Source organism: Acidovorax sp. CCYZU-2555, assembly GCF_018413525.1.
Taxonomy (GTDB): domain Bacteria; phylum Pseudomonadota; class Gammaproteobacteria; order Burkholderiales; family Burkholderiaceae_C; genus Comamonas.
In genome coordinates this window covers 55,902-113,572 of the sequence record NZ_JAHCDD010000005.1, presented here as the reverse complement: position 1 = coordinate 113,572, position 57,671 = coordinate 55,902, and the positions used below count along the sequence as shown (strand labels likewise).

The window sequence follows — 57,671 nt, the reverse complement described above, 5'->3', positions numbered from 1 at the left end:
TTGGGGCCTCCGCTGCCGGAAAAGCCCGAGTCATTGGTCACGACCGTGATGCTCGCGCTGCCCAGGTAGCCGCTGGTGGGCGTGAAGCTCAGGCCCTGCAAGACCGCGTTGACCGGGCCCGTGTTGCCCTGGAAGGTCACGGTGGTGACATTGGTGATGCCGTCGGTGCTGGTCACCGACACGGCGCCAGAAAAGGGCAGCGTCAACGTGCCATTGGTGGCCGTCAGCGTGACTTCCAGGAGATCTCCATCCGCATCGCCGACGGAGATGGCATTGCCGTTGGCGGTGCTGAAGACCAGGGTGGCGTTCTGCTTGACGGTCTGGGAGTCCGGCACGGCGTTGACCGGCGCGTCGTTGACCGCAGTGACGTTGAGGGTCACGGTCTTGGTGTCGGTCTGCGCAGTGCCGCCGGTATTGCCGTTGTCGGTGATCGATACCGTCAGCAGCACGCTGCTGGTGTTGTCGAGGGCGGTCAGGTACTTCACGCTGGAAGCTGCAATGAAGGCGTTGATATCGCTCAAGGTGCCAGACAGCGTGAGCGTGGCGGTGCCCGAATCCCCCACCGCGACGCCGCTGCCGGAGACGGCACTGAGGGTGCCGCTCGGTACCGAGAAAGTCACGGTGACCGAACCGCTGCCGGCATCCACGTCGCTGAAACTGATGCCGGTCACGCCGCCGGGCACATCCTCGGTCACGGTAAGCGACACCGGCACGGTGGCCACCGGCGCATCGTTCACCGGAGTAACCGCAAGGGTCACGGTCTTGGTGTCAGTGCCGACACTGCCGCTGTCGACCGTGATGGTCAGGGTCACGTCGGCCGTGGCGTTGGCCGCCGTGGTATAGGTCAGGCGGTTGTTGGCGAGGAAGGCATTGACGGCGGCGATGGTGCCGCTCAGGTTCATTGTGGTGGCGTTGCCACCCACGACCACACCGGCGCCGCTGGTGGCGGCAAGGGTGCCGGAACCGACGTTCAGGGTCATGTAGACGTTGACGGAGTCCGGGTCGCTGATGTTGATCAGGTTGATCACCGAGGCAACGTCCTCGAGCACCTGGGTGCTCGCCGGTACGCTGATCACCGGTGTGTCATCCACGGCGCTCATGGTGATGGTACGTGTGACGCCCGTGGAGTCCAGGCTGCCGTCGTTGGCCCGGAACTCTACGGTGCGAGCCCCGAGGGTGGGCGATTCCGACAGGTTGGTAAAGGTCACCGCCCTCAATGCCGCCTGGTACTGCGCCTGGCTCGCCAGATTACCGGCTGAACTCAGGGTCAGGGTCGCGTTGGCGGCGTCCCAGGTCCCGATGATATTGCCCATGGTCGCCGGATTGGGAACCAGCTCCAGGAAATCGTTGCCGTTGCTGTAGTTGTTCGAGATGCGCACGGTCGCCGAGGCGATGTTCGGACCGTCGGCATCGGTAATGGTCAGGCGGTCATCGATGACCACCGGGATCGAGGTGGTGTTGTTGCCCTCGGTCCAGGTCAGGCTCCCGCCACTGCCGGTGAGGGTCGGCGCGTCGTTGACCGCTGTCACGGTGATGTTGGCAGTGTTGAATCCGATGGAGAACGCCGTGCTGCCGCCAACAGTGGACGCATTGGCCTTGGTGCCCTGCATGCCGGTGGTGATGCCGGTCTGGTCCCAGGCGCGGAACGTGAAGTCGGCGGCGGTGCCGTTGACACCATCCGGTACGAAACGCACATGATCGCTGGAGCGCAGCAGCAGTGCCGAACTGACGCTGACAACGCCGACGTTGCTCCAGGTGGTGCCGTCGAGGCTGTACTGCCAGGTGCCATTGCCTGCGTTCAGGCTGGTAATGGCGATGCCCTTGACCGCACTGCTATCGACATCGGTGAAGTTGTTGGAATAGAGCGAACTGACCAGCACACCCGCGTTGTTGATCGCGCCATCGCTCAAGCCCGGCAGGGTCGGGGACCCCGCGTTCAGCAGCGGCGCATCGTTTGCCTCGGTGACGGTCAGCGAGGCGGTTGCGGTACCGCTGGAGTACGCGGTGCTGCCACCGGCGATGCTGGTGTCACCGGTACGCGGGGTACTGGCGGAAGACGCAGTTCCGGAGGTCTGGTCCCAGGCGCGCAAGGTCAAGGTCGCGGTCTCGCCATTGGCACTGTCGGGGGTGTAACGAACAAACGTGGTGCCCGTCAGCAGCAGCGCAGTGCTGTTGGCTACCGTGCCGAAGGCGGTCCATCCGGTGACGCCGTTGAGGGAAAACTGCCAGTTGCCGTTACCGGTAGTGGCGGTAACGGCCGCCCCGAGCAGCGCGCCGGAGTCCGGATCGCTGTAGGTCAGGCCAGCCAGCACCGTGTTGATCTGGACCCCGGTGGACGGAAAGTCTTCAGAGGTGCCGGTCAGCACGTAAGGACCGCCTGCAAGCGTTGGCGAATCGTTGACCGGGACCAGGGTAACCGCACTGGCTGTGCCAACGTTGGTGGTGTTGCTGCCGCCACCATTGTCACGCACGCTGACGAGCTCAACCGAACGGCTGCTACCAATGGGCGCCTTGCTGTCATTGGCGTAGGTCATGCCGTTGACGAGGGCATTGACCGCCGTAGCAGTAAGCCCCGCAGTGCTGCTTATGGTCACCTCAGCGGTGCCGCTGTTGTACGCCACCGCGATCGACAGATTGTTGGTCAGGGTGCTCACCGAGTTGCCGTTGCTCAGGAACACATCCGTACCGTCGATGCGCAGCCTCTCGGAGCTGCTGTTGCCGACGTTGAGGACCCTGAAGACGATCTGATCGATTCTCTGGGAAGCTTCGACGGGGCTGATGGCGGTGTTGCTGAACACCGCGACCGCACTGCCGCCCTCGGTGAAGGTCGGGTTGGACGCCGTGATGGTAGCCGTCGGCGCGTCGTTCACCGCGGTAATGGCAAGGCTGATGTTTGCGACGTTGCTGACACCACCGGTGCCATCGGCAAGAGTGACCTGGATGTTCCGCGCACCAGTGCCGATATCGGTGGTGTTGCTGTTGCTGTAGGACAACCGCTGCAGCAAGGCGCTGACCACACTGGGCGTGGCGAGGCTGTTGAAGTGGATGACCAACGGATTGCTGCCGGTACCGCCAGTAGCGATGCCGACCGTGATGTTGCTGTAGGAAATGAGGCCGCCGGACACGCCAATCTGCCCGGCGCCAGTGCCTTGGTGCATGACGCCAAGGATATCTTCGCTGTTCACACGGCCCGAATTGATGGTAACGGTGAGTGTACCGCCGGAGAAGTTCAGCGAATCGGCGTCGGTTACCTCAGCATTGCCGGTCGGATCGATCAGCACCGGCGCACCTTTCTCGCTGTATGTAATGCTGTCGCCATCGAGGCCGGTGATCACGGGCGACGCAATGCTCGACGTGACGAAGTTGAGCTCGGTGTTGGTCTGGATACCCCCGTAGACCTTGCCGGAGGCATTGACGAAGGTCTTGGTGTCGATGCGTACTGCATAGGCCACGCCACCGACAAGATCGGCCGGCGGATCGATGGTCCAGGTATCGCCGGAGCCCGTGACCGCACCGCTGGTTACGTCAACGGTCTGTATCACCTGCTTGTCGGTGGTACGCACGATGTAAATGTTGCCGCTACCTTTGCTCACTGCTTGATCGAAGGTCAGCACGATGTTGGCAGACGGCGAGACCGCGCCGCTGTTGTCGACTGGCGTGCTGCTCAGCAGCTTGGGCGAGGTGCCGTCCTGGTAATACACGCTGGCGCCGACCGAGGCCATGGTGCCGAGCAGGTCGGTGTCGCCATCACCGTCGAAATCACCGATGCGGAAGTTGGTGGTGCCGAAATCCACCATGGTCAGGTTCTTGAAGGGTGAGTTGGCCCGGCTCACAGTAGGGGCGAAAGTGCCATTACCGAGGTTCTCGGCATAGTTCCAGTCGGTGCCGTTGGCGCCAATCTGCCAGAACATGTCGGCATCGCCATCGCCGTCGAAATCGCCAAAGATCGAACGCTGGGAAAACGTCGCTATCGGGATGTTGCCACCCGCCCCGAGAGCGAACGTTCCGTTGCCGTTGTTGAGAAAGAGCGAGGCGGGGTTGGCCGCAACCATGTAGATGATGTCGAGGTCGCCGTCCCCTTCGAAGTCGATCACCCGGTAGTTGAAGTTGCTGTAGGTCGGCAGCGTGAACGAGGCGAACGGCGAAGCACTTTGCGCTACGTCGGTGAAGGTGCCGTTGCCGTTGTTCAGTGCATAGCGCCAGCTATTCAAGGCATCGACAGTACCGGGCTGGTAGAGAATGTCGGCGGCACCGTCGGCGTTGAAGTCGCCGACGACCAGGCGCGAACCGAACTGGGCGCCACCGAAACCGGTGGGCGGTGTACTCTCGAACACGCCATTGTTGTTGCGATACAGGAACGCCGCGCCGTTGCTAACGGTAACGCCCAGCAGGTCGATATCACCGTCGTTGTCGAAGTCGGCGGCATAGTAGTTCGAGCCGGTGTTGGCCATGTCGATCATCGAATCGAGTTTGCGAAACGGCGAGGTGCCGTCGGTGCGGTCGACGATGGTGAAGCCACCACCGAACTTGCCTGCGGCGAACTTCCACGGCGCATTGACGGTGTTCGCGGTCTGGAACAGGATGTCGTCACGCCCGTCGCCGTTGAAATCGCCGACGACCATCCTCGACAGGGCGCCCGTCCCGAGTGCAGGCGCGTTGGTGTCGGCGCCGCCGGAAAACTGCACAGCCATCACCGCCGTGTAACCTTCCAGTTGCGCGCCCAGTGCGGTGGTCTCGATCGAACCGATACTGCGCTCCAGCGTCCAGTTGCCACCCAGGCTCGCAGCCCCGGTGTCATCCGCGGACGCCGCGACATCGGCACCGGTGATGCTTGCCAGCTGATAGATAAATGCCTGACCTTGCGCCGACTCGCCAACCTTGCAGCCGTAGAGCATCAGGTCGCCGTCAGCCTTGAGCGCCGCGCCGATGCTCTGCAGCTCGGCCTGGTGTTCGGCCAGATTGGCGCTGCTGAGCCAGGTATTGCCCACCTGTACCGTGCCCTGCGCGCCATGCGACAGCAGGTGTATGGCAGTCAATCCCTGACGGCCCTGGAGATACTCGGCCATTTGCTGCAGGCCGTCCTTGCTCTCATCCAGCAGCACTACATCCGCCCCTTCCGGCAGGCCATTTAGCAGCGTAGAGAGGTCTTGCAGGCCTGCGTTGATGAAAAAGACTTCGTCTTTTGCAGGGATGGCCTGAGCTGGGGCAGCATTGTTCATGGATAAGTACCTATCAAGCGTGTTTCACCCGCAGACTTGGCAGTCGACGGTAGCTATGTTGGCGCGACCGCATCCATGCAGCTGTCAGTTGCACCTGCATCCTTGCGTTTGCCCTGGAGGGGAAACTCGCAATTGGTGCGAGGAATGCCACTGAGACGCAATGCGTAAATCATTTGGAAACACAAAAAAACAAATGCACGCAAATACTAAGCGGGATCGTAGTGCAAGGCGATTGGTTTGGCATCCCCTGTTTGGATGATTTTTAGTGTTGGCGCTGCGTTGGGCTAGCGTGTCCGGTAGGTCGCTCTGGCCTTGAACTGCTTCAAGCAAGTTCAATTTGAAGCCTCACAGGTCGATCGTGTGCCCGTGCTCAGCCGACACCTCAACATGCCAACGCCGTCGTTGGTCAGGTCAGCCACCCCAAGGGGAGTGGCTATGTGCTGCGTAAGTGCTACGTGAGTGCTACGCCCAGTTTGGTGATTGCCTTGATCGCCAATGAAATCAACAGCTTGCAGGTTTGTTTAACCCGTCCATCAGCGGCGCAACGGCCATGCGCCAGTTGAGTGCAACTGTTCGATTTTCTTGATTTCTCTGCGAATTCATAGGTGTCGTTCGGGGGGCGGCTCCGTTTGAGCCAGGCCCCGGGCGCGCTGTTGTCATGGGCCTTGCTGCGACGGCTGCGGCAGGCAAGGCCGACGTTGTGCACACCGCAGCGCAAACCCCCACGGCCAATACGTTGCCGATGCCGGCGCGAACACGCCTGCAACGAACGTCGGAGTGGATTCAATGTCCGGCGCAAATGGCGGTGCAAGCTGTGTCTGTTTTCCGATATTGGTTCCATGTAAACCGTCGTTATGCATGTAAAAAAATGTTTATCTCACGGATAATTTCGCACCGAGCACCGCTCCACGACTTTCCAATTGCAACCATCCGCCCGCGCCAGTGCCAGCGCGCGCGTCAGCCAAAAAATCCGATGCTCCCACGCCATTTCCTGTCAGTCCGTCTGACGCCGCTGGCGCTGTGCGCCGCCTTGGCCGGTTTTTCCGTTCACGCTGCCGAGCCGGGTGCTGCGCGCTTCGACATCGCACGCTTTCAGGTGGAAGGCAATACGCTGGTCTCCAGCGAAACCATCGCCCGTGCGGTCGCACCGCTCACGGGTGCGCAGCGCGAATTCAGCGATATCCAGCGTGCCGTGGACGCCATCGAGCGCGCCTACGTGCAGTCCGGTTTCACCGCGGTGAAGGTGACAGTTCCCGAGCAGGAGCTGGCGGGCGGCGCTGTGAAGATCCGCGTGGTGGAAGCCGTGATGACTCCCGTCACGGTCGTGGGCAACCAGCATTTCAGCACCGAGAACATTCGCGCGAGTCTGGGCAGCCTGCAGACCGGCGCCGCGCCGCGCCTGGGCGACCTCTCCGCATCGATCCAGCTGGCCAACGACAACCCGGCCAAGCAGGTGTCGGTGAGCATGGCCGAAGGTTCGTTGCCTGGCACGGTGGATGCCACGGTGTCTGTCGTCGATCACAAGCCGTTGCGCTTCATTGCGACGCTGGACAACACCGGTACCGCGGCCAGCGGCCATTGGCGCAGCGGCATCGCCGTGCAGCATGCCAATCTGTTCGATCGCGACCATGTGGGCACGCTGGCGTACTCCACATCGCCGGACGGCCCGTCGGGCCAGAACCTCAACGTGTATTCCGTCGGTTACCGCGTGCCGCTATATGCGCTGGGCGACAGCATCGACTTCGTCTACGGCCGTTCCAGCGTCAACACGCCCGCGAGTTCGCCAACGCTGGGCGGTGTGCTGGGCTTCACTGGCAGGGGCGAGACCTTGGGCCTGCGCTACAACCACTTCCTGGGGCGCTCGGGCGAGACTGCCGCGAAGCTCGTTTTCGGGCTGGACCACAAGAAAATCGACTCGCGCTGCGATGTGAACGGCATGCCCGTCAGCACCACCGGTGCGACCCCGCCGATCTCCTCCTGCGTGCCGTATACGACCACGCCGTTGAGCATCACCTACACAGGCCAGCGCGATGGCGTGGAACAGGCGCTGGCGTACAACATCGGCCTGGCGCGCAACCTTGCGAGCGGCACGCGCTATACGAATCTGGACGGCCGCACCGACCGCTACTCCTACCTGACGCCAGGCAACCGCAGCACGCGCGACGGCTTCATGGTGCTTCGCGGCGGCGCCACGGTGTTGCAAGCGCTCGACAGCGGCTGGCAGGTGCGCTTGGGCGGCAATGCCCAACTGACCAACACGCCGCTGGTGGCGAGCGAACAGCTGAGCCTGGTGGGTGCGAACGCGGTGCGCGGCTTCGACGAGCGTGCCGTGGCCGCGGACAGCGGTCTGGTGCTCAACGCCGAGCTCTACACGCCCGAGCTCGGTCCAGGCATGGGCCTGCCGGTCAATCTGCGCGCGCTGGTCTTCGTTGACGCAGGCTACGGCGCGAACCGAAAGGCTGCGGGCACCTATCTGCCCAGCCACACCAATGTGGCCAGCACCGGCGTGGGCGCGCGCTACACCTTGAGCCGCGACTTCAGCGCCCGCCTGGACGTGGCCCGCGTGCTCGCGTCGGGCAGCTCATTCTCCGAGAAGCGCGGCGACTGGCGCGCCCACCTCAGCGCGATGTTCGCGTTCTAAAACAACAAGGCATCCCATGAAATCGAACAAGGCATTCAAGCTGCGCTTCCTCTCCCTGGTGGTCGCGGCCATGTGCGCTGGTGGCGCGCGCGCTCAGCTCGCCCCAGGCGCGTTGCCCACGGGCGGCACCGTGATCGGCGGCCAGGCGTCCATCGTGCAGAACGGCACGACGCTCAACATCCACCAGACCACGGGCCAGGCGCTGGTCAATTTCTCGACCTTCAACGTCGGCTCGTCCGCGCTGGTCGACATTCGCCAGCCAGGCGCGGCCGCGGCGCTGCTGGCGCGCGTGACCGGCACCGATCCGTCACAGATCTACGGCCAGATCACGGCCAATGGCGCGCTGTGGCTGATCAATCCGGCCGGCATCATGGTCGGGCAGGGCGCGCGCATTGACGTCGGCAGCTTCATTGCCAGCACGCTCAATGTGAGCGATGCAGACTTCCTCGCAGGCCGTCTGACATTCACGTCGTCGGGCAATGCAGGGAGCGTGCGCAATGCGGGCGCGATCAACGTCGGCGCCGCAGCGGGTGCAGGCCGCATCTATCTGGTCGGTCAGCAGGTGGAAAACACCGGCAGCCTCAACGCGCCCCAGGGCGAAGTGCTGCTGGCCGCGGGCCAGAACGTGCAGTTGGTAGACACGGGCCATCCGGGCGTCTCCATCGCCTTGTCTGGCGCGGGCGGCGAAGTCAGGAACATGGGCCGCATCGTGGCCGAAGCCGGCCGCGTTGGTCTGGGCGCTGCGCTGGTCGCCAATGCTGGCGAAATCAGCGCCAGCAGCGCCGAAAGCGTGGGCGGCCGTGTGTTCCTGCGCGCCACCGAGCTGAAAACGTCCTCTACTTCGAACATCCACGCCAACGGCACCGCTGGCGGCAATGTGGTGCTGGTGGGCGACACCGCCGATATCGACGGCCGCATATCGGCCACGGGCAGCGTGGGCACTGGTGGTTTTGTCGACACCTCGGGTCATTCGCGCCTCAACGTCAAGAATGCGCCGACCGTGGGCAGGGGCGGCGAATGGCTGATTGATCCCAGTAATCTGGAAGTCGTTGAAACTGTCTCCACGGGCGGCGCCAGCGTGGAAAGCGGCATCATCGAGTCGCACGCGAACGGCACCAAGATCGGCGCCGATACCATCGTGGGGCAATTGAACAGCGGCGTGAATGTCTCGCTGCAGACCGGCGAGGGCGGCACTGATGCCGGCAATATCACCGTCAGCGCCGCGATCGCCAAGACCAGCGGCGAAGAGGCCGCGCTGACACTGCGCGCGCACAACAACATTGCAATCAACGCCCCCATCAGCAGCACGTCGGGTGCGCTCACACTCAATCTGAGCAGCAATGCAATCGGTGAGCGCAACGCTCCCGGCCATGCCGCCGTGGTCAATGCCGATCTAAACCTCAATGGTGGATCGATCAACGTCGCAAACGGTGCAGAGGCCTTCGGCAACGGCACGCTGAACATTGTGGGCGGCACCACGACGCTCAGCGGTGCTTCGCAGGTCAACGCCGCAGCGGTGAATGTGCAGCAGGGTGCCCGGGTGTCGATCGATTCCGCCCAGACCCTTCAAGGCGCCTGGAACAATGCTGGCGAGATCGAACTGCAGGGTGCAGGCGCGCTCAGCCTGGATAATCCGGACGCGAGCTTGGTCAACACCGGTCGGCTGACGCTGTCAGGCACCAACGCGGACGTGCTGACCGGATCGAGCGGATCGGTCAACCTCACCAATAACGGCCAGATAGTCAAGACCTCGGAGGGCGCCCAAAACATTGTCAGGTTGAACGGCGCAGCAGGCAGCATCGAGATTGAATCCGGCCAGCTGTCATTGCTCAGGACGACCGTGGGCGGGGTTGTGAAAGTAGCGCAGGGTGCCGAGCTGCTTGTGAAGGGTGCAGAGCAGGGCGTGGAAGGCTCAAAGCTTGCCGGTGGTGTCGAGATCACAGGCAAAGGCGTCATGACATGGCGGGGCAATCTGGAGATGCTGGACGCTGTGACACTGACCAAAGATGCGCCCACTCTGAACATTGATTCCTCGCCTTTCACTTTTGTGGGAGGCTTGGGCAAAAAGTTCACGACATATAACATGGTCAATGTTGCGGGCGAGTTGGTGCTCAACACTGCCGCCGTCTGGGACAACTACGGAACGATTAACGTCGGCCCCTCTCGGTCTGGCGTGCTCGCCATCGACGCGAATGCCACTTTCAACAATAAGGCGAGCGGTGTCGTGGACGTAAAGGACAACTCGCGCCTCATGCTGGCGATGGACTCCACCATCAACAACGAAGCTGGCGCACTGCTGCAGGTTGCCTCGTCCGGCACAAACAGCTTCAGTGGCGGCTACCAGGGCCAACTCATCAATCGCGGCACCATCGTCAAGACGGGTAGCGGCAGTACGCCGGCGCCGCTCAAGAACCTCGCCGGCGGCGTGCTGCAGATTGACGGCGGCACGTTTGGCGTTACTTTCTCGGACACCAATGCCAATGCGGGCATCGTCAACATCGCTTCGGGCGCGACGCTGAGCAGCACCGGCGCCGATCTTTACAACGCCGGCACAATCCGCGGTACGGGCACTGTTGACCTCGGCAATGGCATGGCCAGGCTGTTCAACAACGAGGTCCAGGCTGTCCCCACGCTGTTCAATAGTGGTGTCGTCGCTCCAGGCGGTTCCGACGAAGTGGGCACGCTGACGATCAACGGCGGCTACACCCAGCGCCCACAAGGCGTGCTGAACATTCGGCTTGCCGGCGACAACGCCGACAAACTCGACGTCACGGGCCTGGTCCAGCTGGCCGGCAAGCTGAATCTGTCTACGCTGGGCGGCGGCCTGCCGGTCAATGACACGCTGGCCGGATTTATCATGGGCAGCAACATAGGCAGCGCAGGATCCTTCACGACAGTGAGCGCACCGGCGATCCTTGCCTCCGGCACCACCGGCACGCTGTCGGTGGTCTATCCATCCACGGGCAGTGCGATAGCGCAGGTGAAGGCTACTACGGCGCCAACTGTTGTCGCTCCTCCCGTGCAGCCGCCGGTTCAGCCTCCAGTTCAGCCGCCGGTTCAGCCTCCAGTTCAGCCGCCAGTTCAGCCGCCAGTTCAGCCGCCGGTTCAGCCGCCAGTTCAGCCGCCGGTTCAGCCACCAGTGCAGCCGCCGGTTCAACCTCCGGTGCAGCCGCCTGTCGAACCACCGGTTGTGACGCCGCCAGTGACTAATCCGCCGGTCAGCGAGCCCCCTCCAGGGCCGCCAACCACGCCTACGCCTACGCCTACGCCTACGCCTACGCCTACGCCTACGCCTACGCCTACGCCTACGCCTACGCCCACGCCCACGCCCACGCCCACGCCCACGCCGCCCCCTTCGGCAGATATCTGCTCGATCGCGCCGAACTCGGCCCTGTGCCAGGTGTTGTCGCCGCCCACTGCATCGGAGCCGGTGAAACCGGTCCAGCAGGCGTCCAATGAGGTGATCAAGGCCGTTCAGTCCAGCGCGCCGCCGCTGGCTCCTACAACGTCAGAGATCGCCCTGTCGGTTTCCAAAGGCGAGAATTCGGCCACAGCGCCGGTTGATTCCACAGGGCAGAAAAACATCCCTGCCAAGAAGTTATATTGCAATTGAGGCAGTCCATGAAAAAGAACAATCGCATCTTCTGCCTGCTCGGGCTTTCTTTCTGCGCAGCCATTTTGTCGTCCGCTGCGCTGGCACAGCCCGTGGCCGCTCTCACGCATCTGGCCGGTCTGGTCGTTGCGCGCAGCCCGGAGGGCGCGACCAAACTGCTTGCCGTCGACTCCAAAATCAACCAGGGCGATACGCTCACCACCGAAGCCCGCGGCTTCGCGCTGGTGAAATTCGCCGACGGCGCAGAAATCATGATGAAACCCGACTCTGTGGTGGCGATCACCCGCTTCAGCTTCGACGCGGCGCAGCCGCAACTCGATCGCTTCGAGATCGGCCTGGAGCAGGGCGGCTTCGTCAGCACTCCTGGTGCGCTGGGCAAGCGCAGCCCGCAAGCCACTTTGATCAGAACCCCCAAGGGCGACCTGCAAGGCGCGGGAACCTTCAACGTATCGGTGCAACCATGAAAAAATCCCTGTTTCTTCTGACGCTGCTATCCGCTTTCGTTGCGCCGGCGACGGCCACGGTGGTCATACAGCGCAATCCTACCGTGCCAACGCCAAACTTGGCGCCAGGCCTGTATGTGCACGTGATAGATGGTCTCATCAGCGTAAGCAACAAAGCGGGCACAGCAAACTTTGCGCCAGGGCAGTTTGGCTATACCCCTAGCGCTATCCAAGCACCCGTCGTGCTCCCAAATAACCCCGGCCTTGCATTTTCGCCGCCGGTGTCCTTCAATGCGCCCCTTCCGGCTTCGACGGCATCCAGCGCGTCCAAAAGCAACACCGTCGACTGCGAAGTTCGCTAGTTTGCTCTACCCCTGGGCCTGTTCGGAGTGCGTTCGCTCTCCGACCGCTTCAGGCATACGCTGCCGCGCAAGCAGCAGGCCCATGTAGTTGCGGGGGGCGCTTTCAAAGAATCCCCCAGCATTGAAAAATGCGGGCAACTAGAATGAACTTCAGAAAAGCGGGTTTTTCCATGCGTGAAATCGATTTCTGATCATTGATGCGCCTGATCGGGAGATCAGCGTGGCACGAATTCAATTCCCGTGCGTCGCACCAGCTCGTCGTAAGTGATGGGCGCGCTGACCTTGCGCCGCGGCTCATTGGCTTGCCAGTGCGCCCAGCTGTTGCCATTACTCGGGTCGTATACCAGCTTGTAGAAATACTGCGGCACTTGTACGCCGCTGTAGCCTATGGTGTGTGCCGCTTGCGAATACACCGGCCCTGTGAATATATAGACACCGGCCTGGGCGCGTTGCACATATTTGCGCGTATTTTGCTCGATGTCATTCCAGGCGCCGTTGTTGAGTTCCACATCTTGGGGCGCCATGTTGGCCAGGCTGAAGCTTTGGGCTTTTCCTTCCTCAGAGCCCATGTCGCCCGCTGGGGCCATATGCCCGCGCGAATAACCAGAATTTCTATAGTCGTCGACTTCCGCGCGCTCTTCGCTGGGAAGCCGGCCTTCGGCATAGAAACGGGCGCTTCGCCGTACCTTGCGCCCCTGCTGAAGAATGAACCGGTCCAGATGTTCGACGACAAATACCGGTGTCTTGGTTTCTCCGCTGTGCAACACGGCAAAACCGTCAAAGCACAGTTCGCGCTGCAAGGGTGCCTTGGGAACAATTGGCGGAAGTCCGGCGGGAAAGAAATGCTTGCACTGCGAGAACTCGGTGGCCACGCGTTCGGCGACCGGGACTGGCACATGCGGGTCGGAAAAGACATGCAGCGCGAGAAATGCCAAGGTCAGAAAAAGCCAGGAACGCTTGTGCGCTGGCAATGAAGCCGGTTGTTCGGGCATATAACTCCTTTGCAGTGGCTGGGCTGATGGATTGCAGCTTTACTGTGCATTGAGGCCGTCTATATCCAAGCCGGGCAGGAAAGGTACAGCCTGTAGGAATTTCGGCGCTGGATCTGCAGTCTCGGCTGGCATGCCGTCCCTGATGTGCGTTGAAAAGCGAATTATTTCTTCGGGCCTCTATGTAATTTAATATTGTTGGTTCTTCTTTCTTTTTTTTTTTGACTTTATTTTTCATGTCAATTGATTTAATGGTTTTCATGTTTGGATCGATGTGCTCCCTGTATCGCGGGGGCTGAAAATATTCAGAAAAACATCAACGTTATTTCCTTGTGAGTTTTTGTTTTTAATTATCTTATATTGTGTTTTTTGTATTATTGTGTAATAAATAAAGGTTAATATGGGGTTTGTGCGGTGCAGATATTGAGATTTTGAAATTTATGACAAGAAGTTAATGAATGTTAATAAATGTCATGAGGAAATTGCCCATAGAATCCTGCTGTCGAAGAAGACAAAAGTTACCTCGCGTATCATTTTTTTGCTTCTTTGTCTATAGGGCATAATACCTACTTTTCAAGCTCCCTTATGGTTGTCGGTGCCCACTGCGGCAGTGCCAATTCCGCTCCGTCTCTCATGAAATTTCCCCTGTTTCGAACAACTACGCGAGCGCCATTTCGCGCGCAGTTGTTCCGCGTCCTCAAGCCATGCCGATGTCAGTGAAGCCGGCGCGGCATCCCATGGGCAACTTCGAGTCAGCCATGGCCGTTTGGAAAGCGCTGTTCCTGCGCGAGGCCGTGGTTCGCATGTTTGGTTCGCGTCTGGCGTGGGTTTGGCTCGTTGCCGAACCCTTGGTCAACGTGCTGTGGCTGATTCTTATCTTTACCGGAATTCGCGTGCGCCACGTCGGCGGCATTGAAACGGCGCTCTGGATAGCAATTGGCATGCTTGTGTTCATGACGTTCCGGCGCACGCTGTCACAGGTGCAGAACGGCGTCAGTGCCAACGGCGCGCTTTTTTCCTACCGGCAGGTGCGACCTGCGGACGTAGTGCTCGCGCGTGCCATGGTGGAAGGCATCAGCATGCTGATTATCAGTAGCATGATGTTTTTTGTGGGCACCCTCTTTGGGTGGATGTCTTGGCCGACCAGCGTATTTCAGGTGCTTGAGGCCTTCACCCTGGCCTGGCTGTGTGGGTTGGGATTGGGCATGACTTTTGCCGTCCTGATCAAGCTGGTGCCCGAGATGGAACGCGTCATCAACTTCATCATGATGCCGTTGATGATGGTTTCCGGAGTCATTTTCCCCTTGTCGATGGTGCAGCCGCCTTACCTTGACTGGCTGCTGCTCAACCCTCTGGCGCATGCCATCGAGGCCGGCCGCGTGGGTTTCTCGCCTTACTACCACGCGGTGACAGGCCTGGACCTTGGCTATGCCTATGCTTGCGCGTTGGTACTTGTCTTCACGGGGCTGGCGCTGTTCCGCCGCTTCAATGAACGGTTGGTGACGCAATGATCGAAGTGGTGGACGTACACAAGCGCTATCACACCGACCACGGCATGGGGCCATGGGTGTTGAAGGGCGTCAACCTGACCATTCCCGCAGGCTGCAGCGTAGGACTCATCGGGGGCAATGGCGCCGGAAAGTCCACGCTGCTGCGCATCGTGGGGGGAGTGGACTACCCGAGCAAGGGCGAGGTGCGCAGGCATGTCAAGGTTTCCTGGCCCATGGGCTTCGGCGGCGGCTTGCAGGGCAGCATGACCGGGCGCCAGAACACCAAGTTCGTGGCGCGCATCCATGGGATGGAGCATGACATCCCGCGCATCCTGCAGAGAGTGCAGGAGTTCGCCGAAATCGGTGCGTCTTTCGATGAACCGATCAAGACCTATTCCTCCGGCATGAAGTCACGCCTGCAGTTCGCGTTGTCGTTGGCTTTTGACTTCGATGTCTATATCTCCGACGAAGTCACGGCTGCGGGCGACCGTGCCTTCCAGGCCAAAGCCGCCAAGGCTTTCAAGGACCTGGTCGGCAAGGCCAGCATCGTCATGGTTTCGCACAGCGAAGGCACGCTGCGGGATTTTTGCCAGGCCGGCATCTGGCTGCACCAGGGCCAGGCGCACTGGTTTGACCAGATCGACGACGCCTTGCGCGCCTACAACGACAGTACCTCTCCCTCCAGTTCATGACCATGGTTTCTCCTTTCCAACGCAGCGTCCAGTGGCTGCGACATTCCCCTTTGCGCGGTCTGACTGCCGTGGCCTGCATCTGCAGCGCCGTTTACTGGCTGGGCGTTGCTTCCGACAGGTATGTATCTGAGTCGCGCCTCATCATCCAAAGCACAAGCTTGCACAGCGGAACGGCGCTGGACCTTGGCAGCCTGATCTCCGGCGCTTCGGCGGGAGCCAACCGCGCGGACCAACTGCTGCTGCGCGAGCATCTGCGCTCGCCTGACATGGCCGAGCAACTCGACGCCAAGCTGGGCCTGCGCGCCCATTTCAGCGCCGAGGGCGACTGGCTGTCGCGTCTCTGGGGCGCAGATGCGAGCCGGGAAAGCTTCAGCGCCTACTATCTGCGCCGCGTGCAGGTGGAGTACGACGAATTTGCGGGCGTGCTGGTGGTCAAGGCCCAGGCATACAGCCCGGAAGTGGCGCAGAAAATCAATCAGGCGCTGGTGCGGGAGGGGGAGCGCTTCATGAACCGCATGGCCCACGCCATCGCACAGGACCAGGTCACCTTTCTTGAAGGACAGGTCGAAACACTGAACGCTAAAGTACAGAGCAGCCGTCAGGCTTTGCTTGACTTTCAGGAGAAAAAGGGGTTGATCTCGCCTGAGGCTGCGGCGCAGGTGATTGGCACCATCGTTGCAAGCCTGCAGGGGCAGCTTGCCGACTTGCAGGCGCAGCGCAGCGCGCTACAGGCCTACTTGGTCAAAGACCACCCCAACATAGTGCTTCTCGACCAGCGCATCGCTGCGATCGAAAAGCAAATGGCCCAGGAACAGGCAAAGCTGGCTGCGCCCGGGGGCAAGACACTCAATCGCACCGCTGAAGCATTTGCCCAGCTCGAACTGCAATCGCGATTCGCGCTCGACATGTACAAGACCGCGCTGACTGCGCTGGAGCAGGGGCGTCTCGAAGCCACGCGCACCCTCAAGAAAGTCTCGGTGCTGCAGCAGCCTAATCTGCCACAGGACGCCACCGAGCCACGGCGGCTGTACACCACCGCGGTATGGATCATTGTGATTCTGCTGCTCGCCGGCGTCGCCCATCTGCTGCAGGCCATCGTGCGTGACCACAAGGACTGAGATTGCGTACCTGTCCAGTGTCCCTCGCGCTGGTGACTCCTGGGTCGCATTTTGCGCCGGGAGTTCTCATCACCGGTCCGTCCGCTCAGAGTCAGGCTAGGCATCGAAGGGCCGCCCGTGCGGCACAGCCTTGCATTCCCGATTCGCTCAAGCCGCTAAATATTGATTGCTCCCTATGAAGACAAGTCCACCACCAAAAGCCCTGCCCATAAGGCGCTTGCGCCACACCGCGGCAATGGCGATTCTTGCCGGAATATTGCATCCTGCCTGGGCGCAATACGATCTGAATACGGCCATGGGTCTGGGTGTTCCCTCTGCGTCGGCAACGACGGCCGCCACCACCGCCGCCGCTGCAAATGCTGCCGCGGCCAAGGCCGTCGGCCGAGAAATCCCTGGCGCAGCAATGGGTCCGCAATCGCCAGCGCCAGTTCCCGCGCAAAGCCAGGACCAACTCAACAACCAGACCAGCGACGTGTTTGGTGCCCAGCTGTTTACCGGCGCGTTCAGCCAGCCGGGCGCGACCCAGTTCAACCCTGACTACGCCATTGCCATTGGCGACCAGATCCAGGTACGGCTGTGGGGAGCTTTCACGTTGGAAGAAACGCTGACGGTGGACCCGAAAGGCAATATTTTCCTGCCCCATGCGGGCCCAGTGAAATTGCAGGGCGTGCGCAATGAGGATTTGCAGACAGTGGTGCAAAACGCGGTACGCAGAACGTTCCGCAACAATGTCAGCAGCTACGCAAGTTTGGCCGCAGCGCAGCCTGTACGGGTGTTTGTCGGCGGCAATGTAAACCGCCCCGGTCTTTACAACGGCACCAGCATGGACAGCGTCCTGCGCTACCTCGACATGGCAGGGGGCGTGGACCCGGAGCGTGGCTCCTACTTGCAAGTGAGCATCAAGCGTGGCCAGACAACCAAAGCCGTTGTCAACCTCTACGATTTTCTGCTCAGCGGCAATATGCCAATGGTGCAGCTGGCCGATGGCGATGTGATTTTCGTGCCCCCGCATGCCAAGCGTGTGAAGGTCAAGGGCCTGGTGGCCAATGCCAAGCGTTTCGAATTCAAGGATGGCACGCAAAGCGTGGCGCAATTGATGGAGCTGGCAAAACCGGTGGCCACCGCCACCCATGTGCGCGTGGTGCGCAATACCGGAAGTGTACGCAACGCCGAGTATTACCCGCTCGCTGAAGCCTCGACCGTTGCGCTGATGGATGGCGATGAGCTGGAGTTCACCGCAGACAAAAAGCCCGGCACTATTACCGTGCGCGTTGAAGGTGAGCACAACAGCGCCCAGGAATATGTGCTTCCTTACGGTACCCGCATGGGTGCATTGATGCAGGGGATTGCTCCTACGCCCGATGCCGACACAAAAAGCGTGCAATTGTTCCGCGAAAGCGTGAAGCAGCGCCAGAAGGAAATGCTGGCCACCAGTCTGCACAACCTCGAAATGTCGTTGCTCACTGCGCGCAGCGGCAGCAGTGATGAAGCACGTTTGCGCAAGGAAGAAGCAGAACTGAGCTTGCAATGGGTTGACCGCGCCAAAAAGATCGAGCCCGTGGGTCAAGTGCAGATTTCCCAAGCCAGCCAGCGCGACGCCATATTGCTTGAAAACGGTGATGTCATCCGTATTCCGCGCAAGGACGATCTGGTGCTGGTCAGCGGCGAAGTACTTTTCCCGAATGCCGTCGCTTTTGAGGGTGATTTGAGCCTGCAGGACTACATCAACCGCGCTGGCGGATTCACGCAAATGGCAGATAACGCACGTGTGGTTGTTGCGCGGCGCGATGGTTCCTTCGAGCAGGTGGAAACCAAGAAAATATTTGCGAGCACAGATATTCATGCTGGCGACCAGATTCTAGTGCTGCCCAAGGTGGATGAGAAGAAACGCCAGTTTTGGAAAGATATGACTCAAATACTTTTTCAAATCGCAGTAAGTGCGAAAGTTGTTTTTGGTCTGTGATTGGAAAGAGGCGCAAATGACTGTCAAGAAATATATTGTCAACCATGTAATGAGTAAAAATATCGATAGTGGTATTTTCTCTGCGATATTGGGGTATTTTACGAAATATAGTCCCTCTTGGGTTGTTCATGTTGAAAGCGTGAGTCCAATGGATGGGGCTGATATCTATCATTACCATCGTCCTCATCTTGAAAAGAAGCTGCTGAATAACGCAGTCTGCACAGTCCATCATGATTTGGATGATCCGGATGTCTGGCATTCGAGGCAAAGATTTGTACCGAGGTATGCTGAATCAGCTGCCGTCATTTGTTTGAATGAAAAACAAAGGAATATCTTGCTACACGATGAGGGTTTGGTCGCCAACTCGATCCATGTTGTTGCACATGGATACAACAACGAAGTTCTTGCTTTGGGGGAGAAAAATCGACTCCCGGAGGATAAGTTTGTAATTGGTATTGCCTCCAGGAGATATGGTCGTAGAGTGAAAGGCGAGGCTTACCTTCTAGAGTTGGTAAAGCGTTTGAATCCAGCTAAAGTGAAATTTGTCTTGGTGGGAGAAGATCGTTCCATTGATGCAATTTTATTTAGAAAGCTTGGTTTTGAAGTCGATGTCTTCGAACGCCTTCCGTACAGAGTGTTTCAGGGATTTTATTCAAAGATTGATGCTCTGCTAATGTGCAGCAGCCATGAAGGTGGTCCGGCCAACGTACCGGAAGCCTTGGCCACGGGGACGCCAATATTTTCGAGTCGCGTCGGCATGTCTTTGGACTTCATCAAGCACAAAGAAAATGGATTTTTCTTAAGCTTGGACCCGGATCAGGATGCCGAGCAAATTAACGAAATTCTCGATGACCGTTCTATTTTTTCAATGGTTGAAAAAAATTGCAGAGCATCGACATCTCTGATACCTACTTGGCAAGATTCAATTGCTGGAAATTTGGATGTTTATTCAAAAATAATTGGTGCTGATGTGCGTGCCCCATTATTTGTTGATGCGGCAGAAGATCAGCTTGAAATTTTTTCGGATATAGAGATGGTGGCGTGAAATGATAAAAAAATATAGCATCTTGATCCCTGACGATTTGCATATAAATCAGAGAAACTTTACTTCTTTTTTTAAATTTGTTGAGAAATCTGGCGCATCGGTTAATTTTGTAAAAGGCCGGCGCGACTGGATATCCCTTTTTGGGAACTACGAAACAAAGTCCCAGGAGTTGAATGAATTTGCACGTGTTCTCTCTCATCTGGATCAAAAGACGCTTTTTAATTATTCTATAAAAGGCGTAAATCTTTTCAAGATATCTCGTGCAGAGATATTGTCGAAAGTGATTGTTGGGCCATCGTGGTTCAATGAGCCTCTTCCGTTAGAGTCGGAGGATGTTTTCAATAAAATGTTGTTGCTTAACAAGCAAGTGCTTATGCAGTGCTTGGCAGCAGCATGGGGGTGGCTGGATTTTTGGTCGAAGTTTTTAGCCGACGAAAAAGAATTCACGCATTGCTGTGTTTTTTCCGGGTCATTAATTTACCAAAGATCGTTGGTTGAGCTATTGCGTTACACGCCGACAAAAGTTCTTCATATGGAGTCATTCTTCACTGGGAATGATTACTATTGCGAAGAAAAATATGGACCTATTGCAAACAACTGCGATATACGTCATCAAGCTGTTTTCGACTCTCTTGCTCCGAAGTTGCAGGGGAATGAGCTTGATAGAGAGAGGATGAAGGCCATTAATAAGGTGGTTTTGGCAAAGAATAAAAATGTGGTGCAGCCAGATTTTGGTGAGGATATTGAATTTTCGCTACCAGGGAAAATTGTTACTGTACTAGGTCAGGTTGTCAATGACTTTTCTTTGCTGGAATATAAGAATGTCGGGCTATCTTCTATTTCTTTTTATAAGGAAATCATAGAAACGTTGATCCGTGACGGCTATAACGTGGTGTTTAAATCCCACCCTTGGGAGGAAAAAAAAACCAATGTCGAAAAATCTCTTACAAAAGATGTTTTAAATGATTTTTTTGCTGATTTTCCAATTCAGGAGAAAGAGCGAATCAGGATTGTGGATCATTATCCAATAGAGAAGATTTTCTCAATGTCAACTTTTGTGGTTGGTCTGAACTCTCAAAGTTTGATAGAGGCTGCATTTCACGGGTTAAAGCCGGTTCAGTTTGGCAATGCCTTTTTCGGCGAAAAAGGATTTACCAGTGATTATTCTTTGACTTCTTGTGATGATTTTTTGAAAGATATTAATTCAGGGCGCATAAGTGGTTCCTTGAATTTGGATGAGTTTGTTGTTTTTGAGGATTTTTTAAGGCGTTTAATGCAGGGGCAGTTGGTTTCCATTCACGATTCCGGGGTGACAAGACTGAACTCAATATTTGAGCTGTCTCCAATTATTGGGCTGGCAAAAAACATTTATAAAACTTCCAGTGCTCGTGTTGAAGATAATTTAATTGTCGAAAAAGTCAATGAAAATATTAATATTGAAAATATGAGCGTTGAGGAGAAGACTGCTGCTTTCAAAGAGCCATTGGCTGGAAGTGTGACCTTGATGAATGATATGGTGACTGCGGGGCGCGACGGCTCTGTCAGACGGAAGTTGAGGAAATTCATGCTGAATCCTCGGAAGTTCTGTGCTGATTCACATGTTGTTCCAGTTAGGGCCTTGAGGCATTTTTTTCCCGCAAAATCTTGATGGAATAAGAGATGGATTTGAAGTCGGTGGTGCAATCGCACGAAAAGGAATTTAAAGGCAAGAAATATTTATTTGTGCCTATGGAAGGGTGTGACCGCGTTCTGATTTTGTTGAGTGCTCACAACCAAGGGGATAAGTATTTTCTTCTTCGATCTTTTCTTGAAAAAAGTAAATATAATTTGCTATTCATTACCGACCCGGGGAATAGCTGGTATTTGAATGAGGACTTTGGTGCTTCATACGTTGAACTCATAAAAAATGTCTTGGTGAATTTCGATCCAGAGAAGTCTTATATCTTTGGTTCATCTATGGCGGGCTATGCAGCAATAAATTTCGCTGTACAACTTGAGATCCACGCCCTGGTTTGTAATCCTCAAGTCGACTTGGACTTGACTTTGGATTATGGGTGGTATGAGTTAAATAAAAACATAGCCAAGCTTACTTCCAAGCGGTTGAACGCCGATTTGGGCAAGTTGCTGAACGAAAAAATGTATGACAAAGTGATGTGCATTGTCCATGGTCATGCACCCATAGATGTTGCTAACGTTGAGCTTATATTGGGATCGGCAGCCCCGATCAGGAAGCTTCTTGTTTATACATTGGATACTGACGACCACTCTATGCCCTTCGGGCGTGACGTAGATAAGGTCTATAAGGCACTGGACTTGATCGATAATTTTCATGATTTTAATATTCATGTGGAAGATCAGAATGATCAAATAGCCGTTTTGCGGAAGAATAGAAGAAAAGCTGTGGCGAATAATAATGTGTTTCACAGCAGAAGGTTGTCTGACGTGTATGTCGAAAATATATCCTGGGCGAAAAGATATTCTGTAAATGATCCAGGGGCATATTTTTGCAATGATGTGGGATTTTACAATTCAAAAGGATTATTGTCGGGATGCCTTTTGTCATTTGATGGCGATGATTTTGGTTGTGTCACCAATCATGCCGATTCCATAAAAAAATCTGTTTCGTTAGCTATGTCTCTAGCTGACCGACTTAAGGTTGCTAACGGAGATAGAATTTTCCAGAATGCCTGGGTCCGGGTTCCCGAAAGTGGTTCGTTGATTGCTTCGAATGCAGGCTTGTTTTTAGCCGAATTTGAATCTTCCAAGAATTGCTATTTAAACTGGGAGTTGATTAAAGAGTTTTCTATAGATATTAAGGAGGGTATGTATGTTTCGTGCCTTGTTGATGTCGAGTTGTCCGGCGGGAAAATAACGTTGAGTCTGGGTGGATATGGTGATGCAGGGTACTATCAGGTAAACAAGGTTATTGATGCCAGCGGCTGTTATAGCCTGACATTTCATATTTCCAATATAGTGTTGGAGCATAGAGATGCACTCTTTGCAAGAATATATTTTTACCCCGATGGTGTCAGTAAAGAAGTTAATTTAAAGAGATTTTCGGCAATTCCGGGGTACTACCCTGATGTCTCGTTTTGGAGTTCCAGTCATGCTTAATTTGTCGAATGATCGAGGATTTTTCTTGTTTGGTGGGATCAATGTCATTGAGGATTGTGACTTTGCTTTGCGCTGCGCCGCTCAATACGTCAAAGTCACGGACAAGTTGAAAATCCCTTATGTCTTCAAGGCCAGTTTTGACAAAGCCAACCGATCTTCAATCCACTCATACCGCGGCCCAGGCCTGGAGGAAGGTCTGCGAATTCTTGAGGAGGTGAAGAAGGAGTTTGGCGTTCCTATCATTACTGACGTTCATGAACCCTGGCAGGCTGCGCCTGTCGCCGAAGTGGTGGATGTGTTGCAGCTTCCCGCATTTTTGGCGCGCCAGACCGATCTGGTGGTCGCCATGGCCAAGACGGGTAAGCATATCAATATCAAGAAGCCTCAATTCTTGAGCCCTTCGCAGGTCGCCAATATCGTTGAAAAATTCAAAGAGGCGGGCAATGACCAGTTGATGCTATGTGACCGCGGCACATGCTTCGGTTACGACAATCTTGTGGTTGATATGTTGGGTTTCGGCGTGATGAAGAAGGTCACCAACAATCTGCCTATCATTTTTGACGTCACGCACGCGCTTCAGCAACGTGACCCTATGGCTGGTGCGTCTGGTGGACGTCGTCAGCAGATCGTGGACCTGGCGCGCGCGGGCATGGCGACCGGGTTGGCGGGGCTTTTTCTGGAGGCCCATCCTGATCCCGCCAATGCCAAGTGCGATGGACCCAGTGCCTTGCCTTTGGATAAATTGGAGCCATTTCTGGCGCAAATCAAAGCAGTCGACGACCTCGTGAAGTCGTTCGAACCATTGGTTATTGATTGAGTGCTTGCTGCACGAGAACTGTGCTGCTTGTGTGGTGTAGCAGAATATCTGTTGATGCGCGCGGGCTGCGGCGCTGCTTGGCGGGGAGAGGCAGTGCTATTTATGATTTTTATAATAACGATTGTGCAGCTGGGGAAAATTTAATATGGCGATAAATATGCGAAGCACCTGTGATGCACTGGCAATAGGAATGGAAACGCTCGATATTGAAATCGAGGCCCTGCAGCGCATGCGCTCGCGCATGGGTGAAGGTTTCAATGAGGCGGTGGATATCATATTGGCCATGCAGGGTCGATTGGTCATCGTCGGCATGGGCAAGTCGGGAATCATTGGGAAAAAAATCGCCGCCACATTGGCTTCGACGGGAACGCCTTCCTTTTTTGTGCATCCAGGCGAGGCATTTCACGGCGATCTGGGAATGATCAGGCCTGTCGACGTCTTGCTGCTTATTTCGAACTCGGGCGAGACCGAAGAGGTCTTGCGCATTCTTCCTTTTCTGCAGCATCAGCAAAACAAGATAATTTCGCTGACCGGAAAGCTGGACTCGACGCTTGCGCAGCATTCCCATGTCGTGCTGGATGTGGGTGTGGAGCGCGAGGCCTGCAAGAACAATCTGGCGCCCACCAGTTCGACAACCAATACTTTGGTGATGGGCGATGCCCTGGCCGTGGCCCTGACCGTAAAGCGTGATTTCCAACCCGCGGACTTTGCGCGGTTTCACCCCGGCGGCAGCCTGGGGCGAAAACTGCTTACTCGGGTAAGTGACGTAATGCATAAGGGGGCATTGCCGATTTGTGCACCGGATGCCTCTTTTCGCGATGTGGTGAACTCGATCACCTATGGTCGGCTCGGTTTGACGCTGGTCATGGAGCAGCAGGAACTCAAAGGGATCATCACGGACGGTGATTTGCGCCGTGCGTTTGAAGCGCAGGGCGATACCAAGCTTTTGCGGGCTGCGGAAATGATGTCTTCCAATCCGTTGACGATTGCTCCAGACACACGGTTTTCGGAAGCCGAAGCCTATATGCGTGAGAAGGAAGTGGGCGCTCTGGTCGTTCACAGCGCGCAAGGCATTGTGGTTGGCGTACTGCAGATATACGGCCTCAAGCAGGAAGCTGCACTGGTCTGATATGCGAATTGGAATTCTGTCGTCGGGCATTGGCCGTATCCCTTACCTTTCGTCTTTTATCGGGGCAGACGTTCGCAGGCTTGGTTGGTTCGCCGCGGACGTCGATGCGGTCGCTGGTTGGGGCCGGCGACCCAGCACGCGCCAGGCGGTTGCTTATGCCGCCACGCACGGTCTGCCGTATGTAGCGCTCGAAGATGGATTTCTGCGTTCGTTTGGCACGGGCGCGCACTTTCCGCCCGTTGCACTGGTGGTGGATGACGAAGGAATCTATTACGACTGCACCAAGGTGAGTGCGTTGGAGAGGTTGCTTAACGAAGCAGATGATTTGCTTTCGCCCGATGCTTTGGCTCGTACTCCATTGCTTGGCATTGGGCTGAGCAAGTACAACCATGCGCCGGCGCTTCCCGCCGATGCGCTTCGTGCACAAGACAGTGCACGGATACTGGTGATCGATCAGACCGCCGGCGATATGAGCGTGGCGTTGGGCGGCGCGAATGCGCGGACCTTCGACGCAATGCTCGCGGCTGCCAAAGCCGAAAACCCGGGCGCTGTCGTCTATGTGAAGACGCATCCCGAAGTTACGTCAGGCCGCAAAGGCGGCTATCTGACCGCGGTGCAGGAGGATGCCCATACCGTGGTGCTGCGCGACGCGGTCAATCCGCTGAGTCTGATACAGCAGATGGACCGCGTGTACGTGGTCACGTCGACCATGGGCTTTGAGGCATTGCTGGCCGGCAAGCCGGTGACTTGCTTTGGCGTGCCCTGGTATGCAGGCTGGGGCGCGACCGATGACCGCCAGGGTGGGCATCCAGCGATGGCCAGGCGCGCGCGCACGCGCTCGGTGGATGAGTTGTTTGCGGCGGCATATGTCCACTACACGCGTTACCTGAACCCCGAGACGCGCGAGCGCGGCAGCATCTGGGACGCCATGCGCTGGCTTTCCCTGCAGCGTGAGGTCGCGCAACGTTTTCCCGCGCGCATGGTTTGCGTGGGCTTTCGCCGCTGGAAAGCGGCCAATGTGCAGCCCATGCTGTCCCTTTTCCGGGGCAATGTCCTGTTCGTCAAAAATGCCAAGGCTGCGGCCGCGCTGCAGCTCCAAGGTGCGGATTGTCTGGTGTGCTGGGGACGGGTACCGCCTGTGGGAGTGGAGCAGTTGGCGAATGAAGCCGGTGTGCGCCTGCTGCGCATGGAAGACGGCTTTGTACGCTCCGTGGGCCTGGGCTCCGATCTGATTGCGCCGCAGTCGTTTGTGCTCGATGCCAAGGGGCTTTACTTCGATCCGTCCCGACCTTCCGAGCTGGAAGACATGCTCAACGGGCGCGAATTCACGGCCGAAGATCTGGGCCGCGCCGCCAAGGTGCGCGAGACCATCGTCGCGCATGGCATCACCAAATACAACCTCGACGCCTTGCTGCCCGTGCAGTGGCCTGGTGTCGTGCCAGGCCAGCAGGTGGTGCTGGTGCCAGGGCAGGTTGAAGATGACGCGTCCATCCGTTTCGGCTGTGACACGGTGAGCGGCGTGCATACGAATCTGGGCTTGCTGCAGGCTGCGCGCGCAGCCTATCCGCACGCGTTCATTGTCTACAAACCACACCCTGATGTGACCAGCGGCAATCGCCGCGGCAAGGTGGCGCTCGACCAGGCCCGGCAATGGGCAAATCATGTCGAGTTGCAGTCTTCGGTCATCAGTTGCATCGAGGCCTGCGAGGTGGTGGTGACCATGACGTCGCTGACCGGATTCGATGCCTTGCTGCGCGGCAAGACCGTCGTGGTTCACGGTCGGCCTTTCTATGCGGGCTGGGGCTTGACCCACGACACGCTGGCGATGCCGCGACGCGGCAGGGCGCTGAGTCTGGATGCGCTGGTCGCGGGCGCGTTGTTGTTCTACCCCCTCTATTGGGACCCCGTGCTCAACGGCTACACCACTTGCGAATCAGTGTTGCAACGTCTGCTCGAGGAGCGCACGCGCTTGGAAGAGCAAGGCAAGTTGAAACAAATGAAGCTGGGCTTTGTGGCCAGACAAATCCGGAAAATACGCGCGCTGCTGCGATCTTCGGGGTGCGCACATTCGGTGCAATTGCAGTCTGTGATGAGTAAGTATTCCAGCAGGCCCCCGCCTTTGGGGAGGAAGGGGCAATGAGCGCGGTGGCTTCGGCTTTTTCTGGCAAGCGCGTGTTGTTGCTGCAAGGTCCGGTGGGGCCCTTTTTCAGCAACCTCGCGCACGATCTGCGCGGTGCGGGCGCGCAAGTTTTCAAGGTCAACTTCAACGCCGGGGACTGGCTGTTCTATCCTCGCAGCGCCCATGGTTTCAAAGGCAGCCTGCAAGAGTGGCACCGGGAGTTGCCCTCACTGCTGACGCAACATCGCATTGATGTCGTTTTGCTGTTTGGCGACTGCCGTCCCATCCACGCCAATGTCCGGGCCCTGGCCGAAAGCCGGGGCATTGCCGTGGGTGTCTTTGAAGAAGGCTATCTGCGCCCTGACTATGTGACGTTCGAGCCAGTGGGAGTCAACGGCCATTCGGTGTTCCACCAGGACCTCGCCGATTGGCTCAAGAACCAGACAACACAGGAGGTGCCGCAGGCAGCCAATGCCGACGTGGCCGACGAATCCCATGCGCCGGTCGACCGGTCGGACAGTCTTTCGAGCAAGCTGGCTGCGCCCCAGATGCCAGCCCACCAGGCGGTGGGCAATGGCTACTGGAGCGCCGCTACCTGGGGCATGCTGTATTTTTTTGCGTCCTGGGCAGGCTACCTTTTCTGGAACAACGCGCTGCACCATAGGCCGCTGACAATTTGGGACGGGCTTTGGTGGTTGTTGTCGTTTGCGCGCAAGGCGTATTTCCGCTGGACGGAAAAGGGGGTGCAGGAAAAGCTCGAAGGCGAGTGGCGCCGAAAGTTCTTTCTGATTCCGCTGCAGGTCTACAACGATGCGCAAATCACCGTGCACTCCGACTACGAGTCGGTGTGCGGCTTCATCGACCATGTGATGCGCTCGTTCGCGGGCGCGTTGCTGCGCGAGAATCAGGCCGATAAGCAATTGCCGCTCAATGCGCAGTCCGTACAAGAGGATGTACTGGTGTTCAAGCACCATCCCATGGACCGCGGTCACCGCAACTACGGCAAGGCCGTGCGTCTGCTGACCAAGCGCCATGGCCTGCAAGGGAAGGTGCTCTATATCCACGACCAGCATTTGCCCAGCCTGCTCAAGGCCTGCAAAGGCGTGGTGTTGGTCAACAGCACGACCGGCCTGTCGGCGCTGGGCCATGGCGCGCCCGTCAAGGTCTGCGGGTCTGCGCTTTACGATCTACCGGGCATGACGTTTCAGGGACGTTTGAATGACTTCTGGTTTGAGGCCCGCAGCGCGCTTCCCTGTGCCGACATGCTGCAGCGTTTCAAGGCCGCACTGGTCACGCGCACGCAGCTCAACGGCAGCTTCTACCGCAAGCTGCCCGGCGTCGCGTGGCGCTGCGGCGTGCGACTCCAAGGGATGATGGCGCAGCGACTGTGGCCCGAGTCGGTGGTGCAGGTCTTGCCGGCAACCCCTGGCAAGGCCGCCTCGAACCAGGCCATTGCGCCGCTGTCCGGATCTGGGTCTGCGCCGACGCGACCCGCCAAGCGCCGCGCCCGGCGCAAGGGCTCTGCGCCGTGAGCCGTCATGACGGATTGCCTCCGAGGCTCGTGGTGTTCGTTGGCGGCTTCGACCCGCGCGGTGCTCGCCATTACTACCGCTTGTTTGCCGAACATGCCGTTTTGCAGGGCAAGGTCGACGGCCGTGAGTATGCCGTGGGGCCGCGCCGGCCGCTGGATGTGGGTAGCCATCGCCATGCGCAGTGGACGTTCAGCGGCGAGGCGGGCGGTGGCGACTACGTGTTCTTCGACTGGAGCGATGCCGTGCGCGCGCACTGGCCGCGTTCCTGGTGGCGTGTGACCGCGCAGGCATGCAAGACTTATGCAACGGTGCTCAAGGATTGGCGCGTGTTGCGGCCGATTCGCCGCCAGACCCCCAACACGTTGCTGGCCTTTGCCTACCCCTTGCTCTATATCTGCTTGGCGGTGATGCTGGCCATGGGCGGTTTCGCACTGGGTTGGCGCTGGAGCGAAGCGCTGCCCTCGTGGGTGCGATGGATGCCGCCGTCGGCGATTTTCGCCGCCGCGCTGTGGGGCAGCGCGGCACTCGACAAGCGGCTCAATGTGAGCTGGCTGCTGAGAATTTTCAATTTTGCGGCGCACAGCGCGCAGCGCGATGGCGCGGTGCTTGCGCAGCGCACGCTTGCCATGGCGGACTGGATACAGGCCCGCTCGGAGCGCCAGCCAGGGTTGGAAGTGGTAGTGGTGGGCTTCAGCGTGGGCAGTGTCCAGGCCTTGCATCTGGTGGATGCTCTGCGCCAGCGTCTTCCCACGCAGCCGACCGCGGTGGGCCAGGCGCCTGCAGCGGTGACTTTGCTGACCTTGGGAAATTGCATTCCGCTGTTTACCTTGATGCGCCAGGCGCAGGCCTTGCGCGCCACCTTGCAGGCGGTGGCGGCAGACAGCCGGGTGTTTTGGGCCGACGTTTCCTCGCCCGGCGACAGCGTGAGTTTCGGCATGTGCGATCTGCTGCCGCTGGCCATGCGCGGTGCCCCCGCGCCAGCCCAGGCTTACGCCAATCCGCGTCACATGTGCAGCCCGCGCTTTCACAAGCTTTTCGAACCCCAGACCTACAGGCGGATGCGGCGCAACAAGATGCGCATGCATTTCCAATACCTGATGGCATCCGAAAAGCAGGGTGCGTACAATTTTTTTGCCATGCTTGCAGCGCCTGGCGCTGTACGCACATTTGTTGAGAAGTATCTGGTCCGATGAGTCTTTTTTGTCCCGCGTATCCCAAGCCTCGGCCTGAAAAAGCCTCCAGGTTCAGCCTTTTCTGGCATGCCCGCCGCTCATGGATGGACGCGTTGTACGAGCGCAGCTACACCATGCAGATGGGTGAAGTGCACCTGCCGGGTGTCGATCTGTACATGCTCAACGACACCAAGGAGGTCAAGCGCGTGATGCAGGGCGAGGCGCAGTCTTTCCCCAAAAGCCATTTGCTGCATGAGTCGCTGGCGCCCTTGCTCGGCGACAGCATTTTCACCACCAATGGCGCGCAATGGCAGCGTCAGCGCGGCATGATGAACCCGGCGTTCGAGCAGGCACGGCTGCAGGTGGCGTTTCCGCGCATGCTGGGCGCGGTCGAAGCCATGCTCGAGCGCATGGATGTGTTGAAGAGCGACGAGCCCTACGACATCGAGATCGAGATGACCCATGTCACGGCCGACATCATTTTCCGCACCATTTTTTCCGAGCCCATGCAGGGCCCGGACGCGCATCGGGTGTTCGACGCGTTTGCGCGCTACCAGGCCATGGCGCCCAAGCTGATGCTGCCGGCGCTGTTCGGCATGCGCTGGCTCCGGACCCCATGGCTGCAATGGCGCAGCAACCAGGCCGCGAAGGAAATCCGCACGTTGCTGCAGGCCATGATCCTGCCGCGCTATGAAGCCCATCAGCGCGGCGAGCCCGGCGCGCATGAGGATATTCTGGCGGCATTCATGCGCGCCAAGGATGCGGAGACAGGCGCGCCTTTCACGTTCGAGGAGTTGGTGAACCAGGTGGCGATGCTGTTTCTGGCCGGTCACGAGACTTCGGCCAGCGCACTGACCTGGGCCAGCTATCTGCTGGCCAAATCGCCCGAAATCCAGCAGCGCGCCCATGTCCAGGTGCGCGCGGCGCTGGGCCAGCGAGCGCCCGAGCAATCGGACATGAAAAGCCTGCCCCTGGTCTGGAATATCTTCCGGGAAACGCTGCGGCTGTTTCCCCCCGTCGGCTTTTTCGCGCGCGAGAACACCGCCGCGTGCCCGATGCGCGGCAAGCAGCTCAAGGCTGGCAGCACGGTGGTGGTCGCGCCCTGGTTGCTGCAACGCCATCGCAAGTGGTGGGTGGACCCCGATGCCTTCGACCCCGATCGATTCGATCGCGAGGAAAGCAAGGACGCCATCAAGAATGCCTATATGCCTTTCAGCATGGGGCCGCGGGTCTGCCTGGGCGCGGCGTTCGCGCTGCAGGAGGCCGTGCTGATCCTGTCATGTCTGCTGCGGCGCTATCAGTTGCAGCCCGTCGAAGGCCATGTGCCGCAACCCGTGGGGCGGCTGACCATTCGCTCGGCCAATGGAGTGCAGCTGCGTCTGGTGAAGCGCGAGCCCGCGGAGGGCGCATGAAAGAGCGATTGGCCGGTTTCTTGTTGATGTGCGCCATGGTGCCCATGGCCGTATTGGGCTGGATGCTGCTGATTCTGGTGGGCTTTGCGGGTAAGAGCGAACGCGGGCGCGCCGGAGTGCGCGCGCTCGACCATTTCGTCAATGCCACGCTGTTCAACGGCCATGCCTGGGAAAGCGTGTCATCCCATGCCTGGCGCGAACGCGAGCGGCGCTGGGCCCGGGCGGTCATCTGGCTCACGGACCATTTCCAGCAGGACCACTGCAAGCGCGCGAACAAGCGCGAGCAGCCCGTGGTGGATCTGGTGATCAAGAAGGGGCTGGGAGACCGCACGATTCATTGAGACACCGGCAGCGCCGAACTATAGAAGCACCTCGGCGGAAGGGTACTTCCAGCTGTCGCGAAGCAAATAACCCAGCGGCAGATTCAGCGTGATGCCCGGCGCAATGGGCTTGGAGAACCATTTGTCATAGAGCGGGTAAATCTCGCGCGAGGTGATCAGGCGCTTCATCTCGGTGTCTATGAGTTGCTTGAACTCGGCGTCGCCCTTGGGAAGCATGATCGCCAGCGGTTCGGTGGTGAGCGACTTGCCCACGACCTTGAAGGCTGAGGGCTTGGGCCGCCCTGCGGCCAGGCCGTAGAGCAGCACATCGTCCATCGCGAAGGCGTCGGCTTCGCCTTTTTCGACCATTTCGATCGCCTTGGCGTGGTCCGGCGCCTCGATGATGGTGATGCCAATCATTTGCTCGCGGTTGGCCACCGAGACGACTTTCAGCGGGCTGGTTCCTTTGGTCGATACCAGCTTTTTGCCACGCAGGTCTTCGAGGCGAGTGATGGCACTGGATGCACTGACCAGCAGGCGCGCGCTGGCGACGAAATGGGGGACGGTGAACGCCACCGACTGGCGGCGTTCCGCATTGTTGGTGGTGGAGCCGCATTCGAGGTCGGCCTTGCCTTGCTCGATGACCGCCACGCGGTCCGCCGACGTGACCTGCAGGAACTCGACCGCCATGTTGGGCTTGCCCGTCTTCTTGCGCACCACCTCCGCGAGCCGCAGACACAGGTCCATCGCATAGCCAACGGGCTTGCCTGTCTTGGTGTCGATGTAGGAAAACGGAACGGATGATTCGCGGTGCGCGATGACCAGGCTGCCTCCCGCATTGATCTTGTCCAGCACTCCCGAAGATGCTGCCGACGCGGCGCACAAAGTGACAAGACCGAGTGCCGTCCGCTGGAGAATATTCATCTTGCATCCTGGGCGCGATGCGCGAGCGGGATGCTGCGCCATCATTTGGTTGCAAATATACACATTGTCATCTCCGATCGCACACAGGACTGTGCGCCGTATTCCATAAGCGAGGAATTGCGCAAGTCTTTGATTTGTTTGTGGTAATGAACTTCCATCACAGACGAGGCGATCACGCGCCATGTTCAAATGGTCACCCACTTCCGTCAAACCACTTTCTGCCTTTGAAACGCGAAATGCCATCTTCCACCCTGGGCAAAGCCATCCCTGTACTCGCCTCCCTCGACATGGCGCGCACACTGCATTTCTACCGCGAGACGCTGGGTTTCAGGACGCAGCATTTCGAAGCGAACGGGTACGGCATTGCCGTGCGCGGCGACACCGAACTGCACTTCTGGGCCTGCACGGAAAAGCATATCGCCGAGAACACCTCCTGCTATATCCGCGTGGCGGACATCGCTGCGGTGCACCGCGCGTTCAGCGCCAAGCTGCCCACGCTTTCGCCGGTGGTGCATACGGCCTGGGGAATGGACGAGCTGTATGTGATCGATCCTGACGGCAACCTTCTCAAGTTCGGGCAGGATTCGGCAGCGGCGTAGTCAGGCCCAGGGGACCTTTGCGAAGCGCTCGACCAGAAAGTCGAGCAGGGCGCGCACTGCGGGCGACAGGTGCTTGCGCGAAGGGTAGAGCGCGTAGATGCCCATGGTGGGCAGAGCCCAGTCGGGCAAGACGGCTTCAAGGCTTGCGTCGCGCAGATGGGGGTTGGCCAGATAGGTCGGCTGCATCGCAATGCCGCCGCCGGCCAGTGCTGCCTGCAGCAAGGCCGTGGCTTCGTTGCCGCTGAAATGGCTGCCTACGCCCACTTCCTCGATGGCCTCGCCACGCTGCAGTTTCCAGATGCTCTTGCCGAAGTTGGCGTAGCTCAGGCATCTGTGCCTGCCCAGGTCGGAAGGCTGCTGCGGAGTGCCGTGGGCGCGCAGGTAGGCGGGCGATGCGACCAGCACCGAGCCGCAGGGCGCGAGCACCCGGCCTATCAGTGTGGGGTCGGGTTCGGCGCTGATGCGTATGGCCAGGTCTATGCGTGTCTCGACCAGATTGAGTGCGCCTTCGCTGGCGTTCAGATCGATCTTGAGCTCGGGGTACAGCTGCAGGAAGTCGACCACGGCCGCGGCCATCTGCGCATAGGCGAACGACACGCTGCAGGTGATGCGCAGCTGGCCGCGCAGCACGCCGTCATGGCGGCTGGTCTCCTCTTCGACATTGCCCATCAGGGCCAGCATCTGCTGGCTGCGCCGCAGGCAGCTTTCACCGGCGTCGGTGAGCGTGACGCTGCGCGTGGTGCGCTGCAACAGGCGCGCGCCCAGCCATTGTTCCAGCGCGCCCACATAGCGCGTGACCATGGCGCGCGACATGTCGAGCTTGTCGGCCGTGGCGCTGAAGCTGCCGCTGTGCGCCACTTCGACGAAGACTTGCATGGCGGTCAATCTATCCATGATCTGATCGATTTATGAAACAGTTATGCGCGGATTATCGCGTTTATCTGCGCGGATATTGAAACTAAAGTCCATGCATTCGACCACTATCTGGAGTTTTCGCATGATCCGCACAACGCTTCTCGCCGCATCCCTGGCCATTGCCTTCACCAGCGCCCAGGCCGCCCAGCCGCTGGCCGTGAAGGTCTACAACGCCGACGGCAACAGCTTCAATGTCAACTCCACCTTGCTGGTGGGTGAGAAGGAGGCCATGGTGATAGACGCGGGCTTCACGCGCGCCGATGCGCTGCGCATCGCCGCGAATGTGCTCGACAGCGGCAAGAAGCTCACGACCATTTATGTGAGTCAGGCCGACCCCGACTATTACTTCGGTGTCGAAACACTCAAGGAGTTCTTTCCCCAGGCCGATGTGGTGACCACGCCGGCCGTGCTGGCCAAGCTCGCGCCCAAGATGGCCGGCAAGCTCGCTTTCTGGGGCCCCAAGATGGGCGCCAACGCGCCGCGCCAGCCCGTGCTGCCGCGCGCGCTCGAAGGCAACGCGCTGACGCTCGAAGGGCAGGCGATAGAGATCCGCGGCACCGAAGGTGTGCTGGCCCACCGCCCCTATGCCTGGATTCCCTCCATTCAGGCCGTGGTCGGCAATATTGGTGTGTTCGGCAACATGCATGTCTGGACGGCCGACACCCAAAGCGCTGCAGAACGCGCCGCATGGGTGAAGCAGCTGGATGAAATGGCCGCGCTCAAGCCCGCGCTGGTGGTTCCCGGTCACATGAAGGCCGGTACCAAGGTCGATGCAAGCACCATCACGTTCACCAAGGACTACCTGCAGACGTTCGAGAAGCAGCTCGCGGCGAGCAAGAACAGTGCGGAACTGATTGACGCGATGAAGAAGGCCTACCCCCAACTGACCAACGGCGCGATGTCGCTGGACATAGGCGCCAAGGTCAACAAGGGTGAAATGAAATGGTAAGCAGCATGAAAACCATCACGTATCTGCTCGACCCGCTTTGCGGCTGGTGCTACGGCGCTTCACCGGTGCTGCAGCAACTGGGTCTGGAACCCGGCATCCGCCTGGAGCTCGCGCCCACCGGTCTGTTCGCGGGTGCGGGCGGGCGCACGCTGGACGCCGCGTTCGCGGACTACGCCTGGGCCAACGACATGCGCATACAGAAGCTCACGGGCCAGCAATTCACGCCTGAGTACCGCGCCCAGGTGTTGGGCAAGCTGGGCAGCCGCTTCGATTCGGCGGCGACCACGCTGGCGCTGACGGCCGTGCTGCGCACCGCGCCGCAGCGCGAACTGGAGGCTCTGAAAGTCTTGCAGGAAGCGCGTTATGTGCACGCCCTGGACACCGGCGCGGTGACGGTGGTGGCGCAATTGCTGCGCGGGCTGGATCTGCATGCGGCCGCCGACCTTCTTGCCGCGGGCGACGCGGAGCTGGTGGCGGCCAACGCCCAGCGCATGCGCCAGGCGCAGCAGCTGAAGCAGGATTTCGGCGCGCAGGGCGTGCCGGCCTTGATCTTCACGGACGACCAAGGCAGCCGGCTGCTGCGTGGCAATGCGCTGTATGGCAGCCTGGACAGCTTGCTTGCCGACATTGCCGCAGCCTGAAAGGCGTCAGAGGTGCACCGTGGCCGCCACGAGGCGCAGCACGAAGGGGCGCACGATGACCACACAGCAAAATGCCACGGGCATCGCCAGGGCGTAGACCTTGAGAACGCTGGCCAGATAGCCGGGGCCGACGCCGGCTTGCACGCCCACAATGACGGCACACATGAGGAAGGCCATGATGGTCGCCATGTAGAAGGCGAACACATAGGGCATGAAACGCCGTGGAAGTTTGCGGCGTGGGGAAGCAGAGGGAGAAGGCGTCGACATCTGTTATGTTGTTGATAAAGTCAACGGATTATGTGCGATCAAGTTGACTTAATCAACTGTTTTCTGGCGCCCGTCGCATTGTTTTGCGCTGGTTCGCTGACAACGCTGCGACGGGCGGCCGTCCTGAGGCGTGTTTTCAGGGGTGAACGGCTTCGCCCAGGTTGAGCATCAGCCGGTTGGCCCAGGCGAAGATGGCCGCGGCGTGCAGTGCGTCGAGGATCTCCAGATGGGTCAGGCCGGCTTCGCGCAGCGACTGCAGGCGTTCGCCGCTGAGCTGGTTTGGGGCTTCGGTCAGGTCAATGGCGAACTGGACCAGCGCCTTTTCGCGCGCGTTCGTGCCCGCCGTATGCGGGTTCTCGAACACCTGGGCGATCACGTCGTTGCGCTTGGCCAGCTGTTCGAAGCGCTGGGCATGCACGGACGCACAGTAGACGCAGCCGTTGATGCACGACACCGCGGCGCTGACGAGTTCGCGCTCGGCGCGCGACAGGCCGCCCGGAGCGTACATGATGGCGTTGAACACCACCGAGCGTTCCTGCAGGATCTGCGGCTGATGGATCAGCGCCAGGTAGTATTGGCTGGTCTTGGCCGATGGGTGGCTGGCTTCCAGGATGGCCAGCTGCTCCGGCGTGGCTTCCTCGAGCTTGAGCACGGGCACCCAGGCTTTCCAGCCCAGCGTTTCGCTGGTGAAGCCGTTGATGCGCAAGGCTTCACCGGGCTTGGGCAGGTGATGCGGATGCACAAAGGTTTCGCTGCTGGTCGCGGCGACGGGCGCTGCGTGCAGGTAGTCACCCAGCGCCGTGAGGGCTTGCAGGCCCGCGACCACGCGCACCTGGTAGCTGAGAAAAGCGATCAGTTGGGCCAGCGTGATGATTTCGGGCGGCTGCAGGCCGGCGGCGAGCAGGGCATCGATGCTGCTGCGGTCGCCTTCGACCGGCTTGTGCGTGAGCAGCGTCGCGAACTTCTGCAGCGCGGCTTCGCGCTGGGCATCCACGGCAGCATCCTGCAGTGCGGCCAGTTGCGCGCTGTAGTACTGCAGCAGGCTGGCGCTGTCGCTGAGCCGGCTGATGGTCTGCGCCACGCGCAGGCGCTCGCCCAGCGTCAGGCCGGGCAGGGCGGGGTCGAACAGCTGCTTGTAGCTGCCCTGGGTTGCATCCACGACCTTGGCGCGCTGGTGGCGTATGGCCTTGACCGCGGGGAACTGGTCCAGCTGGGTCAGGGAGTCGATCAGGTCGGCGGAAGTCGAGGGCGTTTGGGTTTCGGTCATGACTTGGAAAGGGAGTTATGGCTGTAGTGCAGGCCGTTCATCCTTCGACAGGCTCAGGACGAACGGGACATCCGTTCGAATCCATCTGCGCGAACGGCGTTTAACCGTTCGTGGTGAGCTTGTCGAACCATGAACGTCCACGCTCATAATTCAGGCCTGGGTCTCGGGCCTGGCCGCCTGCGCGGCCGTGGCGCGCGCGAGAAATGCCTGGACGGCGATCCACGACTGTTCGTTGGCCAGCGCATTGACCGCCGGCGTTCCGCCCGAGGTGCTCAGTCGCTTGGATACGGGGTGGGCGTAGAACAGATGCGTGGTTGGCACATAGGGGAACAGGATCGCATGGCCGCCGCCTTCCCAGTCGTGGTGTTCCACGGGGTGGGGATGGTGGTTGGCTGCCAGGTGGTCCTTGACCATCTTGCCGTAGAGCGACGAAGGCCAGGAGCCGTCATCGGTCGCCGACAGCAGCATCACCGGGCCATCGATGCACTCCACGCGTATGCGCGCGCGCTCCACTGCGTCGGGGTCCTGCAGCGCCGTGAGCATGGCCGCGGTGTGGCGGCGCGGCTCGGGGCCTTGGTCCCAGGGCGCCCAGGACGCCGTGCGGTTGTTGTTCCAGATGTCGACCAGCGGCTGGCCGCGGAAGATCCAGGCCGGGCCTTCGCGGCCCTTGGCCGGGTCGCAGGCGTTCTGCGCGCAGTGCACGAAGGCGCTGGGCACATAGCCGATCACGGCCTTGACCATGTCCGGGAACAGCGAGCCCAGCAGCAGCACCAGCTCGCCGCCGCGCGACTGGCCGCTGAGCGCGACGAAGCCGTCCTTGGGTTGCAGCTCGCGGTGAATCCACTGCAGCGCGGTCTCGAAGTATTCGAGGTGCGTGTCGGAGATGTAGTCGGAGCGGCCCGGCGACTTGAAGTAGCCCACGGCCAGCGCCGCATAGCCGCGCGACGCGTAGAGCGCGGCACGCGGCTCGTTGATGCCGCCGCCCGAGCCGTTGAGCACCATCACCACGGGGTGGGGGCCTGGCGTCGCGGGCGTGAACAGCGTGGCCGACAGCCCCGCGTCGCGAATCTCGCGGCGCGTGACGCCTTCGGCGGCCAACTCCTGAACGAAATGGCCGGAAAGCTCTGCGCCGTCGGGCAGCAATGCGCGCACTTCGGTGGTCAGCGCGGCGCTGGGTTCGGCGGCGAAGGGGTCGTGCGGCGCATCGGCGATGGTCTGGGTTTGCGACCAGACCAGACCCATGGCCGACACGCCGCTGTAGCTCCCGTCGACAGGCGCGTCGCGCGTCAGGTCCACGCAGCCGTCAGCACCGGCCGCAAAGCGCGCCTGCGACGTCCATTCGACCTGCGGACCGCGCACGGTGCGCGTGCGCAGCGTGACGTGCTGGCCGGGCGCGAGCCCGCGCACCGTGATGCGGCGCGGCACGTCGATCAGCGCCGTTTGCGGCGAAATCTCGAGCTGAGGATGCATGGCTTCTATGCCTTACTTGCCGGACACGGGAGTGACCTGCAGCGCCGTGGTGCGGTCGCTGAGGATAGGCGTCACTTTCAGGCCCTTCTTGGCGGCCCAGATGTTCTTGTAGTGGAACAGCGGGATCTGCGCGACATCGTCGGTCACGAGCTTGGCGGCATGCCGGAAGATCGCTTCGCGGCGCTTGGCGTCGAACTCGATGGTCGCGGCGTCCAGCGCCTTGTCCACGTTTTCATTGCTGTAGCGGCCCCAGTTGTTGGCGCCGCGGCCGGCCTTGGCGTCGTTGGTGGCCAGGGTCTGCAGCAGGCCATAGCCGGCTTCGCCCGTGCCATTGCCCCAGGCAATGACGCTGACCGCGTATTCGTTCTTGCCGGCGCGGCTCGAGTACACCGACCATGGCACGACTTCGAGCTTGGTCTTCACGCCGATGCGCGTCCAGAACTGGGCCACGGCCTGCATGGTTTCGGGCGCTTGCGGATAGCGGTCGCCAGGCACATGGATCGTGATCTGAAAGCCTTCGGGGAAGCCGGCGTCGGCGAGCAGCTTCTTGGCTTTCTCGGCGGAGTAGGGCGTTGCCGGAATGTCGGGGTTGTAGCCGAACGAACCCTTGGGCATCCACTGGTTGGCTTCGGTCGCCGTGCCCTGCAGGATGCGGTCGGTGATGGCCTTGCGGTTGATCGCAATGTTCAGCGCTTCGCGCACGCGCTGGTCGGTCAGCGGGTTCTCGGCCAGCGGCTTGCCGGCGTTGTCGGTGATGAATTCGTTGCTGCCCTTGCGCAGGCTGGGCTGGATCAGCAGCGCGCGCAGTCCGGGGTACTCGTACACGCTGACCGACGACGTCTTCTTGAGCTTGGCGACATCGGTCACGGCGACCTTGTCGATCACGTCGACATCGCCCGACAGCAGGGCCGCGGTACGCGCCGCGCCGTTGTTGATGAAGCGGTACGTCACCTTGTCCCAGGGCTGGGCCGGGCCGTAGTAGCTTGCGCTGCGCTCCATCAGCGTGCGGTCGCCTGGAGTGTAGGAAGTGAACTTGTAGGGACCGGTGCCGACCATGGCCTTGCCCGAGTTGTAGTCTTCGCTCTTCGATTGCGCGCCCACATGCTTGCTCACGATGTAGATCGAAGCGATTTCCAGCGGCAGCATGGGGTTGGGCGTGGTGGTCTTGATGACGACCGTATGCGCATCCTTGGCCGTGGTCGATTCGACGCTGCGCAGCGCGCCGCGGTACGAAGCCACCGAGCCCGCGACATTGCGCGCGCGATCGAACGAGAACACGATGTCGTCGGCCGTGAACGGCTTGCCGTCCTGCCACTTGATGTCCTTGCGCAGCTTGAATTCCCAGGTCTTGTCGTTGACGGCCTTCCAGCTTTCGGCCAGGCCGGGCTCGAGCTTGCCGCCGTCGCGCGAGTTCACCAGGGAGTCCCAGAAGTGCAGGGCCAGCGAGCGATCGCCCGCATGGTTGTTGAGCTGCGGGTCGGCCGACGAGATGGGGTCGGCAAAGCCTATGCGCAGGTCTTTGGCGCTGGCGCCGGAGACGGCCAGCAGGGCGGCCATCGCAATGGCGGAAAGGGAAGCAGTATGCATGGTGGTGCTTTCTCTCGGAAGGGTGAAGTGAATCGATGGTCTAGAACGCCGTTCGCACTGAGTCCTGAGCCTGGCGAAGGATCGAAGTGCCTGTATTCGACAGGGCTTCGACAGGCTCAGCCCGAACGGCTGTTGAGCGGAGCTCAGGCAGCATGGGCCATGTCATTGAGATGGCAGGCACTTTCGTGCTGTATGGCAATGCCCTTGAGCCGCGGCGCTTCGACGCTGCAGCGCGGCATGGCCTGGGGGCAGCGCGGGTGGAAATGGCAGCCGCTGGGCGGCGCCATCGGGCTGGGAATCTCGCCGCGAATGGTCTGAAAGCTCGTGCGCCGATTGTCCAGCCGCGGAATCTCGGCGAGCAGGGCCTGGGTGTAGGGGTGCTGCGGGTTGGCGAACAGTTCCTCGACCGGCGCCGTCTCGACGATGCGGCCCAGGTACATCACGGCGACGCGGTCGCACAGATGGCGGATCACGCCCAGGTCATGGCTGATGAACAGATAGGCCAGGCCCAGTTCGTCGCGCAGGTCCATGAACAGGTTCAGTATCTGCGCCTGGATGGACACGTCGAGCGCGGCCACGGCTTCGTCGCAGACCAGCATCCTGGGCTGAACGGCAAGCGCGCGCGCAATGCCAATGCGCTGGCGCTGGCCGCCGCTGAACTGGTGCGGGTAGCGAAAGCGCAGGCGCGGGTCCAGGCCTGCGCGTTCGAGCTGCCGGCACACATATTCGTCTTCGTGCTCGGCGTCGACCAGGCCGTGCAGGCGCGCGGCTTCGCCGACGATGCGGTTGACGCGCAGGCGCGGGTTCAGGCTCGACTGCGGGTCCTGGAAGATCATCTGAATGCCCAGCCGGGCCTGCAGCGTTTCCTCGGCGCTCAGCTGGGTGCGGTCCTTGCCCATCACCTGCACATGGCCGTCGGTGGGCGCGAGCAGGCCGGTGGCGATGCGGCCCAGCGTCGATTTGCCGCAGCCCGACTCGCCGACCAGGCCCACGACTTCACCGGGGCGCACCTGCAGGTCCACGCCGTCGAGCGCATGCGTGACCACGGGCGCCTTTTGTGCACCGATCTTGCGCATCCATTGGCCGAAACGGCCCGGCGGAGGCTGCAGGCCGAAGCGCTTGGTGATGCCCTGCAGGTCGAGCAAAGGGGCGGCGGTATCTTGAACGTTGCCGGTCATGCGGCGCTCCGGGAAAAGTCGGCCGCTGCGCCGGGAAAGAAGCAGCGCACGGTATGTGCTGTGGCGGTGTTGGCGCCGGATGGCGCGGCAATGGTCTGCAGCGCTGGCGGCTGTTCGCAGCGCGTCTGCGCGCGCGGGCAGCGCGGCGCGAAAGCGCAGCCGGGCGGCAGGTCGAGCAGATTGGGCGCCATGCCCGAGATCTGCTGCAGGCGGCTCTTGCGCTGGTTGGCGCTGGGCAGGCTGCCGATCAGGCCCTGGGTGTAAGGGTGCTGGGGGTTGTCGAGCACCTCATCGACGCTGCCATGCTCGACGATGCGGCCGGCGTACATCACGGCGATGTCATCGGCCAGGCCGGCGACCACCGACAGATCGTGGCTGATCCAGATCATCGCCGTGCCGGTCTCGCGCACCAGCTGCTGCATTTCCGACAGGATCTGCGCCTGAATAGTCACGTCGAGCGCCGTGGTGGGCTCGTCGGCAATGATCAGCTCGGGGTCGTTGAGCAGCGCGATGGCGATCGCCACGCGCTGGCGCATGCCGCCCGACAGCTGGTGGGGGAAGGCCTTGAGGCGTTCCTCGGGGCTGGGAATGCCCATGCGCGCCAGCGTCTTGCGGCAGTGTTCGAGCGCCTCGGCCTTGCCCATCTTGCGGTGGGCGCGAATCGTCTCGAGCATCTGCACGTCGATGCGCAGCACGGGGTTGAGCGTGGCCATCGGATCCTGGAAGATCATCGCGATGCGGTTGCCGCGCAGGCTGCGCAGCGCGCGGCTGTCCAGGCGCGCCAGGTCCTGGCCCTGGAACAGCACCTGGCCCGCGGTGATGCGGCCCGCCGCGTCGAGCAGGCCCATGATGGAAAAGCCGGTGACCGACTTGCCCGAGCCCGACTCGCCGACCAGGCCCAGCACCTTGCCGCGCTGGAGCTGAAAGCCTACGCCGTTGACCACGGGCAGCACGCCCGCGCGCGTGTCGAACTGGGTGTGCAGGTCCTTTACTTCGAGCACGGGGGCTGCCGTGGGCGGCAGCGATGGATTGACTGAATCGTGGGACATGTAGCTTTTATTTCTGCAGGCGCGGGTTGAGCACGTCGCGCAGTTGGTCTCCGACCAGGTTGATCGCGACGATCGTCAGCAGCAGTGCGACACCGGGGAAGAAGCTGATCCAGTATTCGTTGGACAGCAGGTATTGGTAGCCATTGGAGATCAGCAGGCCCAGCGACGGCTCGGTGATGGGCACGCCCAGGCCGAGGAACGACAGCGTGGCTTCGAGCGTGATCGCGCGCGCCACCTGCAGCGCGGCGATGACCAGCAGCGGCGGCAGGCAGTTGGGCAGGATATGGCCCAGCAGGATGCGCCACTGCGGAATGCCCTGGCCGCGCGCGGCGTCCACATACTCGCGCCGCGTTTCGACCAGTGCCTGGCCGCGCGCCGTGCGCGCGTAGTAGGCCCACTCGACCAGCACCAGGGTCAGGATCACGTTGCCAATGCCCTTGCCCATGTAGGCCAGGATCATCAAGGCCATCAGGATGGTGGGAAACGACAGCAGCAGGTCGACCACGCGCATGATCACGGCGTCGGTCTTGCCGCCCGCGTAGGCCGCGATCAGGCCGACGACCGTGCCGACCACGGCGGCGATCGCCGCCGAGCCCACGCCCACCAGCAGGCTGATGCGCAGGCCGTAGACGATGGCTGAGTACAGGTCGCGGCCCTGGCCGTCGGTGCCCAGCCAGTAGGTGAAGCCATGCTCGGCGCTGGCCGAGCCGGGCGTGAGCCGGGCGTCGAGCACGTCGAGCTGCATCAGGTCGTAAGGGTTCTGCGGCGTGATGAACGGCGCGAATAGCGCCATCAGCACGACGATCAGCAGCGTGACCAGACCGATGATCGCGGGCTTGGAGCGCAGGAAGTCGTGGGCGATCTGCGCCCAGATCGACTGCACGCGGCCGGCGTCGGTCGCCGCGGGCGCGGCGGAAGAATTGACGGGAGCTTGGCTCATTGGGCGGCCTCCAGGCGAACGCGCGGGTCAAGCAGCTTGTAGAGCAGGTCGACGATCAGGTTGAGAGTCACGAAAATCACCACGACGACCATCAGATAGGCGACCACCACGGGGCGGTCCAGCGAATTGATGCTGTCCAAAATAAGCTTGCCCGCACCTGGCCAGGCAAAGATCGATTCGGTCACCACGGCATAGGCGATGGTCGAGCCGAGCTCCAGGCCCAGCACGGTCACCAGCGGAATCATGGTGTTGCGCAGCACGTGCATGATCATCACGCGCGTTTCCGACAAGCCCTTGGCGCGCGCGAACTTCACGAAGTCTTGCGGCATCACTTCGCGCACGCCGGCGCGCGTGAGGCGCAGCACCAGCGAAATCTTGAACAGCGCGAGGTTGAACGCGGGCAGGATCAGATGGTGCAGGCCGTCGAGCGTGAGGAACGACCATTCGATGCCGAACAGGCTGCGCGTGTCGCCACGGCCGCTCGAAGGCATCCAACCGAGCTGAACGCTGAAAACCATGATCAGCATCAAAGCGACCCAGAACGCGGGCAGCGAGAATCCCAGGATGGAACCGCTCATCAGGATCTTCGACACCGGGCTCGCAGGCTTCATGCCCGCGTACAGACCCAGCGGCACGCCCAGGATGATGGCCATGACCAGAGCCACGACCGCCAACTCCAGCGTCGCGGGCAGGCGGTCGAGAATCAGGCCTATGGCCGACTCGTTGTAGACGAAGCTGGTGCCCAGATCGCCGCGCAGCGCGTTCGTCAGAAAGCTGAAATACTGTTGCAGCAGCGGCTTGTCGAGGCCCAGATGGGCGATGGCTTCGAGGCGCTCCTGCTGGTTCAGGTCTTCGCCGATCAGGATGTCGATCGGGTTGCCGATCGCGTGCAGGCCCACGAAGACGATGACCGTCATCGCCAGCACCACGAGCATGGCCTGGCCTATGCGGCGCAGCAGCCAGCCGATCATGCTGTCACCTCGTCATAGGGAGGCAGCGGCGACTCTGTCCATTCGTCGCCGTAAAGTTCGGGCTCGCTGTAGCGTTCCATGGACGCATAGTGCAGTGCAATGTCTTCCACGTAAAGGGCGCCGGCCAGGCCTTGCGACAGGCGGCGTGCGCCGTCGCTGATCTGCGGGATATCGCCCGACACCGTGCCCAGCGACAGCGCCGCGGGGTAGCTGAAGCAGTGGATGCGGTCCAGGCCGGGGCAGCTGCCCGGCGTCTTTTCCTGGAACTCGAACAGATCGCCCAGGTCGGGCGACAGATTCAGCTCGCTGTCTTCCTGGCCTGCTGGTGGCGTGAAACGGTCCTGCCACAGGCGCGCATGCGGCGCGAACGGCGCGAATTCGGGGCGCTGCTGCCAGTCGGGGCGAAAGCCCGTGCAGAAGATCACGCTGTCGGCGGCGATGGGGCCTTGCGTGGTGTCTATGCGCAGCCTGCCGTCGGCGCGCACCTGCGCGCTTTCTATGCCCGCGCCCAGGTGGAAAAATGCATTCTTGTGCTGCGACACGCGCAGCGTGCTGCCGTGCGGCGGCGGTACCTGCTGGCGGTTGATGTAGTTGCGCAGCTGCCATTTGATGCCATCGGGCAGGCGTGCGTAGCCGTGCGCGGCGCCGGGGCTGCCCGCGCCCTTGCCCTTGTTGACCGTGGGCAGCTCCTTGCGGCGAATCAGCAGATGCACGGCGGCCGCGCCGTTTTCCAGCGCCGTCGCGGCGCTGTCCATGGCCGAGGCGCCTCCGCCCACGACCACCACGGTCTTGCCCGCGAACGCGTCATCGGCCCAGTTGTCGGACGAGTGCACCCAGCGGTCGCGCGGCAGCGTATGCGCCACATCGGGCACCCAGGGGCCGCCCAGGCCGTCACGGCCCGTGGCCAGCACCACGTGGCGTGCGAGCACGCTGTAGGCGCGGTCGCCGTCGCGCGTGTCGATCAGGTCGAGCTGCGCGAGCTGGTCGGCGCGCGGGCGCACGGCGACCACGCGCTGCTGGTTGTGCAGCACCACGCCCGTGGTCTCGCGGTACCAGCGCAGGTACTCCATCCATTGCAGGCGCGGAATCTTGTCGAGCGCGGCCCAAGCTGCGTCACCCCATTGGGATTCGAACCAGGCGCGGAACGTCAACGACGAAAACCCCAGCGCCGGTCCGGTCAGCTCCTTGGGCGAGCGCAGCGTCTCCATGCGCGCCGTCGTCGCCCAGGGGCCTTCGTAGCCGGGCGCGCTCTGGTCGAAAATCTGCGCGCGAATGCCCAGGTGCGTGAGCGCCGTGGTCAGCGCCAGCCCCCCCATGCCGCCGCCCACGACCGCGACGTCCAGCACGGCCTGGCCTTCATGGGTGATGGCGGGCGTCCAGGACTTCGCGGGCAGGGCCAGCAGTTGCAGGTCGCGCCGATAGCGCGCCTGCAGCGCGGCAAGAGAGGGGGTGTGAGGAGAAAGCAAGCTGTTCATGGGGTGGGCATCGTTTTGCGTAGCGGGGGGCAAAGCGGGCTGGTGGAAGGCAATCAAATGGAGGGAGCTCAGACGCCGGCCAAGGCCTGGGCGTCGTGCAGGCGGCACTGGTCCAGCGAAGCGGCGGTTGCGCGCAGCGCTTCGAGCAGGACCAGCGCGGGCGCCGACAGGTTTTTTCCTTGGGCGCTGATCGCACCGAAGTGAAAGGGAATGCGCACGTCGAGATCGCGGTAGGCAAGGCCTTGCAGCGGAGCGCCGAGCAGCGTCATGGGGTCCAGAATGGCGACGCCGAGGCCGGCGCGCACCAGGGCCTGGGCGTTCATCGACGAATTGGTCTCGATATCGGCCTGCAGACCGGGTGCGCCGGCCTTGTGCAGCGCGGCGTCGATGTGCTGCTTGAGGCGGTGCGGGTTGTGCATGCCGATGACGCGTTGCTTGGCCAGCGAAGCAATGGGAATCACGTCGAGCGCGGCCAATGGATGGTCGGCGGGCACAACGGCCTTGCACGCCACTTCGGCGACCCAATGCACGCAGATCTGCTGGTGGTCGAGCGGCAGACTGCAGACGCCGAGGTCGGCCATGCCGTGCAGCACGTCGCTGACCACGTTCTCGGGCCGAACCGACAGCAACTCGATCTTGCTCACGGCCAGCGCCGGTTGGCAATGCGCGAGCGCGGGCGCGACCACGCCCAGCGACAGCGCCGGCGTGGCCGAAATCAGCAGCGGCGGGAGCACGATCTCCGGCGGTCGCCGCGCATGCTGCTGGATGCGGCGCACGCCGTTGACAATGCGTTCCGCCTCTTCATAAAGCACATAGCCCAGCGCCGTGGGCGTGACCTTGGGGCCGTTGCGGTGCAGCAGCGCGTCGCCCAGATCCGTTTCCAGCTCCTGGATCTGCCGGGAAATGGCGGGCTGCGAGCGTTCGAGCAGCTTGGCTGCACCGGTGATGCTGCCAATCGTCATGACCGCGACAAAAGCTTCGAGCTGGCGGATGTCCATGTGTGTTTGATTATGCGAAATGCGAATGATGACGCATTTGGCATGCATTTGTGAAATACTAAATCGATATTTGCTTATGAGGTCCGTGGTTTTGACGCCTTGCCGGCCCGCAAAACCCGATCACACAGGGCTTGTCGAAGGGTGCTGCGCCATGCGTTGCAGCCAATCCGAAAACGACTGCAGCACCGCGGAAGGGGGCAGGGCAGGCGTGATCAGGTAGTAGCTGCGTTCACGGCGCAGCGACAGCGAGCAGGCCACGACCAGGTCGCCGCGCGCAAGTTCGGCTTCGACCAGCATCGGCGGAATCAGCGCCACGCCCATGCCATGCGTCGCGGCCATGGCCAGCATCGAAAACAGTTCATAGCGCGGGCCGTCGAGCGCGCGCGCGGGCTCCAGCCCCGCGGCCTGGAACCACTGCTGCCAGCCGTAGGGGCGTGTGCTCTGCTGCAGCAGCGGCAGCAGGGCAATGGCTTCGGGCGCCACGGTCTGCCAGGCGCGCCCCAGTCCGCGCTGGGCGGCCTGGGCCAACAGGCCGGGGCTGCACATGGGCACGACCTGCTCGTCCATCAGCCACTGCGCCTGTATACCCGGCCATTGCGTCACCTGTTCGGGCGTGCCGGCATAGAGCGCGGCATCGAAGCCGGTGTCGGCAAAGAGAAAAGGGCGGGTCTGGGTATCGATGTGCACCGTGATGCCTGGGTGCTCCTTGGCCAGCAAGGGCAGGCGAGGCATGAGCCAGCGCGTGGCGAACGTGGGCACGGCGGCCAGACTCAGCGTGCCGCCTTCACCCTGGCGCGCCATGATGTCCAGCGTATCGCGCTCCAGGCCCTGCAGCCAGCTGCGCACCTTGCGTGCATAGGTGGTGCCGGCAGGGGTGAGCTCCATGCCATGGCGGGTGCGGCGGAAGAGGGCCACGCCGACAAATTCCTCGAGCGCAATGATCTGGCGCGACACGGCGCTCTGGGTCAGCGCGAGTTCCTGCGCGGCACGCGTGTAGCTCTGGTGCCTGGCACAGGCCTCGAAGCAGGCCAGGGCTTGGGTGGAAGGAATGGCGCGGCGCATGGGCAAGAGCAGAGTGAAGCGGTAGGCGGGAATTAGGCCATAAAGTTGCCTGGCTCCACCTATACCTTCATCTCTTCAATCCAGCTTACATGAAATATAAAGCACCTTCTATACAAAATGAAGTGAATGAATCTCTTGTAATCAGGAGAAGGGCGGGCTTCGGCCTGCATGCGGCGATAAAACCCGTTCTTGGTGCGCTTGGCTCGGCGCGCCCGGCGAACCAAGCGCGCCAGTTTTGCGCCTTAGAACGACCGCGCCCGCTGAGACAGGGCGGTTCGGGCTTCATCGCTGACCAGGTCGCGCAGATGCAGCAGCCCGTTGACGTTCTTGAGTCCCGCGCGTTCCACGACATCGCCCAGGGCCATGCCCGCATTGAGCCAGCGCACGATGGCGGTGTTGCGCACGATCTGCGGCCCCAGCCGCGCAGGCGTGGGCAGACCGGCGGATTGCGCGGCTTCGGCCAAGGTCTTGGTGACCAGATGCAGCAGCGTATGGTTCGAAAGAGTGCGCGATTTGCGCGAACAGAACAGCGAGACTTCGCCTTGCATCGCCGGGTACTGCGCGCGGGCGCGCATCCAGTGGGCGAGGCCGCGTGCGAGCGCGGTGCTGATCGACAGCTTGCGCTGCTGGTTGTCGCGCAGGCCTTCGATGTGCACGCCGATGATCTGCGTCTCGCCGCTGTCGCCCTGCGGCGTGCTGTAGAGCAGGTTGTCGGTGCGCAGCATGCGCAGTTCTTCGGGCGCCAGGCCCAGTTCGAACAGCAGCATCAGCACCGCGCGGTCGCGCGCGCCCACGAGATCGTGGCCCGCGGGAATATGGGCGATTCCGGCCTGCCACATAGCGTCCGACAGAATGGCACCTTTGGGATCCTCGCTGGGAGGGCGCTCGGCGGCGGCGACCGCATGCACGGGGTTGATCTCTATCCAGCCCATCAAAAGCGCGTGGTCATAGATGCGGTCGAGCACGCGCCAATAGCGCCGGCGCGTGATGTCGCTGACCTTGCGTCCCTTGACGGTCTGCGGGATATGGTTGATGAAGTGCAGCACCTGGACGGCGCTGGCCTCGTTCCAGGCGAGGGCGGCGACGTTGTGCCCCTGGGCGTCGAGATGGGCCTGCAGGAATTTGCTCCATGCGCCCCAGATGAAGCCATAGGGCTTGGCGGCTTCGGCGGTCAGCGGCGCCCAGGGATCGTTGCTGCGTGCCTTGAGCCAATGGTCGAACAGGCCGTCGGCGCTGGGCAGCGCCGACGCGGTGACTGCGGCGCTGGAATCGGGGAGGGCAGAAGAGGACATGGCAAGGCCTGGTCGCAGAAGCTGCGAAATTGAACGAACGCAACTATTGTCGCAGTGGAAACCGGCGACACAAGGCTTCAGACGGTAGGCGCACTCTGCACGCAATCCGTGTCGTTGAGCTGTACCAGTTCGCTGCCCGGCTCCGCGTCCGAAGGGCCGCGATAACGCCGGAACTGGTTCTTGCCGCGCTGCTTGGCGTCATACATGGCCTGATCCGCTTGCTCGAGCAGCGCTTCGGGCAGCTGCGCATCGAGCGGGAAAATGCTCATGCCTATGCTGGCCGTGACGCGCACCGTGCCGCGCGGCAGCACCACGGGCCGGCTTATGGCCTCGAGCAGGCGGGCGATCGTGGCCTCGGCCTGGTGCAACTCGTTCCAGTCGCCCAGCAGCAGCACCATTTCATCGCCACCGATGCGCGCCGCGGTGTCGTCGCCGCGCAGTTCGGCGCGGATGCGCCGGCCCTGTTCGCAGAGCAGCAGATCGCCGTCCGCATGGCCCATCAGGTCGTTGACCTGCTTGAACCCGTCGAGATCGAGGTACAGCACGGCGAGCAGCGTTTTCTGCCGGTTCGCCGCATGAATGCCCTGGGCCAGGCGGTCATTGAGCAGGCGGCGGTTGGGCAGTCCGGTCAGGCTGTCGTAAAGAGCGATCTCCTCGAGTTCGCGTTCATGCGATTTGTCCTGGGTCACGTCGCTGATGACCACGATGAAATGCTGGATGCGCTTGAAGTCGTCGAGCACCGCGGAAATCGAGATGCGGTGCACGGCGCTGACGCCGCCCGCATCCAGGGCCTCGATTTCGCCCTGCCAATGTTTGGTTTTGGCGACGATTTCCTGCACCGACTCAAAGGTCTGGCCCAGCACCAGCGGCCCGTACAGGTCTTCAAGCGTGCGGCCCACGCAATGGCTCTTGGAAAATCCGCTCATGCGCTGATAGGCATGGTTGATGTCGGTCACGCGAAAACGCGCATCGAGCACCATGAAACCTTCATAACCGTGCTCAAACACGCTGGCCGCGACGCGCAGGCGCGATTCGATCTTCCTGCGCTCGCTCAACAGCGACTGCAGGCGCTGCTCGTTCGTTTCCACGCGCCGCCACAGCGCGCGGTAGCGCAGCAGGCCCATGAGCAGGCCGATCAGGCCAATCACGGCCAGCGCCGCAAACGCCACCGTCATTCCCAGCGTGCGCGCGCCTCCGGTGCTAGGACCTTCGAGCATGCCGGGCGTGCCGACGAACCGTGCTGCGGCCATGGCGGTGTAGTGCATGCCCGAAATCGCGCCGCCCATGACCAGCGCGGACACCGTCTTGATGGTTTCCGGCGACCATTTCAACGCCGCGCGCAGGCGCTCGCGCAGCGCAAAGCGTATCCACAGTGCCAGCGTCGACAACACGACCGCCACCACCAGCGAGGCCGCGAACCAGAACGGGTCATAGCGCAGCATGGGCGCCATCTGCATGGATGCCATGCCGCTGTAATGCATGGCGCCTATGCCTGCGCCCACGCAGACACCGCCCACCAGCAGAGAAAGCCGGGTGATACGCGGCTTGGAGAGAATGCGCAAGGCAATCCACGATGCCAGCAGGCTGGGAACCATGGAAATCAGCGTGAGATTGAGGTCGTAGTTGACGGTCAGGCACAGGTCGAAAGCCAGCATGCCGACAAAATGCATGGCCCAGATGCCGCTGCCGAGCACCAGGCTGCCGGCCAGCAGGGCGGCTTGCTGGGTCGGGCCCGTGGTGGCCTGCGCCACGCTTGCAAGCCGCAGACACACGGCCGCGCTCACGATGGCGATGAGCACGGACAGCACCACCAGTCCGGCGTCGCTACGCCCTTCGAGCAACTGTGCCGGACTTGCGTGGCTGAGGAAAAAACCGTCCAGCATGATGAAGGCCCTCAGATTGCAGCGCGAATGCGATCCGAATGACACGGTCCCTAAGGAACTGCTCGGTGACACGCCGCGAAAAAAGGCGAAAACCTTAGGCCGGGGGGGCTTCCTGCTGTTTACCTGTCATCCACCGCTTTATTTATAGCACCGTTCGTTACTTTGCGTAACAGGCCCATCCGCAATGCAGGGCCATGCGCTTACTGCACGGCCGCCACGAGTCCGTTGGAGAAGTGCTGCTGCATCGCGGCGCGCGCGCGCTCGGGCTGGCGGTCGAGCAGGGCCTGCAGGATGAGCGCATGCTCCTGCAGCGATTCGTCTATGCGCCCCTGGCGAAACAGCGACTTGTGGCGGTTGAGTTTCATGACCTTGCGCAGGTCGGCAACCACCTGATCAGACCAGCGGTTGTTGGCCAGCGCAAGCAGGCGCATGTGAAAACGTTCGTTGATTGCAAAGAATTGTTCGGCGTTGCCTTTGTGCGCCACCAGATCGGCATGCAAGGCGCTCAGCGCCGCCAGTTCGTCGTCGGTGGCGGAAGACGCGACCGCGGCCGCGGCATCGCTCTCGAGCAGCGCCAGCAGGTGATAGACATCGCGTACATCCTTGGTCGAGACTTCTGTCACATAGGCGCCGCGACGCACCTTCATCGTCACCAACCCTTCGGCCGCGAGCACCTTGAGCGCTTCACGCAAAGGCGTGCGGCTGATGCCGAACTCTTCGGCTATCTTGAGTTCGTCAATCCAGGCACCGGGCTCCAGCACATGCTGGAAGATGCGTTGGCGCAGCTGCTCGGCTACCTGTTGGTAGAGCGCGGAAGGGGCTAGGGTAATCACTGACATGAATGATGAATTGTAGCCTGGATTATTTTGAATCAATAATTATGAATCATGTACACTCTTTCCGTCACAACCTACCGTGGTCTCACCGATGGACAAGCCTACAGATATGCGCCAAAGCGTGGCGAATGCCGCTGAACCTGAATTCGCCCCCGCCGACCTGAGCGCCTGGGCCAAGTCGGCTGCCAAATCCGCGCCTGGCGGCGATGTACAGGCCTTGAACTGGATCACTCCCGACGGCATCACCGTCAAGCCCCTCTATACCGCTGCAGACAGCGCAGATCTGCCGCATGCCAATACGCTGCCCGGTTTCGAGCCCTATCTGCGCGGCCCCCAGGCCACCATGTATGCGGTGCGCCCCTGGACCATTCGCCAGTACGCAGGCTTTTCCACGGCCGAGGAGTCGAATGCGTTCTACCGCAAGGCGCTGGCTGCGGGCGGGCAGGGCGTCTCGGTGGCCTTCGATCTGGCCACGCACCGCGGCTATGACTCCGATCACCCGCGCGTCACGGGCGATGTGGGCAAGGCCGGCGTGGCGATTGATTCGGTCGAGGACATGAAAGTGCTGTTCGACCAGATTCCGCTCGACAAGGTGTCGGTGTCCATGACCATGAACGGCGCGGTGCTGCCCGTGCTCGCGGGCTATGTCGTCGCCGCCGAGGAGCAGGGCGTGCGCCAGGATCAGCTCTCGGGCACGATCCAGAACGACATCCTCAAAGAATTCATGGTGCGCAACACCTATATCTACCCGCCCAAGCCGTCGATGCGCATCATCGGCGACATCATCGAGTACACGAGCCTGAACATGCCCAAGTTCAACTCGATCTCGATTTCGGGCTATCACATGCAGGAAGCCGGCGCCAATCAAGCCCTGGAACTCGCGTTCACGCTGGCCGACGGCAAGGAATATGTGAAGACCGCCACGGCCAAGGGCATGGATGTCGATGCCTTCGCGGGCCGGCTGTCGTTCTTCTGGGCCATCGGCATGAACTTCTACCTGGAGATCGCCAAGATGCGCGCCGCGCGCCTGCTGTGGTGCCGCATCATGAAGGAGTTCGGCGCCAAGAACCCCAAGAGCCTGATGCTGCGCACCCACTGCCAGACTTCGGGCTGGTCGCTGACCGAGCAGGATCCGTACAACAACGTGGTGCGCACCACCATCGAAGCCATGGCCGCGGTGTTCGGCGGCACGCAGTCGCTGCACACCAACAGCTTCGACGAAGCGATCGCGCTGCCCACCGAATTCTCGTCGCGCATCGCGCGCAACACCCAACTGATCATCCAGGAAGAAACGCATATTCCCAGCGTGATCGACCCCTGGGCCGGCTCGTACATGATGGAAAAGCTGACCCAGGACATGGCCGACGCGGCCTGGGCAATCATCGAGGAAGTCGAAGCCATGGGCGGAATGACCCAGGCGGTGGACAGCGGCTGGGCCAAGCTCAAGATCGAGGCCGCGGCCGCCGAGAAGCAGGCGCGCATCGATTCGGGCAAGGACGTGATCGTGGGCGTCAACAAGTACAAGCTCGCCAAGGAAGACCCGATCGACATTCTCGAGATCGACAACGTCAAGGTGCGCGACGGCCAGATCGAGCGGCTCAACAAGATCAAGAAGGAACGCGATACGGCCAAGGTGCAGCAGGCACTCGATGCGCTCACCGCGGCCGCCGAAAGCGGCGAAGGCAATCTGCTGGAGCTGGCGATCCAGGCCGTGCGCCTGCGCGCCACGGTGGGCGAAGTCAGCGATGCGCTGGAAAAGGTCTACAGCCGCCACCGCGCCGACACGCAAAAAGTCACCGGCGTCTACGCCGCCGCCTATGACTCGGCCGAAGGCTGGGACAAGCTCAAGACCGAAATCAACGCACTCGCCGAAGAACTGGGCCGGCGCCCGCGCGTGATGATCGCCAAGCTGGGCCAGGACGGCCACGACCGCGGCGCCAAGGTCGTCGCCACGGCCTTCGCCGACCTGGGCTTCGACGTCGACATGGGTCCGCTGTTTCAGACGCCCGAGGAATGCGCGCGCCAGGCGATCGAGAACGACGTGCATGCCGTGGGCGTGTCGACGCTGGCCGCAGGCCACAAGACGCTGGTGCCGGCCATCATCGCCGAGCTGAAGAAACAGGGCGCGGACGACATCATCGTGTTCGTCGGCGGCGTGGTGCCCGCTCAGGACTACGAATTCCTGTTCGAGGCCGGCGTCAAGGGCGTCTACGGCCCGGGCACGCCGATTCCGGCCAGCGCCAAGCATGTGCTCGAGCAGATCCGTCAGGCCACCATCCTCTGAGAGCGGCATGACCCCTTCCGAGTTGCTGCAAGGCATTCTGCATGGCGGCCCGGCCGTGCAGCGCCGGGCGATCGCCAAGGCGATCACCTTGCTCGAATCCACGCGCGCCGACCACCGCGCCCAGGCCGATGCGCTGCTCACCGCGATGCTGCCCCATACGGGCAAGGCGTTCCGGCTGGGCATCAGCGGCGTGCCTGGCGTGGGCAAGTCGACGTTCATCGAAACCCTGGGCCTGTACCTGATCAAGCAGGGCCTGCGTGTCGCGGTGCTCGCCGTCGATCCGTCGTCGTCGGTGTCGGGCGGCTCCATCCTGGGCGACAAGACGCGCATGGAGCATCTGTCGGTCCATCCCCAGGCCTATATCCGGCCCAGCCCGGCGAGTGGAACGCTGGGCGGCGTGGCCGAGAAGACGCGCGAAGCCATGCTGGTCTGCGAGGCCGCAGCCTATGACGTGGTGATCGTCGAGACCGTGGGCGTGGGCCAGAGCGAGACGGCCGTCAACGGCATGACCGACATGTTCGTGCTGCTGCAGCTGCCCAATGCGGGCGACGATCTGCAGGCGATCAAGAAAGGCGTGATGGAGCTTGCCGATCTGGTGGTCATCAACAAGGCCGACATCGACAAGAACGCGGCCACGCGCGCCGAAGCGCAGATCACGTCTAGCCTGCGCCTGCTGGGCATGCACGGCAACCCCGACCATGCGACGCATGGCGCGCTGTGGCAGCCGCGCGTGCTGCAGATCAGCGCGCTGCTGGGCCAGGGCGTGGAAGCGTTCTGGCAGGCCGTGCAGCAGTTTCGCCAGATGCAGACGACCAATGGCCGGCTGGTGTCGCGGCGCGAAAAGCAGTCGCTGGCCTGGATGTGGGAACGCATTGACGCCGGCCTCAAGCAGGCGTTTCGCTCCCACCCCGAAGTCCAGGCGCTGCTGCCGCAGACGCTGGCCGCGGTGGCCGAAGGGCGTCTGCCCGCATCGACCGCGGCGCGCAACCTGCTGGCCGCGCAGTCACAGGCCCCACATTCCCGCGCGCCACAATAGGGCGCGCAGTCATCCATCCCCAAGAAGCGCAGCCCCCGGGCCGTGCGACGACTCAGTAAGAAAGACGAGCATCATGCAGGACATTCTGGAGCGACTCGAGAAACAGCGCGCGCTGGCGCGACTCGGCGGTGGTCAAAAGCGCATCGACGCGCAGCACGGCAAGGGCAAGCTCACGGCGCGCGAGCGCATAGAACTGCTGCTCGACGACGGCACGTTCGAGGAGTGGGACATGTTCGTCGAGCACCGCTGCACCGATTTCGGCATGCAGGACAACAAGATTCCGGGCGACGGCGTGGTCACGGGCTACGGCATGATCAACGGCCGGCTGGTGTTCGTCTACAGCCAGGACTTCACGGTGTTCGGCGGCGCTTTAAGCGAAACCCACGCCGAGAAGATCTGCAAGGTCATGGACCAGGCGATGAAGGTGGGAGCGCCCGTGATCGGCCTCAATGACTCGGGCGGCGCGCGCATCCAGGAAGGCGTTGCGAGCCTGGGCGGCTACGCCGACGTGTTCCAGAAGAACGTGCTGGCCAGCGGCGTCGTGCCGCAGATCAGCATGATCATGGGCCCCTGCGCAGGCGGCGCGGTGTATTCGCCCGCGATGACCGACTTCATCTTCATGGTGAAAGACTCGTCGTACATGTTCGTGACCGGCCCCGAAGTGGTCAAGACCGTGACGCACGAGGAAGTCACGGCCGAGGAACTGGGCGGCGCGATCACGCACACGACCAAGAGCGGCGTGGCCGACATGGCGTTCGACAACGATGTCGAGGCGCTGATGATGCTGCGCCGCCTGTACAACTACCTGCCGCTGAACAACCGCGAAAAGGCCCCGCTGCGCGCGACCACCGACCCGGCCGACCGCGCCGACCGCTCGCTCGACACGCTGGTGCCCGAGAACCCGAACAAGCCCTACGACATGAAGGAGCTGATCGCCAAGACCGTGGACGACGGCGACTTCTTCGAGCTGCAGCCCGACTACGCGAAGAACATCCTGATCGGTTTCGCGCGCATGGCGGGCCAGACCGTGGGCGTGGTGGCCAACCAGCCGCTGGTGCTCGCCGGCTGCCTCGACATCAAGAGCTCGATCAAGGCGGCGCGCTTCGTGCGCTTTTGCGATGCGTTCAACATTCCCGTGCTGACCTTTGTCGACGTTCCCGGCTTCATGCCCGGCACCAGCCAGGAATACGGCGGCATCATCAAACATGGCGCCAAGCTGCTCTACGCCTACGCCGAAGCCACGGTGCCCAAGATCACCATCATCACGCGCAAGGCCTATGGCGGCGCATATGACGTGATGGCGTCCAAGCACCTGCGCGGCGACGTCAACCTGGCCTGGCCCCAGGCCGAGATCGCCGTGATGGGCGCCAAGGGCGCAGTGGAGATCATCTTCCGCGAAGACAAGAACGACCCGGCCAAGCTCGCCGCGCGCGAAGCCGAGTACAAGGCGCGCTTCGCCAACCCGTTCGTCGCCGGCGCGCGCGGCTTCATCGACGACGTGATCCTGCCGCACGAGACGCGCAAGCGCATCTGCCGCAGCCTGACGATGCTGCAGAACAAGCAGCTCGAGAACCCGTGGCGCAAGCACGGCAACATTCCGCTCTAAGAACGACAGCGCCAGGAAAAATCACATGTTCACCAAGATTCTGATTGCCAACCGCGGCGAGATCGCCTGCCGCGTGATCGCCACCGCCCGCAAGATGGGCATCGCCACCGTGGCCGTGTATTCCGATGCCGACAAGGACGCGCGCCATGTGCAGCTCGCCGACGAGGCCGTGCACATCGGCGCCGCGCCCAGCCGCGAGTCCTATCTGCTGGCCGACCGCATCATCGCGGCCTGCAAGCAGACCGGCGCCCAGGCCGTGCACCCGGGCTATGGTTTTCTGAGCGAAAACGAAGCCTTCGCCAAGCGCGTGGAAGAAGAAGGCATCGTCTTCATCGGCCCCAAGCACCATGCGATCGCGGCCATGGGCGACAAGATCGCCTCGAAGAAGCTCGCGGCCGCGGCCCAGGTCAACACCATTCCCGGCTACAACGACGCGATCGCCGGCGCCGAGCAGGCCGTGGAAATTGCGCGCGGCATTGGCTATCCCGTGATGATCAAGGCCAGCGCGGGCGGCGGCGGCAAGGGCCTGCGCGTGGCGTTCAACGACAAGGAAGCGTTCGACGGCTTCGCGAGCTGCCAGAACGAGGCGCGCAACAGCTTCGGCGACGACCGCGTGTTCATAGAGAAATTCGTCGAAGAGCCGCGCCACATCGAAATCCAGGTGCTGGGCGACGGCCACGGCAACGTGGTGTTCCTCAACGAGCGCGAATGCTCCATTCAGCGCCGCCACCAGAAGGTGATCGAGGAGGCGCCGTCGCCGTTCATCTCGGAAGAAACGCGCGCGGCCATGGGCGCCCAGGCCGTGGCGCTGGCCAAGGCCGTGCAGTACCAGAGCGCGGGAACGGTGGAGTTCGTGGTCGGCAAGGACCAGTCGTTCTACTTTCTCGAAATGAACACGCGGCTGCAGGTCGAGCACCCGGTCACCGAAGCCATCACGGGCCTGGACCTGGTCGAGCAGATGATCCGCGTCGCGGCCGGCGAGAAGCTGGCGTTCACGCAGGCCGATGTGCGCCGCGACGGCTGGGCGATCGAGTGCCGCATCAACGCCGAAGATCCATTTCGCAACTTCCTGCCGTCCACGGGCCGGCTGGTGCGCTTTCAGCCGCCTGCCCAGACCATGTGGCAGGGCGACACCGAGCACCTTCATGGCGTGCGCGTCGATACCGGCGTCTATGAAGGCGGCGAGATTCCGATGTTCTACGACTCGATGATCGCCAAGCTCATCGTGCACGGCAAGGACCGCCAGGAAGCG

Annotated in this window: 43 protein-coding genes (2 of these 43 cut by a window edge); 25 read left to right on the top strand and 18 right to left on the bottom strand. The window is 61.3% G+C overall.

Going from position 1 to position 57,671, the window contains the following annotated elements:
- On the bottom strand, nucleotides 1-5,219 hold the 5' portion of the coding sequence (locus tag KHY18_RS03160) for a DUF4347 domain-containing protein (protein ID WP_213294247.1). Its footprint begins 2,893 nt before the window's first position; only the first 5,219 of its 8,112 coding nucleotides appear in the window; its start codon is at nucleotides 5,217-5,219; its stop codon lies off the left edge, out of view.
- A 973-nt stretch (nucleotides 5,220-6,192) separates the two neighbouring features.
- On the opposite strand from KHY18_RS03160, the gene KHY18_RS03155 reads away from it, so the two are divergent.
- From KHY18_RS03155 to KHY18_RS03140, 4 genes are read left to right on the top strand one after another with little or no spacing between them, the layout of a single operon-like run.
- The gene (locus KHY18_RS03155) at nucleotides 6,193-7,860 is read left to right on the top strand and encodes a ShlB/FhaC/HecB family hemolysin secretion/activation protein (RefSeq protein ID WP_213294244.1); all 1,668 of its coding nucleotides are present in this window, start codon (nucleotides 6,193-6,195) and stop codon (nucleotides 7,858-7,860) included.
- 16 nt (nucleotides 7,861-7,876) lie between these two features.
- Entirely contained in the window at nucleotides 7,877-11,473 is a 3,597-nt protein-coding gene (locus KHY18_RS03150; RefSeq protein WP_213294241.1) for a two-partner secretion domain-containing protein, read from the top strand.
- 8 nt (nucleotides 11,474-11,481) lie between these two features.
- Complete coding sequence (locus KHY18_RS03145) at nucleotides 11,482-11,937, top strand: FecR domain-containing protein (protein ID WP_213294239.1); 456 nt, start codon at nucleotides 11,482-11,484, stop codon at nucleotides 11,935-11,937.
- A complete protein-coding gene (locus tag KHY18_RS03140) occupies nucleotides 11,934-12,278 on the top strand; it encodes a hypothetical protein (protein ID WP_213294236.1) in 345 nt (114 codons plus the stop codon). Before KHY18_RS03145 ends, KHY18_RS03140 begins: the two co-directional genes overlap by 4 nt.
- Before the next feature lie 215 nt (nucleotides 12,279-12,493).
- Here the strand turns inward: KHY18_RS03140 and KHY18_RS03135 are convergent, their stop codons facing one another.
- Nucleotides 12,494-13,213: a DNA/RNA non-specific endonuclease gene (locus tag KHY18_RS03135; protein ID WP_249728876.1), complete on the bottom strand. Its 720-nt coding sequence runs from the start codon at nucleotides 13,211-13,213 to the stop codon at nucleotides 12,494-12,496.
- A gap of 791 nt (nucleotides 13,214-14,004) precedes the next feature.
- On the opposite strand from KHY18_RS03135, the gene KHY18_RS03130 reads away from it, so the two are divergent.
- From KHY18_RS03130 to KHY18_RS03065, 14 genes are all read left to right on the top strand, one after another.
- A complete protein-coding gene (locus KHY18_RS03130) occupies nucleotides 14,005-14,778 on the top strand; it encodes an ABC transporter permease (RefSeq protein ID WP_213294232.1) in 774 nt (257 codons plus the stop codon).
- Complete coding sequence (locus KHY18_RS03125; RefSeq protein ID WP_213294230.1) at nucleotides 14,775-15,449, top strand: ABC transporter ATP-binding protein; 675 nt, start codon at nucleotides 14,775-14,777, stop codon at nucleotides 15,447-15,449. The genes KHY18_RS03130 and KHY18_RS03125 overlap by 4 nt, the downstream gene beginning before the upstream one ends.
- Nucleotides 15,446-16,567, top strand: coding sequence for a KpsE/RkpR family capsule polysaccharide export protein (locus KHY18_RS03120; protein ID WP_213294228.1), 1,122 nt, complete (start codon nucleotides 15,446-15,448; stop codon nucleotides 16,565-16,567). The genes KHY18_RS03125 and KHY18_RS03120 overlap by 4 nt, the downstream gene beginning before the upstream one ends.
- A 175-nt stretch (nucleotides 16,568-16,742) precedes the next feature.
- Nucleotides 16,743-18,530: a polysaccharide biosynthesis/export family protein gene (locus tag KHY18_RS03115; RefSeq protein ID WP_249728875.1), complete on the top strand. Its 1,788-nt coding sequence runs from the start codon at nucleotides 16,743-16,745 to the stop codon at nucleotides 18,528-18,530.
- A 16-nt stretch (nucleotides 18,531-18,546) separates the two neighbouring features.
- Complete coding sequence (locus KHY18_RS03110; RefSeq protein WP_213294226.1) at nucleotides 18,547-19,575, top strand: glycosyltransferase family 4 protein; 1,029 nt, start codon at nucleotides 18,547-18,549, stop codon at nucleotides 19,573-19,575.
- A gap of 22 nt (nucleotides 19,576-19,597) precedes the next feature.
- On the top strand, nucleotides 19,598-21,223 hold the full coding sequence (locus tag KHY18_RS03105; RefSeq protein ID WP_213294224.1) for a capsular polysaccharide export protein, LipB/KpsS family: 1,626 nt from the start codon (nucleotides 19,598-19,600) through the stop codon (nucleotides 21,221-21,223).
- An 11-nt stretch (nucleotides 21,224-21,234) separates the two neighbouring features.
- Entirely contained in the window at nucleotides 21,235-22,689 is a 1,455-nt protein-coding gene (locus KHY18_RS03100) for a hypothetical protein (protein ID WP_213294222.1), read from the top strand.
- On the top strand, nucleotides 22,682-23,506 hold the full coding sequence (kdsA, locus tag KHY18_RS03095) for a 3-deoxy-8-phosphooctulonate synthase (protein WP_213294220.1): 825 nt from the start codon (nucleotides 22,682-22,684) through the stop codon (nucleotides 23,504-23,506). Before KHY18_RS03100 ends, kdsA begins: the two co-directional genes overlap by 8 nt.
- Before the next feature lie 190 nt (nucleotides 23,507-23,696).
- Nucleotides 23,697-24,635 (top strand): KpsF/GutQ family sugar-phosphate isomerase, encoded by a 939-nt coding sequence (locus KHY18_RS03090; RefSeq protein WP_249728874.1) that lies wholly within the window; start codon nucleotides 23,697-23,699, stop codon nucleotides 24,633-24,635.
- Between the two features lies 1 nt (nucleotide 24,636).
- On the top strand, nucleotides 24,637-26,775 hold the full coding sequence (locus KHY18_RS03085; protein ID WP_213294216.1) for a capsule polysaccharide biogenesis protein: 2,139 nt from the start codon (nucleotides 24,637-24,639) through the stop codon (nucleotides 26,773-26,775).
- Nucleotides 26,772-28,286: a capsule polysaccharide biogenesis protein gene (locus KHY18_RS03080; RefSeq protein WP_213294214.1), complete on the top strand. Its 1,515-nt coding sequence runs from the start codon at nucleotides 26,772-26,774 to the stop codon at nucleotides 28,284-28,286. Before KHY18_RS03085 ends, KHY18_RS03080 begins: the two co-directional genes overlap by 4 nt.
- Entirely contained in the window at nucleotides 28,283-29,479 is a 1,197-nt protein-coding gene (locus KHY18_RS03075) for a hypothetical protein (RefSeq protein WP_213294212.1), read from the top strand. The genes KHY18_RS03080 and KHY18_RS03075 overlap by 4 nt, the downstream gene beginning before the upstream one ends.
- Before the next feature lie 83 nt (nucleotides 29,480-29,562).
- A complete protein-coding gene (locus KHY18_RS03070; RefSeq protein ID WP_249728873.1) occupies nucleotides 29,563-30,870 on the top strand; it encodes a cytochrome P450 in 1,308 nt (435 codons plus the stop codon).
- On the top strand, nucleotides 30,867-31,211 hold the full coding sequence (locus KHY18_RS03065) for a hypothetical protein (protein WP_213294208.1): 345 nt from the start codon (nucleotides 30,867-30,869) through the stop codon (nucleotides 31,209-31,211). The genes KHY18_RS03070 and KHY18_RS03065 overlap by 4 nt, the downstream gene beginning before the upstream one ends.
- Before the next feature lie 18 nt (nucleotides 31,212-31,229).
- Here the strand turns inward: KHY18_RS03065 and KHY18_RS03060 are convergent, their stop codons facing one another.
- Complete coding sequence (locus KHY18_RS03060) at nucleotides 31,230-32,114, bottom strand: amino acid ABC transporter substrate-binding protein (protein ID WP_213294205.1); 885 nt, start codon at nucleotides 32,112-32,114, stop codon at nucleotides 31,230-31,232.
- Nucleotides 32,115-32,350: 236 nt separating this feature from the next.
- Here KHY18_RS03060 and KHY18_RS03055 point away from each other — a divergent pair, with 236 nt between their 5' ends.
- The gene (locus KHY18_RS03055) at nucleotides 32,351-32,713 is read left to right on the top strand and encodes a bleomycin resistance protein (RefSeq protein ID WP_213294203.1); all 363 of its coding nucleotides are present in this window, start codon (nucleotides 32,351-32,353) and stop codon (nucleotides 32,711-32,713) included.
- Here the strand turns inward: KHY18_RS03055 and KHY18_RS03050 are convergent, their stop codons facing one another.
- Nucleotides 32,714-33,607, bottom strand: a complete 894-nt coding sequence (locus tag KHY18_RS03050; protein ID WP_213294201.1) for a LysR family transcriptional regulator — start codon at nucleotides 33,605-33,607, stop codon at nucleotides 32,714-32,716.
- A 103-nt stretch (nucleotides 33,608-33,710) separates the two neighbouring features.
- Here KHY18_RS03050 and KHY18_RS03045 point away from each other — a divergent pair, with 103 nt between their 5' ends.
- Entirely contained in the window at nucleotides 33,711-34,577 is an 867-nt protein-coding gene (locus KHY18_RS03045) for an MBL fold metallo-hydrolase (RefSeq protein WP_213294199.1), read from the top strand.
- A 5-nt stretch (nucleotides 34,578-34,582) separates the two neighbouring features.
- Nucleotides 34,583-35,218 carry a DsbA family protein gene (locus KHY18_RS03040; protein ID WP_249728872.1) on the top strand — a complete coding sequence of 212 codons (636 nt, stop codon included), beginning with the start codon at nucleotides 34,583-34,585 and terminating at the stop codon, nucleotides 35,216-35,218.
- 6 nt (nucleotides 35,219-35,224) lie between these two features.
- Here the strand turns inward: KHY18_RS03040 and KHY18_RS03035 are convergent, their stop codons facing one another.
- The 14 genes from KHY18_RS03035 to KHY18_RS02970 all read right to left on the bottom strand — a co-directional run bounded on the left by KHY18_RS03035 (nucleotide 35,225) and on the right by KHY18_RS02970 (nucleotide 51,496).
- Nucleotides 35,225-35,485 carry a DUF2798 domain-containing protein gene (locus KHY18_RS03035; protein ID WP_213294195.1) on the bottom strand — a complete coding sequence of 87 codons (261 nt, stop codon included), beginning with the start codon at nucleotides 35,483-35,485 and terminating at the stop codon, nucleotides 35,225-35,227.
- A 136-nt stretch (nucleotides 35,486-35,621) separates the two neighbouring features.
- Entirely contained in the window at nucleotides 35,622-36,752 is a 1,131-nt protein-coding gene (locus KHY18_RS03030; protein ID WP_213294191.1) for a CMD domain-containing protein, read from the bottom strand.
- A 150-nt stretch (nucleotides 36,753-36,902) separates the two neighbouring features.
- Nucleotides 36,903-38,222 (bottom strand): acyl-CoA thioester hydrolase/BAAT C-terminal domain-containing protein, encoded by a 1,320-nt coding sequence (locus tag KHY18_RS03025; RefSeq protein ID WP_213294189.1) that lies wholly within the window; start codon nucleotides 38,220-38,222, stop codon nucleotides 36,903-36,905.
- A gap of 12 nt (nucleotides 38,223-38,234) precedes the next feature.
- A complete protein-coding gene (locus tag KHY18_RS03020) occupies nucleotides 38,235-39,809 on the bottom strand; it encodes an ABC transporter substrate-binding protein (protein WP_213294187.1) in 1,575 nt (524 codons plus the stop codon).
- A 143-nt stretch (nucleotides 39,810-39,952) separates the two neighbouring features.
- Nucleotides 39,953-40,987, bottom strand: coding sequence for an ABC transporter ATP-binding protein (locus tag KHY18_RS03015; RefSeq protein WP_213294185.1), 1,035 nt, complete (start codon nucleotides 40,985-40,987; stop codon nucleotides 39,953-39,955).
- Nucleotides 40,984-42,036: an ABC transporter ATP-binding protein gene (locus KHY18_RS03010; RefSeq protein ID WP_213294183.1), complete on the bottom strand. Its 1,053-nt coding sequence runs from the start codon at nucleotides 42,034-42,036 to the stop codon at nucleotides 40,984-40,986. The genes KHY18_RS03015 and KHY18_RS03010 overlap by 4 nt, the downstream gene beginning before the upstream one ends.
- Nucleotides 42,037-42,043: 7 nt before the next feature.
- A complete protein-coding gene (locus KHY18_RS03005; RefSeq protein WP_213294182.1) occupies nucleotides 42,044-42,976 on the bottom strand; it encodes an ABC transporter permease in 933 nt (310 codons plus the stop codon).
- On the bottom strand, nucleotides 42,973-43,947 hold the full coding sequence (locus tag KHY18_RS03000; protein WP_213294180.1) for an ABC transporter permease: 975 nt from the start codon (nucleotides 43,945-43,947) through the stop codon (nucleotides 42,973-42,975). The genes KHY18_RS03005 and KHY18_RS03000 overlap by 4 nt, the downstream gene beginning before the upstream one ends.
- On the bottom strand, nucleotides 43,944-45,422 hold the full coding sequence (locus KHY18_RS02995; RefSeq protein WP_213294177.1) for a flavin-containing monooxygenase: 1,479 nt from the start codon (nucleotides 45,420-45,422) through the stop codon (nucleotides 43,944-43,946). The genes KHY18_RS03000 and KHY18_RS02995 overlap by 4 nt, the downstream gene beginning before the upstream one ends.
- 68 nt (nucleotides 45,423-45,490) lie before the next feature.
- Entirely contained in the window at nucleotides 45,491-46,420 is a 930-nt protein-coding gene (locus KHY18_RS02990) for a LysR family transcriptional regulator (protein ID WP_213294174.1), read from the bottom strand.
- Nucleotides 46,421-46,540: 120 nt separating this feature from the next.
- Entirely contained in the window at nucleotides 46,541-47,482 is a 942-nt protein-coding gene (locus tag KHY18_RS02985; RefSeq protein WP_213294170.1) for a LysR family transcriptional regulator, read from the bottom strand.
- 242 nt (nucleotides 47,483-47,724) lie between these two features.
- Nucleotides 47,725-48,774, bottom strand: coding sequence for a tyrosine-type recombinase/integrase (locus tag KHY18_RS02980; protein WP_213294167.1), 1,050 nt, complete (start codon nucleotides 48,772-48,774; stop codon nucleotides 47,725-47,727).
- A gap of 77 nt (nucleotides 48,775-48,851) precedes the next feature.
- Entirely contained in the window at nucleotides 48,852-50,657 is a 1,806-nt protein-coding gene (locus KHY18_RS02975; RefSeq protein ID WP_213294164.1) for an MHYT domain-containing protein, read from the bottom strand.
- Nucleotides 50,658-50,857: 200 nt separating this feature from the next.
- Complete coding sequence (locus tag KHY18_RS02970) at nucleotides 50,858-51,496, bottom strand: GntR family transcriptional regulator (protein WP_213294161.1); 639 nt, start codon at nucleotides 51,494-51,496, stop codon at nucleotides 50,858-50,860.
- An 88-nt stretch (nucleotides 51,497-51,584) separates the two neighbouring features.
- Here KHY18_RS02970 and scpA point away from each other — a divergent pair, with 88 nt between their 5' ends.
- From scpA to KHY18_RS02950, 4 genes are all read left to right on the top strand, one after another.
- Nucleotides 51,585-53,777 (top strand): methylmalonyl-CoA mutase, encoded by a 2,193-nt coding sequence (gene scpA, locus KHY18_RS02965; RefSeq protein WP_249728871.1) that lies wholly within the window; start codon nucleotides 51,585-51,587, stop codon nucleotides 53,775-53,777.
- A 7-nt stretch (nucleotides 53,778-53,784) separates the two neighbouring features.
- The gene (meaB, locus tag KHY18_RS02960; protein ID WP_213294158.1) at nucleotides 53,785-54,813 is read left to right on the top strand and encodes a methylmalonyl Co-A mutase-associated GTPase MeaB; all 1,029 of its coding nucleotides are present in this window, start codon (nucleotides 53,785-53,787) and stop codon (nucleotides 54,811-54,813) included.
- 73 nt (nucleotides 54,814-54,886) lie between these two features.
- On the top strand, nucleotides 54,887-56,419 hold the full coding sequence (locus KHY18_RS02955) for an acyl-CoA carboxylase subunit beta (protein ID WP_213294155.1): 1,533 nt from the start codon (nucleotides 54,887-54,889) through the stop codon (nucleotides 56,417-56,419).
- A 25-nt stretch (nucleotides 56,420-56,444) separates the two neighbouring features.
- Nucleotides 56,445-57,671, top strand: partial view of an acetyl-CoA carboxylase biotin carboxylase subunit gene (locus KHY18_RS02950; RefSeq protein ID WP_213294153.1) — the 5' portion only. The gene runs 834 nt beyond the window's last position; only the first 1,227 of its 2,061 coding nucleotides appear in the window; its start codon is at nucleotides 56,445-56,447; its stop codon lies beyond the right edge, outside the window.

What these genes read in the sequence shown, in the direction of transcription:
- KHY18_RS03115 (WP_249728875.1), top strand. Translation starts at nt 16,743, where the DNA reads ATGAAGACAAGTCCACCACCAAAAGCCCTGCCCATAAGGCGCTTGCGC.
- KHY18_RS02980 (WP_213294167.1), bottom strand. Translation starts at nt 48,774, where the DNA reads ATGTCCTCTTCTGCCCTCCCCGATTCCAGCGCCGCAGTCACCGCGTCG.
- KHY18_RS02995 (WP_213294177.1), bottom strand. Translation starts at nt 45,422, where the DNA reads ATGAACAGCTTGCTTTCTCCTCACACCCCCTCTCTTGCCGCGCTGCAG.
- KHY18_RS03130 (WP_213294232.1), top strand. Translation starts at nt 14,005, where the DNA reads ATGGGCAACTTCGAGTCAGCCATGGCCGTTTGGAAAGCGCTGTTCCTG.
- KHY18_RS03030 (WP_213294191.1), bottom strand. Translation starts at nt 36,752, where the DNA reads ATGACCGAAACCCAAACGCCCTCGACTTCCGCCGACCTGATCGACTCC.
- KHY18_RS03020 (WP_213294187.1), bottom strand. Translation starts at nt 39,809, where the DNA reads ATGCATACTGCTTCCCTTTCCGCCATTGCGATGGCCGCCCTGCTGGCC.
- KHY18_RS03065 (WP_213294208.1), top strand. Translation starts at nt 30,867, where the DNA reads ATGAAAGAGCGATTGGCCGGTTTCTTGTTGATGTGCGCCATGGTGCCC.
- KHY18_RS02985 (WP_213294170.1), bottom strand. Translation starts at nt 47,482, where the DNA reads ATGCGCCGCGCCATTCCTTCCACCCAAGCCCTGGCCTGCTTCGAGGCC.
- KHY18_RS02975 (WP_213294164.1), bottom strand. Translation starts at nt 50,657, where the DNA reads ATGCTGGACGGTTTTTTCCTCAGCCACGCAAGTCCGGCACAGTTGCTC.
- KHY18_RS03140 (WP_213294236.1), top strand. Translation starts at nt 11,934, where the DNA reads ATGAAAAAATCCCTGTTTCTTCTGACGCTGCTATCCGCTTTCGTTGCG.
- meaB (WP_213294158.1), top strand. Translation starts at nt 53,785, where the DNA reads ATGACCCCTTCCGAGTTGCTGCAAGGCATTCTGCATGGCGGCCCGGCC.
- kdsA (WP_213294220.1), top strand. Translation starts at nt 22,682, where the DNA reads ATGCTTAATTTGTCGAATGATCGAGGATTTTTCTTGTTTGGTGGGATC.
- KHY18_RS03040 (WP_249728872.1), top strand. Translation starts at nt 34,583, where the DNA reads ATGAAAACCATCACGTATCTGCTCGACCCGCTTTGCGGCTGGTGCTAC.
- KHY18_RS03055 (WP_213294203.1), top strand. Translation starts at nt 32,351, where the DNA reads ATGCCATCTTCCACCCTGGGCAAAGCCATCCCTGTACTCGCCTCCCTC.
- KHY18_RS03050 (WP_213294201.1), bottom strand. Translation starts at nt 33,607, where the DNA reads ATGGATAGATTGACCGCCATGCAAGTCTTCGTCGAAGTGGCGCACAGC.
- KHY18_RS03080 (WP_213294214.1), top strand. Translation starts at nt 26,772, where the DNA reads ATGAGCGCGGTGGCTTCGGCTTTTTCTGGCAAGCGCGTGTTGTTGCTG.
- KHY18_RS02955 (WP_213294155.1), top strand. Translation starts at nt 54,887, where the DNA reads ATGCAGGACATTCTGGAGCGACTCGAGAAACAGCGCGCGCTGGCGCGA.
- KHY18_RS03015 (WP_213294185.1), bottom strand. Translation starts at nt 40,987, where the DNA reads ATGACCGGCAACGTTCAAGATACCGCCGCCCCTTTGCTCGACCTGCAG.
- KHY18_RS03150 (WP_213294241.1), top strand. Translation starts at nt 7,877, where the DNA reads ATGAAATCGAACAAGGCATTCAAGCTGCGCTTCCTCTCCCTGGTGGTC.
- KHY18_RS03000 (WP_213294180.1), bottom strand. Translation starts at nt 43,947, where the DNA reads ATGATCGGCTGGCTGCTGCGCCGCATAGGCCAGGCCATGCTCGTGGTG.
- KHY18_RS03060 (WP_213294205.1), bottom strand. Translation starts at nt 32,114, where the DNA reads ATGAATATTCTCCAGCGGACGGCACTCGGTCTTGTCACTTTGTGCGCC.
- KHY18_RS03120 (WP_213294228.1), top strand. Translation starts at nt 15,446, where the DNA reads ATGACCATGGTTTCTCCTTTCCAACGCAGCGTCCAGTGGCTGCGACAT.
- KHY18_RS03045 (WP_213294199.1), top strand. Translation starts at nt 33,711, where the DNA reads ATGATCCGCACAACGCTTCTCGCCGCATCCCTGGCCATTGCCTTCACC.
- KHY18_RS03005 (WP_213294182.1), bottom strand. Translation starts at nt 42,976, where the DNA reads ATGAGCCAAGCTCCCGTCAATTCTTCCGCCGCGCCCGCGGCGACCGAC.
- scpA (WP_249728871.1), top strand. Translation starts at nt 51,585, where the DNA reads ATGGACAAGCCTACAGATATGCGCCAAAGCGTGGCGAATGCCGCTGAA.
- KHY18_RS03010 (WP_213294183.1), bottom strand. Translation starts at nt 42,036, where the DNA reads ATGTCCCACGATTCAGTCAATCCATCGCTGCCGCCCACGGCAGCCCCC.
- KHY18_RS03070 (WP_249728873.1), top strand. Translation starts at nt 29,563, where the DNA reads ATGGACGCGTTGTACGAGCGCAGCTACACCATGCAGATGGGTGAAGTG.
- KHY18_RS03025 (WP_213294189.1), bottom strand. Translation starts at nt 38,222, where the DNA reads ATGCATCCTCAGCTCGAGATTTCGCCGCAAACGGCGCTGATCGACGTG.
- KHY18_RS03090 (WP_249728874.1), top strand. Translation starts at nt 23,697, where the DNA reads ATGGAAACGCTCGATATTGAAATCGAGGCCCTGCAGCGCATGCGCTCG.
- KHY18_RS02990 (WP_213294174.1), bottom strand. Translation starts at nt 46,420, where the DNA reads ATGGACATCCGCCAGCTCGAAGCTTTTGTCGCGGTCATGACGATTGGC.
- KHY18_RS03035 (WP_213294195.1), bottom strand. Translation starts at nt 35,485, where the DNA reads ATGTCGACGCCTTCTCCCTCTGCTTCCCCACGCCGCAAACTTCCACGG.
- KHY18_RS03125 (WP_213294230.1), top strand. Translation starts at nt 14,775, where the DNA reads ATGATCGAAGTGGTGGACGTACACAAGCGCTATCACACCGACCACGGC.
- KHY18_RS03085 (WP_213294216.1), top strand. Translation starts at nt 24,637, where the DNA reads ATGCGAATTGGAATTCTGTCGTCGGGCATTGGCCGTATCCCTTACCTT.
- KHY18_RS03100 (WP_213294222.1), top strand. Translation starts at nt 21,235, where the DNA reads ATGGATTTGAAGTCGGTGGTGCAATCGCACGAAAAGGAATTTAAAGGC.
- KHY18_RS03145 (WP_213294239.1), top strand. Translation starts at nt 11,482, where the DNA reads ATGAAAAAGAACAATCGCATCTTCTGCCTGCTCGGGCTTTCTTTCTGC.
- KHY18_RS02970 (WP_213294161.1), bottom strand. Translation starts at nt 51,496, where the DNA reads ATGTCAGTGATTACCCTAGCCCCTTCCGCGCTCTACCAACAGGTAGCC.
- KHY18_RS03155 (WP_213294244.1), top strand. Translation starts at nt 6,193, where the DNA reads ATGCTCCCACGCCATTTCCTGTCAGTCCGTCTGACGCCGCTGGCGCTG.
- KHY18_RS03110 (WP_213294226.1), top strand. Translation starts at nt 18,547, where the DNA reads ATGACTGTCAAGAAATATATTGTCAACCATGTAATGAGTAAAAATATC.